This window comes from Pseudomonas sp. NPDC077451, from assembly GCF_044543345.1.
In the GTDB taxonomy this organism is placed as follows: Bacteria; Pseudomonadota; Gammaproteobacteria; order Pseudomonadales; family Pseudomonadaceae; genus Stutzerimonas.
This window is the reverse complement of sequence record NZ_JBITVX010000001.1, coordinates 57,371-113,167: the sequence shown is the minus strand read 5'-3', so window position 1 is coordinate 113,167 and position 55,797 is coordinate 57,371. Positions and strand designations below refer to the sequence as shown.

53 protein-coding genes and 1 pseudogene (2 of these 54 only partly in view) are annotated in these 55,797 nt (G+C 61.2%); 27 read left to right on the top strand and 27 right to left on the bottom strand.

What is annotated here, in order from left to right:
- From ACIGHL_RS00510 to rlmF, 5 genes are all read left to right on the top strand, one after another.
- On the top strand, positions 1-1,727 hold the 3' portion of the coding sequence (locus ACIGHL_RS00510; protein ID WP_128118834.1) for a valine--tRNA ligase. The gene continues 1,108 nt to the left of window position 1, outside the view; only the last 1,727 of its 2,835 coding nucleotides appear in the window; its start codon lies off the left edge, out of view; it ends in the stop codon at positions 1,725-1,727.
- A 357-nt stretch (positions 1,728-2,084) separates the two neighbouring features.
- Complete coding sequence (gene nhaD, locus ACIGHL_RS00505) at positions 2,085-3,467, top strand: sodium:proton antiporter NhaD (protein WP_128118833.1); 1,383 nt, start codon at positions 2,085-2,087, stop codon at positions 3,465-3,467.
- Between the two features lie 71 nt (positions 3,468-3,538).
- The gene (locus ACIGHL_RS00500) at positions 3,539-3,835 is read left to right on the top strand and encodes a winged helix-turn-helix domain-containing protein (RefSeq protein WP_128118832.1); all 297 of its coding nucleotides are present in this window, start codon (positions 3,539-3,541) and stop codon (positions 3,833-3,835) included.
- Positions 3,836-4,009: 174 nt separating this feature from the next.
- Complete coding sequence (locus ACIGHL_RS00495; RefSeq protein ID WP_128118831.1) at positions 4,010-5,179, top strand: YbfB/YjiJ family MFS transporter; 1,170 nt, start codon at positions 4,010-4,012, stop codon at positions 5,177-5,179.
- A gap of 42 nt (positions 5,180-5,221) precedes the next feature.
- Positions 5,222-6,226: a 23S rRNA (adenine(1618)-N(6))-methyltransferase RlmF gene (rlmF, locus tag ACIGHL_RS00490; RefSeq protein WP_128118830.1), complete on the top strand. Its 1,005-nt coding sequence runs from the start codon at positions 5,222-5,224 to the stop codon at positions 6,224-6,226.
- A 34-nt stretch (positions 6,227-6,260) separates the two neighbouring features.
- On the opposite strand, the gene ACIGHL_RS00485 is transcribed toward rlmF, so the two are convergent.
- The 3 genes from ACIGHL_RS00485 to ACIGHL_RS00475 all read right to left on the bottom strand — a co-directional run bounded on the left by ACIGHL_RS00485 (position 6,261) and on the right by ACIGHL_RS00475 (position 7,934).
- A complete protein-coding gene (locus ACIGHL_RS00485; RefSeq protein ID WP_045425197.1) occupies positions 6,261-6,452 on the bottom strand; it encodes a hypothetical protein in 192 nt (63 codons plus the stop codon).
- Positions 6,453-6,600: 148 nt separating this feature from the next.
- Positions 6,601-6,723, bottom strand: a complete 123-nt coding sequence (locus ACIGHL_RS00480) for a hypothetical protein (protein WP_256044768.1) — start codon at positions 6,721-6,723, stop codon at positions 6,601-6,603.
- Positions 6,723-7,934 carry an MFS transporter gene (locus tag ACIGHL_RS00475; protein ID WP_045425195.1) on the bottom strand — a complete coding sequence of 404 codons (1,212 nt, stop codon included), beginning with the start codon at positions 7,932-7,934 and terminating at the stop codon, positions 6,723-6,725. Before ACIGHL_RS00475 ends, ACIGHL_RS00480 begins: the two co-directional genes overlap by 1 nt.
- A gap of 149 nt (positions 7,935-8,083) precedes the next feature.
- Here ACIGHL_RS00475 and yejK point away from each other — a divergent pair, with 149 nt between their 5' ends.
- A complete protein-coding gene (yejK, locus tag ACIGHL_RS00470) occupies positions 8,084-9,091 on the top strand; it encodes a nucleoid-associated protein YejK (protein ID WP_216707237.1) in 1,008 nt (335 codons plus the stop codon).
- A 177-nt stretch (positions 9,092-9,268) separates the two neighbouring features.
- Positions 9,269-10,066, top strand: a complete 798-nt coding sequence (locus tag ACIGHL_RS00465; protein WP_073302376.1) for an undecaprenyl-diphosphate phosphatase — start codon at positions 9,269-9,271, stop codon at positions 10,064-10,066.
- 49 nt (positions 10,067-10,115) lie between these two features.
- Here the strand turns inward: ACIGHL_RS00465 and ACIGHL_RS00460 are convergent, their stop codons facing one another.
- Both ACIGHL_RS00460 and ACIGHL_RS00455 read right to left on the bottom strand, forming a co-directional pair.
- On the bottom strand, positions 10,116-11,054 hold the full coding sequence (locus tag ACIGHL_RS00460; protein WP_216707236.1) for a glutathione S-transferase family protein: 939 nt from the start codon (positions 11,052-11,054) through the stop codon (positions 10,116-10,118).
- A 66-nt stretch (positions 11,055-11,120) separates the two neighbouring features.
- Positions 11,121-11,420, bottom strand: a complete 300-nt coding sequence (locus ACIGHL_RS00455) for a GIY-YIG nuclease family protein (RefSeq protein WP_216707235.1) — start codon at positions 11,418-11,420, stop codon at positions 11,121-11,123.
- A gap of 274 nt (positions 11,421-11,694) precedes the next feature.
- Here ACIGHL_RS00455 and mltF point away from each other — a divergent pair, with 274 nt between their 5' ends.
- Positions 11,695-13,155, top strand: a complete 1,461-nt coding sequence (gene mltF / locus ACIGHL_RS00450; RefSeq protein ID WP_128118827.1) for a membrane-bound lytic murein transglycosylase MltF — start codon at positions 11,695-11,697, stop codon at positions 13,153-13,155.
- 12 nt (positions 13,156-13,167) lie between these two features.
- On the opposite strand, the gene ybaK is transcribed toward mltF, so the two are convergent.
- Both ybaK and metE read right to left on the bottom strand, forming a co-directional pair.
- The gene (ybaK, locus tag ACIGHL_RS00445) at positions 13,168-13,638 is read right to left on the bottom strand and encodes a Cys-tRNA(Pro) deacylase (RefSeq protein ID WP_128118826.1); all 471 of its coding nucleotides are present in this window, start codon (positions 13,636-13,638) and stop codon (positions 13,168-13,170) included.
- 130 nt (positions 13,639-13,768) lie between these two features.
- The gene (gene metE / locus ACIGHL_RS00440) at positions 13,769-16,069 is read right to left on the bottom strand and encodes a 5-methyltetrahydropteroyltriglutamate--homocysteine S-methyltransferase (protein ID WP_128118825.1); all 2,301 of its coding nucleotides are present in this window, start codon (positions 16,067-16,069) and stop codon (positions 13,769-13,771) included.
- 391 nt (positions 16,070-16,460) lie between these two features.
- Here metE and metR point away from each other — a divergent pair, with 391 nt between their 5' ends.
- Positions 16,461-17,387, top strand: coding sequence for a transcriptional regulator MetR (gene metR, locus ACIGHL_RS00435; RefSeq protein ID WP_128118824.1), 927 nt, complete (start codon positions 16,461-16,463; stop codon positions 17,385-17,387).
- A 1-nt stretch (position 17,388) separates the two neighbouring features.
- On the opposite strand, the gene ACIGHL_RS00430 is transcribed toward metR, so the two are convergent.
- Positions 17,389-18,516, bottom strand: coding sequence for a GNAT family N-acetyltransferase (locus ACIGHL_RS00430; protein ID WP_128118823.1), 1,128 nt, complete (start codon positions 18,514-18,516; stop codon positions 17,389-17,391).
- Positions 18,517-18,763: 247 nt separating this feature from the next.
- Between ACIGHL_RS00430 and ACIGHL_RS00425 the strand changes: the two genes are divergently transcribed.
- Positions 18,764-19,825: a porin gene (locus tag ACIGHL_RS00425; protein WP_128118822.1), complete on the top strand. Its 1,062-nt coding sequence runs from the start codon at positions 18,764-18,766 to the stop codon at positions 19,823-19,825.
- Positions 19,826-20,068: 243 nt separating this feature from the next.
- On the opposite strand, the gene ACIGHL_RS00420 is transcribed toward ACIGHL_RS00425, so the two are convergent.
- Positions 20,069-21,190, bottom strand: a complete 1,122-nt coding sequence (locus ACIGHL_RS00420; RefSeq protein ID WP_216707234.1) for a beta-ketoacyl-ACP synthase III — start codon at positions 21,188-21,190, stop codon at positions 20,069-20,071.
- 272 nt (positions 21,191-21,462) lie between these two features.
- On the opposite strand from ACIGHL_RS00420, the gene ACIGHL_RS00415 reads away from it, so the two are divergent.
- On the top strand, positions 21,463-21,981 hold the full coding sequence (locus tag ACIGHL_RS00415) for a hypothetical protein (RefSeq protein WP_216707233.1): 519 nt from the start codon (positions 21,463-21,465) through the stop codon (positions 21,979-21,981).
- Between the two features lie 13 nt (positions 21,982-21,994).
- Here ACIGHL_RS00415 and ACIGHL_RS00410 read toward each other — a convergent pair whose 3' ends face one another.
- Positions 21,995-22,207 (bottom strand): DUF3820 family protein, encoded by a 213-nt coding sequence (locus ACIGHL_RS00410; protein WP_046162487.1) that lies wholly within the window; start codon positions 22,205-22,207, stop codon positions 21,995-21,997.
- 187 nt (positions 22,208-22,394) lie between these two features.
- Here ACIGHL_RS00410 and ACIGHL_RS00405 point away from each other — a divergent pair, with 187 nt between their 5' ends.
- The 4 genes from ACIGHL_RS00405 (at position 22,395) to ACIGHL_RS00390 (ending at position 26,359) form a co-directional block, all read left to right on the top strand.
- Complete coding sequence (locus ACIGHL_RS00405; RefSeq protein ID WP_216707268.1) at positions 22,395-22,928, top strand: ankyrin repeat domain-containing protein; 534 nt, start codon at positions 22,395-22,397, stop codon at positions 22,926-22,928.
- A gap of 134 nt (positions 22,929-23,062) precedes the next feature.
- The gene (locus tag ACIGHL_RS00400; protein ID WP_216707232.1) at positions 23,063-24,052 is read left to right on the top strand and encodes an aldo/keto reductase; all 990 of its coding nucleotides are present in this window, start codon (positions 23,063-23,065) and stop codon (positions 24,050-24,052) included.
- Between the two features lie 175 nt (positions 24,053-24,227).
- Positions 24,228-24,959 carry a substrate-binding periplasmic protein gene (locus ACIGHL_RS00395; protein ID WP_216707231.1) on the top strand — a complete coding sequence of 244 codons (732 nt, stop codon included), beginning with the start codon at positions 24,228-24,230 and terminating at the stop codon, positions 24,957-24,959.
- Positions 24,960-25,135: 176 nt separating this feature from the next.
- A complete protein-coding gene (locus tag ACIGHL_RS00390) occupies positions 25,136-26,359 on the top strand; it encodes an MFS transporter (protein ID WP_216707230.1) in 1,224 nt (407 codons plus the stop codon).
- 169 nt (positions 26,360-26,528) lie between these two features.
- Here the strand turns inward: ACIGHL_RS00390 and ACIGHL_RS00385 are convergent, their stop codons facing one another.
- Entirely contained in the window at positions 26,529-27,254 is a 726-nt protein-coding gene (locus tag ACIGHL_RS00385; protein WP_216707229.1) for an SIMPL domain-containing protein, read from the bottom strand.
- A gap of 174 nt (positions 27,255-27,428) precedes the next feature.
- Here ACIGHL_RS00385 and ACIGHL_RS00380 point away from each other — a divergent pair, with 174 nt between their 5' ends.
- Positions 27,429-28,376, top strand: a complete 948-nt coding sequence (locus ACIGHL_RS00380; protein WP_446697503.1) for an alpha/beta hydrolase — start codon at positions 27,429-27,431, stop codon at positions 28,374-28,376.
- Positions 28,377-28,414: 38 nt separating this feature from the next.
- Here ACIGHL_RS00380 and ACIGHL_RS00375 read toward each other — a convergent pair whose 3' ends face one another.
- Positions 28,415-29,317 carry an alpha/beta hydrolase family protein gene (locus tag ACIGHL_RS00375; protein WP_216707227.1) on the bottom strand — a complete coding sequence of 301 codons (903 nt, stop codon included), beginning with the start codon at positions 29,315-29,317 and terminating at the stop codon, positions 28,415-28,417.
- Positions 29,318-29,613: 296 nt separating this feature from the next.
- Here ACIGHL_RS00375 and ACIGHL_RS00370 point away from each other — a divergent pair, with 296 nt between their 5' ends.
- Positions 29,614-31,473 carry an SLC13 family permease gene (locus tag ACIGHL_RS00370; RefSeq protein ID WP_216707226.1) on the top strand — a complete coding sequence of 620 codons (1,860 nt, stop codon included), beginning with the start codon at positions 29,614-29,616 and terminating at the stop codon, positions 31,471-31,473.
- 57 nt (positions 31,474-31,530) lie between these two features.
- On the opposite strand, the gene ACIGHL_RS00365 is transcribed toward ACIGHL_RS00370, so the two are convergent.
- The 4 genes from ACIGHL_RS00365 to ACIGHL_RS00350 form a co-directional block, all read right to left on the bottom strand.
- Positions 31,531-32,541 (bottom strand): alpha/beta fold hydrolase, encoded by a 1,011-nt coding sequence (locus ACIGHL_RS00365; RefSeq protein WP_216707225.1) that lies wholly within the window; start codon positions 32,539-32,541, stop codon positions 31,531-31,533.
- A 233-nt stretch (positions 32,542-32,774) separates the two neighbouring features.
- Complete coding sequence (locus ACIGHL_RS00360) at positions 32,775-33,203, bottom strand: 3-isopropylmalate dehydratase (RefSeq protein WP_216707224.1); 429 nt, start codon at positions 33,201-33,203, stop codon at positions 32,775-32,777.
- A gap of 85 nt (positions 33,204-33,288) precedes the next feature.
- Positions 33,289-33,510, bottom strand: coding sequence for a hypothetical protein (locus ACIGHL_RS00355; RefSeq protein WP_045425167.1), 222 nt, complete (start codon positions 33,508-33,510; stop codon positions 33,289-33,291).
- 49 nt (positions 33,511-33,559) lie between these two features.
- The gene (locus tag ACIGHL_RS00350; protein ID WP_181689938.1) at positions 33,560-33,712 is read right to left on the bottom strand and encodes a hypothetical protein; all 153 of its coding nucleotides are present in this window, start codon (positions 33,710-33,712) and stop codon (positions 33,560-33,562) included.
- Between the two features lie 201 nt (positions 33,713-33,913).
- Between ACIGHL_RS00350 and ACIGHL_RS00345 the strand changes: the two genes are divergently transcribed.
- Entirely contained in the window at positions 33,914-34,306 is a 393-nt protein-coding gene (locus tag ACIGHL_RS00345) for a hypothetical protein (protein WP_045425165.1), read from the top strand.
- Between the two features lie 126 nt (positions 34,307-34,432).
- A complete protein-coding gene (locus ACIGHL_RS00340) occupies positions 34,433-35,698 on the top strand; it encodes a DUF445 domain-containing protein (RefSeq protein WP_216707223.1) in 1,266 nt (421 codons plus the stop codon).
- Here ACIGHL_RS00340 and ACIGHL_RS00335 read toward each other — a convergent pair.
- From ACIGHL_RS00335 to ACIGHL_RS00320, 4 genes are all read right to left on the bottom strand, one after another.
- On the bottom strand, positions 35,680-36,354 hold the full coding sequence (locus tag ACIGHL_RS00335) for an ABC transporter ATP-binding protein (protein WP_216707222.1): 675 nt from the start codon (positions 36,352-36,354) through the stop codon (positions 35,680-35,682). The two genes, ACIGHL_RS00340 and ACIGHL_RS00335, sit on opposite strands and share 19 nt — an antisense overlap.
- A complete protein-coding gene (locus ACIGHL_RS00330) occupies positions 36,347-37,108 on the bottom strand; it encodes an ABC transporter permease (RefSeq protein ID WP_216707221.1) in 762 nt (253 codons plus the stop codon). Before ACIGHL_RS00330 ends, ACIGHL_RS00335 begins: the two co-directional genes overlap by 8 nt.
- Positions 37,105-38,115 (bottom strand): ABC transporter substrate-binding protein, encoded by a 1,011-nt coding sequence (locus ACIGHL_RS00325; RefSeq protein WP_216707220.1) that lies wholly within the window; start codon positions 38,113-38,115, stop codon positions 37,105-37,107. The genes ACIGHL_RS00330 and ACIGHL_RS00325 overlap by 4 nt, the downstream gene beginning before the upstream one ends.
- Positions 38,116-38,226: 111 nt before the next feature.
- Positions 38,227-38,673, bottom strand: a complete 447-nt coding sequence (locus ACIGHL_RS00320; RefSeq protein WP_216707219.1) for an HIT family protein — start codon at positions 38,671-38,673, stop codon at positions 38,227-38,229.
- Between the two features lie 88 nt (positions 38,674-38,761).
- Here ACIGHL_RS00320 and ACIGHL_RS00315 point away from each other — a divergent pair, with 88 nt between their 5' ends.
- The 3 genes from ACIGHL_RS00315 to ACIGHL_RS00305 all read left to right on the top strand — a co-directional run bounded on the left by ACIGHL_RS00315 (position 38,762) and on the right by ACIGHL_RS00305 (position 41,616).
- On the top strand, positions 38,762-39,340 hold the full coding sequence (locus ACIGHL_RS00315; protein WP_216707218.1) for a hypothetical protein: 579 nt from the start codon (positions 38,762-38,764) through the stop codon (positions 39,338-39,340).
- 106 nt (positions 39,341-39,446) lie between these two features.
- Positions 39,447-40,151, top strand: a complete 705-nt coding sequence (locus ACIGHL_RS00310; RefSeq protein ID WP_216707217.1) for a glutathione S-transferase N-terminal domain-containing protein — start codon at positions 39,447-39,449, stop codon at positions 40,149-40,151.
- 145 nt (positions 40,152-40,296) lie between these two features.
- Complete coding sequence (locus ACIGHL_RS00305) at positions 40,297-41,616, top strand: serine hydrolase domain-containing protein (protein WP_216707216.1); 1,320 nt, start codon at positions 40,297-40,299, stop codon at positions 41,614-41,616.
- Positions 41,617-41,647: 31 nt separating this feature from the next.
- Here ACIGHL_RS00305 and ACIGHL_RS00300 read toward each other — a convergent pair whose 3' ends face one another.
- From ACIGHL_RS00300 to ACIGHL_RS00290, 3 genes are all read right to left on the bottom strand, one after another.
- Entirely contained in the window at positions 41,648-42,376 is a 729-nt protein-coding gene (locus ACIGHL_RS00300; protein WP_216707215.1) for an anti-sigma factor, read from the bottom strand.
- On the bottom strand, positions 42,373-42,945 hold the full coding sequence (locus ACIGHL_RS00295; protein ID WP_216707267.1) for a sigma-70 family RNA polymerase sigma factor: 573 nt from the start codon (positions 42,943-42,945) through the stop codon (positions 42,373-42,375). Before ACIGHL_RS00295 ends, ACIGHL_RS00300 begins: the two co-directional genes overlap by 4 nt.
- Before the next feature lie 100 nt (positions 42,946-43,045).
- A complete protein-coding gene (locus ACIGHL_RS00290) occupies positions 43,046-43,576 on the bottom strand; it encodes a DUF3455 domain-containing protein (protein ID WP_216707214.1) in 531 nt (176 codons plus the stop codon).
- Between the two features lie 170 nt (positions 43,577-43,746).
- Between ACIGHL_RS00290 and ACIGHL_RS00285 the strand changes: the two genes are divergently transcribed.
- The 3 genes from ACIGHL_RS00285 (at position 43,747) to ACIGHL_RS00275 (ending at position 45,018) form a co-directional block, all read left to right on the top strand.
- Positions 43,747-44,028 (top strand): hypothetical protein, encoded by a 282-nt coding sequence (locus tag ACIGHL_RS00285; RefSeq protein WP_446697505.1) that lies wholly within the window; start codon positions 43,747-43,749, stop codon positions 44,026-44,028.
- Between the two features lie 132 nt (positions 44,029-44,160).
- Entirely contained in the window at positions 44,161-44,580 is a 420-nt protein-coding gene (locus ACIGHL_RS00280; protein ID WP_216707212.1) for a YciI family protein, read from the top strand.
- A gap of 18 nt (positions 44,581-44,598) precedes the next feature.
- Entirely contained in the window at positions 44,599-45,018 is a 420-nt protein-coding gene (locus ACIGHL_RS00275; RefSeq protein ID WP_216707211.1) for a VOC family protein, read from the top strand.
- An 883-nt stretch (positions 45,019-45,901) separates the two neighbouring features.
- On the opposite strand, the gene ACIGHL_RS00270 is transcribed toward ACIGHL_RS00275, so the two are convergent.
- Complete coding sequence (locus tag ACIGHL_RS00270; RefSeq protein WP_216707210.1) at positions 45,902-46,645, bottom strand: Mut7-C RNAse domain-containing protein; 744 nt, start codon at positions 46,643-46,645, stop codon at positions 45,902-45,904.
- Between the two features lie 76 nt (positions 46,646-46,721).
- Complete coding sequence (locus ACIGHL_RS00265) at positions 46,722-47,504, bottom strand: sulfite exporter TauE/SafE family protein (RefSeq protein ID WP_045425140.1); 783 nt, start codon at positions 47,502-47,504, stop codon at positions 46,722-46,724.
- A 200-nt stretch (positions 47,505-47,704) separates the two neighbouring features.
- On the opposite strand from ACIGHL_RS00265, the gene ACIGHL_RS00260 reads away from it, so the two are divergent.
- Both ACIGHL_RS00260 and ACIGHL_RS00255 read left to right on the top strand, forming a co-directional pair.
- Complete coding sequence (locus tag ACIGHL_RS00260) at positions 47,705-48,715, top strand: ribonuclease Z (protein WP_216707209.1); 1,011 nt, start codon at positions 47,705-47,707, stop codon at positions 48,713-48,715.
- 129 nt (positions 48,716-48,844) lie between these two features.
- Positions 48,845-50,962: pseudogene (locus ACIGHL_RS00255) on the top strand (TonB-dependent receptor).
- Positions 50,963-51,134: 172 nt separating this feature from the next.
- On the opposite strand, the gene hrpA reads toward ACIGHL_RS00255, so the two are convergent.
- Positions 51,135-55,244, bottom strand: coding sequence for an ATP-dependent RNA helicase HrpA (gene hrpA / locus ACIGHL_RS00250; RefSeq protein ID WP_499175603.1), 4,110 nt, complete (start codon positions 55,242-55,244; stop codon positions 51,135-51,137).
- A 116-nt stretch (positions 55,245-55,360) separates the two neighbouring features.
- A protein-coding gene (locus tag ACIGHL_RS00245) for a M28 family metallopeptidase (protein WP_216707207.1) crosses the window boundary here: on the bottom strand, positions 55,361-55,797 show its final stretch. Its footprint extends 1,168 nt past the window's final position; the window shows 437 of its 1,605 coding nt (coding positions 1,169-1,605); its start codon lies beyond the right edge, outside the window; the stop codon is at positions 55,361-55,363.

Here is a 55,797-nt window from a genome sequence, read left to right as displayed (position 1 = left end):
TCATCGAGCCGTGGCTGACCGATCAGTGGTACGTCTCCACCAAGCCGCTGGCCGAGAAAGCCATCGCGGCCGTGGAAAGCGGCGAGATTCAGTTCGTGCCCAAGCAGTACGAGAACATGTACTTCAGCTGGATGCGCGACATTCAGGACTGGTGCATCAGCCGTCAGCTCTGGTGGGGTCACCGCATTCCAGCGTGGTACGACGAAGCGGGCAGCGTCTATGTCGGCCGTGACGAAGTGGAGGTGCGCAGCAAGTACAACCTCTGCAACAACGTCGAACTGCGTCAGGACGAGGACGTGCTGGACACCTGGTTCAGCTCCGGTCTGTGGACCTTCTCCACCCTCGGCTGGCCAGAGCAGACCGAATTCCTCAAAACCTTCCACCCCACCGACGTGCTAGTCACCGGCTTCGACATCATCTTCTTCTGGGTCGCCCGGATGATCATGTTGTCCACCCACCTGACCGGGCAAATCCCGTTCAAAACCGTGTACGTACACGGCCTGGTGCGCGATGGCCAAGGTCAGAAAATGTCCAAGTCCAAGGGCAACGTGTTAGACCCGCTGGACATCGTCGACGGCATCACCCTCGACGAGCTGCTGACCAAGCGCACCAGCGGCATGATGCAGCCCAAGCTGGCGGAGAAGATCGCCAAGCAGACCCGCGCCGAGTTCCCCGAAGGCATCGCCAGCTACGGCACCGACGCCCTGCGCTTCACCTTCTGTTCACTCGCCTCCACCGGTCGCGACATCAAGTTCGACATGGGCCGCGTCGAGGGTTACCGCAACTTCTGCAACAAGATCTGGAACGCCGCCAACTTCGTTTTCGAGAACACCGAAGGCAAGGACACCGGCGCCAACGACGAGTCCGTCGAGCTGTCGTCGGTGGATCGCTGGATCATTTCTGCGCTGCAGCGCACAGAGGCCGAGGTGACTCGTCAGCTTGAGGCCTTCCGCTTCGACCTGGCAGCGCAGGCGCTCTACGAGTTCATCTGGGACGAGTACTGCGCCTGGTATCTGGAGCTGGTCAAGCCACTATTATGGGACGAGACCGCCAGTGTCGAACGCCAGCGCGGCACTCGCCGCACCCTGGTGCGCGTACTGGAAACGGCACTGCGTCTGGCGCATCCATTCATGCCGTTCATCACCGAGGAAATCTGGCAGCGCGTCGCGCCGCTCGCAGGCAAATCCGGCCCGACCCTGATGCTGCAGCCGTGGCCAGAATTCAACCCGGAGCGCATCGACGAAGCCGCCGAAGTTGATATCGAGTGGGTCAAGGCCTTCATGCTGGGTGTCCGCCAGATCCGCGGCGAGATGAATATCTCAATGGCCAAACGCATCGACGTAGTGCTGGCCAACGCCTCGGCCGAAGACCAGCGTCGCCTCGCCGATAACGAGCCGCTACTGAAGAAACTGGCCAAGCTAGAAAGCGTCCGCGTCCTCACTCAAGGCGAAGAACCGCCGCTTTCAGCGACGGCGCTGGTGGGCGACATGCAGGTGCTGGTACCCATGGCAGGCCTGATCGACAAGGACGCCGAACTTGCCCGCCTCGACAAGGAAATTGGCCGATTGGACGGCGAAGTGAAGCGGGTGGGCGGCAAGCTCGGCAATGCCGGCTTCGTCGACAAGGCGCCGGCCGAAGTCATCGACAAGGAGCGCGCCAAACTGGCCGAGGCCGAGCAGGCCAAAGCCCGGCTGCTCGAGCAGCGCGAGCGCATCGCCAGCCTGTAACGAAGCGAGAGGCCAGCACTTGATGTGCTGGCCTTTTTGCTTAGGCATCTGCTCTTGATTGATGACAAGTCGCCTTCAGTGCCGCTGATACACTATGCCGCACACGACAATAACGAATTGCAACTGACAGGCCTGAACCAACGCGGAAAGCTCCACGACATGAAGTAAGTCAGCAGCGAAGCAAGCCCAAGTAGTTTGCTTTACGCGCAGCCGTCCACGACGCAGGTATTACCTTCCGTATCGCGGTTACTTAATTCTCTCGCACCGCAAGTCGCCCATTTTTTAAGCCTGTCAGCCCCGAGCCAGAACAACAATCCGAATGGCCCGGTACGGTTTTTAAAAAATGGAGCCCCTCCGATGTATGTACTCATGGCTGTTCTATTTGTTCTGGGCTATCTATGCATAGCCTTCGAGCATCCGCTAAAAATCGACAAGGCCGCCGCAGCGATTCTCACAGCAGTGCTGTGCTGGACCGCACTGATACTCGGCGCGGAATCCATCGTGCCACTGTTGCCGTCAGCCGGCCATGACCTGGCCGATCCGTCAGCCTATGTAGTCGAATCACTGCGGCATCATCTGGGCGAAATCTCGGAGATCCTGTTCTTCCTGCTCGGCGCCATGACCATCGTCGAACTCATCGATTCGCACGAAGGTTTCAAGGTCATCACTGACCGTATCCAGACGCGAAAGCGCGTGCATCTACTGTGGATCATCGGCTTCCTAACGTTCTTCCTGTCCGCCGCACTGGACAACCTGACCACCACCATCGTCATGGTCTCGCTGCTGCGCAAACTGATCCGCGGCCGCCCAGAACGCTGGTTGTTCGTCGGCGTCGTGGTGATAGCGGCCAACGCTGGCGGCGCCTGGTCGCCGATTGGCGACGTCACGACGACCATGCTCTGGATCGGTAACCAGATCACCGCCTCTGGCGTGATCGTCGGGCTGTTTATCCCGAGTTTGGTCTGCCTGCTGGTCCCATTGTTGATTCTCAGTTTTAGCATGCGCGGCGAAGTGCCCCGCCCGGGCGCCCGAGCGCACCTGGCCGAAAGCAATCCGCCAGCCACGACGGCGTTCGAGCGCAATCTGGTATTGGCGCTCGGTATCGGCGCGCTGGTATTCGTGCCGGTCTTCAAGACAGTCACCCACTTGCCGCCGTATATGGGCATCTTGTTCGGACTCGGCGTGCTCTGGGTCACTACCGAATTTCTACATCGTCACAAAGAAGACGATCACAAGCACCCGCTCTCGGTCGTCGGCGTTCTGCGCAAGGTCGATACTCCGAGCGTGCTGTTCTTCCTTGGCATCCTTCTGGCGGTTGCGGCGCTCGCTACAGCCGGTCACCTGACCCAGGTCGCCACGGCGCTGCGTGACACACTCGGACATATTTATCCGATCAACTACAGCATCGGCCTGCTGTCGGCGGTGGTGGACAACGTGCCATTGGTTGCCGGCTCGATGAAGATGTACCCCCTGGTAGGCCCTGAGACCCTTGATGCAGCGCCAGCCGCGGAAGCTGCGTGGCTGTCGCAGTTCGTGGTCGACGGCAACTTCTGGGAGATGCTGGCCTATTGCGCCGGGACGGGTGGCAGCACGCTCATCATTGGTTCAGCCGCAGGCGTGGCAGCCATGGGCATGGAAAAGATCAGCTTCACCTGGTACGTCAAGCGCGTCAGCCTGCTGGCTTTCCTTGGTTACACAGCCGGCGCCGTGACCTATATAGGCATGCTCGCACTGCGTTGATGCACTACCGTCTAGCTCGCTGAGCGCACGAAGCCGCTCAGCGAGCCTAGCCGTTAACGTTGGGAATCGTGATGACAGTCAGCAAAACCAAGAGCAGTTTCTATCGCCGTTTATATGTCGCCTGGATGATTGACAGCGGTACAGCCACCAGCGTGCCTGCTCTGGTAGAAGCGACCGGAATGCCGCGCCGGACGGCACAGGACACTTTGGCGGCCCTTGCCGATCTGGACATTGATTGCCGCTTCACTCAGGACGACGGCGAGCGGCATAACGCCGGCCAGTACCAGATCCATAATTGGGGCGCGATTGACCGGCTGTGGATCGAGCGCAACCTGGCGCTTATCAAATCCGTTCTCGGCTATCCGTGACTGCCCGCAGAACACCTAACTGCTCCAATTCCGCTCAGTAAACCCGGCAGGACGAGCGGGTGCGTACCCATCACCCAGGTGTTCGCAAAGCCCCCCGTTAACCATCAGTAGCGTGGTCCTTTGCCAGGCGTGCCGCTAAGCTGTGGACCTCTTCGCCTGCACGGTTAGTCGTCAATGTCTCAACGCCCCGCCCTGTTCCCGGTTCTGCTCGCTGGTGCCGCCTTGCTGCTGGTTGTCCATGGGCTGGGACGTTTTGTCTACACACCACTTCTTCCGTGGCTGGTAGAGGACGGCTTACTGACCGTACAACAGGGCGCGAGCATCGCCACCTGGAACTACTTGGGGTATTTGGTCGGCGCGCTGCTCGCCCTGCGCTGGCATCAGGTCACGCAGATACGTCGCAGCCTGCCGTGGGCACTGGTACTGCACGTCGTGACAACGCTGGCGCAGACCCAGGCCGAATCGGTGGACGCCCTTTCGACGCTGCGCCTGCTCAATGGCATTAGCAACGGCCTAGTCTTTGTCCAGGCACCCTCGTTGATTCTGGAATGGTTGGCGCGTCATCGTCGCGTGTCGTCCAGCGGCCTAGTCTATCTCGGCGTCTGCGTGGGGCTGATCCTGTCCAGCTTCATGGTTAGCCTGAGCAACGGTGTACTGCAGGGCGCCGACCGCTGGTGGCCCGCAGCACTGCTATCTATCCCCCTAGCCTGGTGGGGCTGGCGTCAGTTGGCGAACCTCGACATGCCGCCGGACGAGCCGCCCACGGAAACGACACAGCCTCCAAGCGGACGCCTGCTGGATCGTGCCAGCACTCCCCTGTTTCTCTCGTATGCCGGCGCCGGCATGGGCTATATCTTGCCGATGACCTTTCTGCCCATGGTTGCCCGGCTGCAGGTTGAACCAGGCGACTTGCTGGTGGAAAGCAGCTGGCTGGTGGTGGCAGTGGCCACCCTGCCTTCACCCTGGCTCTGGAATCGCCTCGGCGCTCTGTTCGGCGACACACTGGCACTGCGCTTAAGCTATGTCACGCAACTGGCCGGCGTCCTGGCGGCGCTCTTACTGCCCGGCGCGTGGGGGATTTTGTTATGTGCCGTACTGGTCGGCGGGACTTTTCTTGGCACCGTGTTGCTGACCCAACGCCTGGCACGCGCCCTTCATCCGCATCAGGGACCGCGACTGTCAGCAGCCCTGATTGCGCTCTACAGCCTGACCCAGCTGGCCGGCCCCTGGCTCACTGGCGTCTGGCTAGGCATGGGCGGCTCTCTGCACAGCGCCTTCTGGCTCGGTGCCGGCGCGCTGTTGTGGGGGCTGATCTGGATGCTGCTGGTGCCACGTCGAGCCTGAAAGCTGGGACAATACGGTTTTTACCGCTAGCGACAGCCGAACATGACATCCAGACCAGCCACACCGCCATCGCACAAGGCCAAGCCTGCGGTCAAAAAGGCCGTCCTGCACCGACGGAACCGCCACACCGGGCGCTATGACTTTCCAGCGCTGATAGCGGGCAACCCCGAGTTGGCGAAGTTCGTCGTTATCAATCCCTACGGCAAGGAGAGCATCGATTTTGCCGACCCGGATGCGGTCCGCGTATTCAATCGCGCACTGCTCAAGCAGTTCTACGGAATCGTGCATTGGGATATACCGCCGGGTTACCTGTGCCCGCCGGTACCAGGCCGGGCCGACTATCTGCACGGTCTAGCCGACTTGCTGGCGGACGAAAATGCTGGAGAGATTCCTCGCGGCACAGGCATTCATGCGCTGGACGTTGGCACTGGCGCTAACTGCATCTATCCATTGATCGGTCTGCGCGAGTACGGCTGGCGCTTCACGGGGTCGGATATCGACGCAACGGCGCTGGCGTCGGCCCGTACGATCGTCACCGCCAATAAGCTGAGCAAGAGCATTGCGCTGCGCCCGCAGCAGCACCCCCGCCACGTATTTGAAAACCTGATGCAGGCCGACGACCGCTTCGACGTCACGCTTTGCAATCCGCCCTTCCATGCTTCCCAAGCAGAGGCCAGCAGTGGCAGCCAGCGCAAGTGGCGCAACCTTGGCAAGCTCGACCCCAAGCGCAAACTGCCCACCCTTAACTTCGGCGGTCAGGCGGCAGAACTCTGGTGTGAAGGCGGGGAGGCAGCATTCATTGCGCTGCTGGCAGAAGAAAGTCGCGGCGTGAACCAACAGGTCTGCTGGTTCAGCACGCTGGTGTCGAAAGCAAGCAACGTACAGCCGCTACAGGCTCGGCTCAAAAAGCTCGGCGCCCAGCAGGTCCGCGTATGCGAAATGTCCCAGGGGCAAAAGCGCAGTCGCTTCGTGGCCTGGAGCTACCTCGATGATGAACAGCGCGCGAAGTGGCGTGCTGATCGCTGGTCGAACCGCCAGGCAGACTGATCGTTTCCGCTACGATCAGCTGAAACATTTCACGTCAGACGGCAATATCCCAGCGTTGGCGATCTTTCAGGGCCAGCGTCTGGATATACCGAGGCTCCCCGTTGATTTCCTCCAGCTCGGTCATCCCGGCGAGTTCGCCGACAACGCGATAGCGCTTGCCGACGCGCTTGTCCTGCAACGGATAGAGCTGGGCGATCTGTTGGGCGAGTTCGGTAAGTGTGGACATGGTTCGGTAGCTCCAGATAACTGCATGCCGCAGCTTTTTACAGGCCTTAGGTTACGATTCAACGACAACCTTCCTTCGTCTCGCCTGTTGGAGCCACCCGTTGCGCAATTGATTCCCTACCAGAGGCAAAAACTACCCGAACGATTGATCAGCAGATACCTACACCCAGCTGTAGCAGAGCCAGGCCGCCCTGCTGCCAGCCCCACCAAGCCGCAACCAAGAGCAGCGACGCCAACACGGCGCCGCCTGTCCATAACCAGGCGCGGCGCATCAGGCCGTACCTGCAGCCAAGCGCACGCGCTCGACGGGTTGCTCACGAATTGGCCAGTTGAGCGCAGCCGCCATCAAGCTCAGCGCGATGGAAATCTGCCAGACCAGATCGTAACTGCCAGTCGTGTCATAGACCCACCCGCCCAGCCAGCCACCGAAGAACGAGCCGATCTGGTGGAACAGAAACACGATGCCGCCCAACATCGACAGATTGCGCACGCCGAACAGCGTAGCGACTGTGCCATTGGTCAAGGGCACGGTGGACAGCCACAGCAACCCCATGGCGATGCCGAAGGCATAGGCGGTCCAGAGCGTCAGCGGAGCGAAGAAGAACGCGCTGATCACAACCGCTCGGGCCAGATAAAGCGCGGTCAGCAATTTCGGCTTCGAATAACAACCGCCCAGCCAGCCCGCTGTGTAGGTACCGACGATGTTGAACAGCCCGACCAGCGCCAGCACCGTCGTGCCGGCCATCGCAGGTAACTGCTTGTCGACCAGATATGCGGGCAAATGTATGCCGATGAATACGACCTGAAACCCGCAGACGAAGAAACCCAGCGCCAGCAGGCGGAAGCCCGAGTGGCTGACCGCTTCACGCAGCGCCTCCATCAGCGTCTGCTGCGGGCCGGTCACTGGCGCTGCTGGCCCACTGCGCAGCATCAACGCCAGCGGCATGATCAGCGCCACCAAAAGCCCCAGCGCCAGCAAGGCCGACGACCAGCCAAGCCAGCCGATCAGACCGAGCGTGCCGGGCAGCATGGCAAACTGACCGAACGACCCCGCTGCGCTCGCTATACCCATCGCCATGCTGCGTTTTTCGACCGGCACCGCGCGCCCGACTGCGCCAAGGATCACGGAAAACGATGTTCCGGAAAGCCCCAGCCCAATCAGCAGGCCTGCACTGAGGGACAACGATACCGGGGAATCCGCACCCGCCATCAGCAACAGGCCGACCGCATAAAGCACGCCACCGAGCAGCACCGCACGGGCCACACCGAAACGGTCCGCCAGCGCGCCGGTAACCGGCTGCGCCAGGCCCCAGATCAGATTTTGCAGGGCGATGGCAAAGGCAAAGGTCTCACGCCCCCAGCCAAATTCCGCGCTCATGGGTGGCAGGAAAAGGCCGAATCCGTGTCGGATTCCCAAGGAAAGGGCAAGGATCAAGGAGCCACCCAGCAGGATCCAGGTACTGTTGCGCCAAATCGCATTCATCACTGACACGCTTTGCAAAAATCGAGGGGGATCCATCTTACTCGCAACCACCTCGTCATCCACCTCCCCCTTTTTAATCAGGCGAACGGCGAGCGGAGGGTTGCTCGGGTAAACTGCCGCCTGTCTGCCTTCTCGACGCGAGTACCTCCATGCCGATTCGCCACTGCATCGTTCACCTGATCGAAAAAAAGCCGGACGGCACACCTGCCGTTCTCCATGCCCGTGACTCGGAGCTGGGCGATTCCCAAGCCATCGAGAACCTGCTGGCCGATCTAAACGAAAGCTATAACGCCAAGCAGAGCAAAGCCTGGGGCTACTTCCATGACGAATCGGGCGCCTACCCCTTTAGCGGCTGGCTGACGCAGTACATGGACGGCAACCAGAATTTCACCGCATTCAGCCGGCAAGCCGTGGAACACCTGCAAAAGCTGATGGAGGAATCCAACCTTTCCACCGGCGGCCATGTTCTGTTCGCCCATTACCAGCAAGGCATGACCGATTACCTGGCGATCGCATTGCTGCACCACAGCAATGGCGTGACCGTTACCGACGCGCTGGATGTCGCCGAAGCCCGGCACCTGGACCTGGGTCAACTGCACCTGGCGACGCGGATCAATCTGTCCGAGTGGAAGAACAACAAGCAGTCCCGGCAGTACATTTCCTTCATCAAGGGGAAAAACGGCAAGAAGGTCTCGGAGTATTTCCGCGATTTCATCGGCTGCCAGGAAGGTGTCGACGGCCCCGGTGAAACGCGCACCCTGCTCAAAGCCTTCAGCGACTATGTCGAAAGCGAAGACCTGCCTGACGAAAAGGCACGCGAGAAGACCAGCGCGCTGGTGGGCTATGCCAGCAGTCAGGCCAAGATCGGCGAGCCCATGTCGCTGGAGGAGCTGTCCGGGGTCATCGACGAGGAGCGCCCACGCGCCTTCTACGATCACATCCGCAACAAGGACTATGGCCTTTCGCCGGAGATTCCCGCTGACAAGCGCACCCTGAGCCAGTTTCAGCGATTCACTGGCCGGGCCGAAGGACTGTCGATCAGCTTCGAATCACACCTGCTGGGCTCGAAAGTCGAATATGACGAAGCCCGCGACATGTTGATCATTCGCAACCTGCCAACGCAGCTGACCGATCAGCTCAAGCGGCGCAAGGGATAAGCCCTGAGCGACGACGCCTGTACGCGTCGCAGGCTCCTGAGGGTTGTCGGAAGCCGGAGCCAAGCACGCCGCTACGAAAATCTGTCTCCTCGCTGGAATGAAACGGCCATCTGCCAGTCAGATGGCTGCTCATCGCTGCTGCAACCCTGTACGACCCGCTACGGCTAAGGATTCACAATGGATTGGCTGCACCTGATTATTCTGTCCCTGGTCCAGGGCATCACTGAATTTCTCCCGATTTCATCTTCCGCCCACCTGATCCTTCCTTCGCAAGTGCTTGGATGGCCCGACCAGGGCCAGGCATTCGACGTCGCGGTACACGTCGGCACCTTGCTCGCCGTATTGATCTGCTTCCGTCACGAGGTGATCGCGACCACCCGTGGCTGGCTGGCACACGTGTTCCGCCGACAGGTCAGCGCGGAAAGCCGTCTCGGCTGGGCGATCATCATCGGCACATTGCCGGCGGGCATCATCGGCTTGCTGCTGGAGGACTACATCGAGCAGTACACCCGATCGATGCTCTTCATCGCGGCTACGACCATCATCTTCGGCCTGCTGCTGTGGTACGCGGACGTCAAGGGCCGGCGTGTCGCTGAAATGGATCAGCTGACCTGGAAAAGCGCGCTGATCATCGGCTTTGCCCAAGCGCTAGCGCTGATTCCCGGCACCTCGCGCTCGGGTATCACCATGACTGCGGCCCTGCTGCTCGGTTTCACCCGGCAGACCGCAGCACGCTTCTCCTTTCTACTGTCGATACCGCTGATCCTCGCTGCAGGCGGGTTAAAAGCGGTCGAGTTAGCCCAGTCAGGTGAAGCCGCGCCGTGGAATGACATTTTCATTGGCGCCGCACTGTCGTTCGTTGCGGCGTTTCTCTGCATCAAGCTGTTCCTCAAGGCGCTCGACGCCTTGGGTATGCTGCCCTTCGTGATTTATCGCTTGCTGCTGGGTGTGACGCTGCTATTCATCGCGCTCTGACGAGCGGATTAAGAAGGCCCGCGCAACGGGTTTGCGCGGGCCAGAAGCATCAACGGGCGTCGATGCGATAGCCGATGCGAGGGAAGTGCACATGGACGACGCCAGCACGCTCATCCTCACGTCGCAGAATCAGCTCTTCCACGCCAGCGAAGACCAGCTCACCTTCAACCGGATCGGTGCCGTAATCCACTGCGGATATGGTCACGGCTTGCCCCGCCTCGAATCCATTGGGCTCGGAGAACGGCTCATCCGGCAATTCCGCAGGCGTCGCGTCGCGAGCAATAGACACGGCCTCTTCCGGCGATAGTTCGGACAGCGAGCCATGCCCCACTGCCAGCACCTTGCCAAGCCAGGCCGCCACGTCCGGATAGGCATCGACCAGCGGCGCGGTCACTGGTGTGCCTTTAAGGAACCAAAGGCAATGGGCGACAGCGAAGTCCGCCACGCAAGGTGCAGCACCAAGCAGAAACTCTCCGCTACCACGCGCTAATTGCTGTTGCAGGCGCGCCATCAGGACCGGCCAGTGATTCTTCGCCTGTTCAAGCGGAATGCGGGCCACCGAGCCGCTGCTGAACAAGGCGGCGCGGTCCTTACTGAACACCTCGATGAACGCTTTAGGCACTTGGGCGAAACGCATGGCCATGGATTCCGGCTGGAACACGAGGCTCACGGCATGCAGGAACAGCACCGAGTCAGCCCACTGTGCCAGCGTCGCCGCAACGAACTCCTGCCCTTCGGGAAACAGCACGGGTGTGGCTTTCTCGGCTTCGAGGCGACGCGCAATCAGTGCGGTATCGCAATAGATGTCGGCGCCGACCTGAAGCACCGGAGTACGCCGATAGCCGCCTGTCAGCGCCGTGAGATCAGGCTTGGGCATCACCGGAGGAATTTGCACCGAACGCCAGGACAGCTGCTTGAAACCCAGCATCAGTCGCGCTTTTTCGGCAAAGGGCGAGGTGGGATAGTGGTGCAGGATCACTTCGTGCATAGCAGGCTCCGCCAGTCGTTAAGTAGAACGGCAGCTTACCCGCGCGAACGGAGGCAGCCTACCCGTTCAGCTGATTGCCTGGACATTCACCGGGCCACTGCCGGACTGCACCGAAACCAGCGCCTCCTTGGCCGATTTTTTCATTTGTTTGATGGCGCGCTCACGCCGCAACGCGTCGCTCTTGCTACCAAGCGTCTCGACATAGACCAGTGCCACAGCCGGGCTGGAATGGAAGAACCGCGCCCCTCGCCCACTTTGGTGAGCGGCAAAGCGGCGCTGGGCATCGTCACTGATCCCGCAATAAAGCGAGCCGTTGGCGGCGCGTACCAGATAGACGTACCAGGGTTTGCTAGCAACGGTGCTCATGTAGCAGGCTCTCGAGAAGATGGTTGGATTTTCCCGGGCCGCGCCTGCCAGGGCAAGACTGCTCTTGCCAACCAAAAAGCCGAAAGTGTGCAGCGTGGTCTCGATTCCGTCGTGCTTGAACGCTGCCGCAATGTTCCGACACAGTTGTCGTCAGCGAGCGCCCGGCAGCCAAGCCGCGGATGGCGATGGCTGCAAGGGTTCGCCGTTTCCCCTAGCAAAGTCCGTCGATCCTGTCGAGATATGGTGGCGGTTCGCCTTTGCGTATACTGCGCCGATGTTTGCCCAAACTGCATTCCGCACTCGCTGCACCTCCTGGTTGCTGGCGGCCGGACTCTTCCTGATGCTCAGCAGCTGCGCTGAACCGCCCAGCGCACTCGAGCGAATAAAGGAGGAAGGCATTCTGCGCGTGATCACCCGCAACAGCCCTTCTACCTATTTCCAGGATCGCAACGGCGAAGCCGGCTTCGAGTATGAGCTGGTCAAGCGCTTCGCCAGCCATCTCGGCGTCAAGCTGCAGATCGAGACCGCCGACAGCATCGAAGAAATCTTCACCCGCCTGAATCGTCCTGGCGGTCCAACCTTGGCGGCGGCCGGCCTGGTAGCAAGCGAAGGACGCAAGGACTTGGCGCGCTTCACCCAGCCCTACCTGGATGTCACCACTCAGGTCGTCTATCGCCGGGGTCAGCGGCGCCCTACCCAACCCGAAGACCTGGTCGGTAAACGCATTCTGGTGCTCAAGGGCAGCAGCCAAGCCGAGAAACTCAAGGCGCTACAGAGCGAATTTCCGGATCTTCGCTATGAGGAATCGGATGCGGTTGAGGTGGTCGATTTGCTGCGCATGGTCGATGAGGGCCAGGTAGATCTGACGTTGGTCGAGTCCAATGAGCTGGCGCTGAATCAGGTCTACTTCACCAATGCACGAGCGGCATTCGATCTCGGTGAGCAAAGCAGCCTGGCATGGATCGTTGGCAAGGGCGAAGACAACAGCGTGCTCGAAGCGGCCAACCAGTTCCTCACCCAGGCGCAGGAGAACGGAACACTGCAGCGCCTGAGAGAACGTTACTACGGTCACGTCGACGTGCTCGGCTACGTTGGCGCCTATGCCTTTGCCAAGCACCTGCAGCAACGTCTGCCGCGCTATGAAAAGGTATTCCGCGAAACGGCCAAGGAGCACGGCGTCGACTGGCGTCTGCTTGCCGCCATCGGTTATCAGGAATCCCACTGGCAGCCCGAAGCGACCTCGAAAACCGGCGTGCGGGGGCTGATGATGCTGACCCTCAATACCGCCAAGGCCATGGGCGTGAACAATCGTCTCGACCCCGTCCAAAGCATTCGCGGCGGTGGAAAATACATCGCCAAGGTGCATGCCAACCTGCCTGACAGCATCGAGGAGCCGGACCGTACCTGGTTCGCCCTAGCCGCGTACAACGTCGGTGGCGGCCACTTGGAAGATGCGCGCAAACTGGCCGAAAGCGAGGGCCTGAACCCGAACAAATGGCTGGACGTGAAACAGATGTTGCCAAGGCTGGCGCAGAAGCAGTGGTATACCAAGACGCGCTACGGATACGCACGCGGAGGCGAGCCGGTGCATTTCGTGGCCAACATTCGCCGCTATTACGACATCCTCACCTGGGTGACTCAGCCGCAAATGGAAGGCCAGCAACTGGTGAACAACGAGATCCACGTTCCCGGCATCAACTCCACCGAACTCGGTGAAATTCTTCCGCCGCTCTGATCCGTCCGGCCCTCAGCCTCTTCCGATGGGGGCGAAGCTGCCTGCGGTATGCTCGGCCAGCACCTCAGCCGTCAACTCCACCTCCAGCCCTCGCCGCCCGGCGCTGACATAGATGCTCGGTTGCGCCTGCGCCGACACGTCAATAAACGTGCGTAGCCGCTTCTTCTGCCCCAGCGGACTGATGCCACCGACCAGATAGCCGGTCGCGCGTTGCGCCGCCATGGGATCGGCCATGTCGACCTTTTTCACCTTGGCCGCCTGCGCCAGCGCCTTGAGATCAAGCGAACCAGCAACCGGCACGACAGCCACCAGAAGCTCATTTTTTTCGCTGCTGGCGAGTAGTGTTTTGAACACTCTCGCCGGTTCGAGGCCGAGCTTCTCAGCGGCTTCGAGACCATAGGATGCCGATTTGGGATCGTGTTCGTAGCTGTGGATGCGGTAGTCGGCCTTGGCCTTTTTCAGCAGATCGATAGCGGGCGTCATGGCGAAGAGAATCGTCGAGGAAAGGTCGCTACATTAGCCAAAAACACAACGGCCCGCACAATGTGCGGGCCGTTGCTGTTGCGTCGCGGCAGGATCGACAGATCGTCCCGCCACGCCAGCAGACAAGCGGTCAGGCCACCTTGGCCCGGTGCGCTGCCCGTAACTGGCGGGCGGCCGCGACCATGTTGACCAGAGCTGCCTCGGTTTCCGCCCAGCCGCGGGTTTTCAGGCCGCAATCCGGGTTGACCCAGAGCCGCTCGGCCGGGATTCGCTCGGCGGCCTTCTGCAGCAACTGGACCATTTCAGCCGTGTCTGGGACGCGCGGCGAATGGATGTCGTAGACGCCGGGACCGATGTCGTTGGGATAGTCGAAGACGCGGAACGCTTCCAGCAGCTCCATTTGCGAGCGGAAGGTCTCGATGGTGATGACGTCGGCATCCATCGCGGCGATCGCCTCGATCACATCGTTGAATTCGCTGTAGCACATGTGCGTGTGGATCTGCGTTTCGTCGCGCACACCGCTGGCGCACAGACGGAACGCATCGACCGCCCAATCGAGATAGCGCCCCCACTGGGCGCGCCGCAACGGCAGACCTTCGCGGAATGCCGCTTCGTCAATCTGGACGATTTTGATGCCCGCCGCTTCGAGATCACAGACCTCGTCCCGGATCGCTAGCGCCAGCTGCCGCGCCTGTTGCTCACGGCTGACATCCTCGCGAGTAAACGACCACATCAACATGGTTACCGGCCCGGTAAGCATGCCCTTCATGACCTTACTGGTCTGTTGCTGCGCGTAGCGAATCCATTCCACCGTCATCGCTGCCGGGCGGCTCAGATCGCCGTAGATCACCGCCGGTTTCACGCAACGCGAGCCATAGCTCTGCACCCAACCGAAGCGGGTAAAGGCATAACCGTCGAGCTGTTCGGCGAAATACTCGACCATGTCGTTACGCTCGGCCTCACCGTGTACCAACACATCCAGACCCAATTGCTCCTGTACGGCAATTGCGTGGCGAATCTCGGCGTGCATCGCCTCGGTATAGTCGGTCAAGGCCAACTTGCCCTGTTTGAACGCCTGACGCGCCAAACGGATCGCCGGGGTCTGCGGGAATGAGCCGATGGTAGTCGTCGGGAACGCCGGCAGATCCAGCCGAGCGCGCTGCTTCTCGATGCGGCTTTCGAAGGCAGATTGCCGCTGGCTGTGCCTGGGTTTGATCGCAGCCAAGCGCGCCTGCACTGCGGGCTTGTGGATCCGTGGAGACTCGACGCGGCTCGCCTGAACCTCGCGGCTTTGTTGTAGCGCGGCCTGTACTTGGGCAGCGTCCGGTTGATTGACCGCTCGCGTCAGCACTGCAACCTCCGCGCATTTCTGCACGGCAAATGCCAGCCAGCTACGCAGCTCAGCATCCAATTGGTCCTCCCGCGCAAGGTCTACCGGTGCGTGCAGCAACGAACAGGACGGCGCGACCCAGAGTCGCTCGCCCAACCGCTCGGCAGCGTGACGAAGCACGTTCAAGGCTTTATCCAGATCGCACCGCCAGACGTTTCGTCCGTTGACGATGCCCAGAGAGAGGATTTTGTATGCCGGCAGTCGATCTAGGATGACCGGGTACTGATCCGGTGCACGCACCAGGTCGATATGCAGGCCATCGACCGGCAACGCTGCGGCCAAGCCAAGATTGTCTTCCAATCCGCCAAAATAGGTTGCGACCAGCTTCTTCAATGGCGCGCGCTGCAACAGGTTGTAGGCTCGCTCAAATGCGTTCTTCCAATCTTGCGGCAAGTCGAGCACCAGGATCGGCTCATCGATCTGCACCCACTCCACTCCCTGCGCGGCGAGCCGCTCCAGCACTTCCCCGTAGACCGGAAGCAGTCGCTCGAGCAGCTCCAGCTTGTCGAACGCTTCCCCCTTGGCCTTCCCCAGCCAGAGATAGGTCAACGGCCCGATCAGCACCGGCTTGACCGCGTGGCCAAGGGCCCTGGCCTCTTCCACTTCCTCGAACAACTGCGTCCACGACAGCTCAAAGGACTGATCAACGCTGAATTCGGGGACCAGGTAGTGATAGTTGGTATCAAACCATTTAGTCATTTCCTGCGCTTGCCCAACACCGCAGCACTGGTGAGTTACGCCACGCGCCATGGCGAACAACGTCTCCAGAGTCGGCTGACCGTCGGCCGGACGAAAGCGCTCAGGCACAACGCCAAACATCAGCGAATGGGTCAGCACCTGGTCATACCAGGCGAAATCGCCCGCAGGCAGCAGTTCAATGCCAGCATCTGCCTGCAGCTGCCAATGGGCCGCGCGCAATTCCCTACCGACCCGACGCAGCTCGGCCTCGCTGAGGTCACCCTTCCAGTACGCTTCGAGCGCCTTTTTCAATTCTCGGTCGGCACCAATGCGTGGGAAGCCCAGGGAATGCGCAACAGCCATGACAAATCTCCAATTCGTTCGTTTTCGATGAGCGGATTGTGATGGCCCGAGATAAATGAAACAAACTCACGCAATTCTAGATCATCTTTAGATATATTCATGCCCTCACTGCTACCCCTCTGTCCAACTGGACATCGAGACGCGATAAGCAGTCGCTACGCGCCGTCTCACTCCCAGCTAAAACCTGCGGGTTGTTGAATGGCTCTGTCAGCACCCGATGCATGCTCATTTCCCTGCGAAGATTCATTCGAGCTGTCGGCTCGACAATGATAAGCGCGCTGGGACACACTTCGCCGCCGCGATGAGGATTGCTCAAGTCACCGTGCTTTGGTTTATACGGCGTCCTCTCGAACCTAGGTCTCGCCAACGAAAACAGCAGGAAGTCCCCAGCATGCTGGAAATCCGCCACCTGAAAACTCTTCATGCACTGCGCGAAACCGACAGCCTAGTGGAGGCCGCCGAGCGGCTGCATCTGACCCAGTCAGCACTGTCCCATCAGTTCAAGGAACTGGAAGAACGCTTGGGCCTGCAGCTGTTCGTGCGCAAGACGCGTCCTGTGCGTTTCACCAGTGCGGGTTTGCGCCTGTTGCAATTGGCCGACAGCTTGCTGCCACAGCTGCGCAGTGCCGAGCGCGACCTGGCCCGACTGGCAGGCGGCACCGCGGGCCGTTTGCATATGGCGATCGAGTGTCACAGCTGCTTTCAGTGGCTGATGCCGACCATCGATCAGTTCCGCGATGCCTGGCCGGAAGTCGAGCTGGACCTGGCTTCGGGGTTTTCCTTCGCACCGCTGCCGGCCCTGGCGCGCGGTGATCTGGATCTAGTGGTGACGTCCGACCCGATCGAGCTGCCGGGCATCACCTATGTGCCGCTGTTTACCTACGAAGCGCTGCTCGCCGTCGCCAACCAGCACGCCTTGGCATCCCGCCCGTTCGTACGCGCCGAAGACCTGGCCAGCGAAACCCTGATCACCTATCCGGTGGAACATGATCGGCTGGACATCTTCACGCGCTTCCTGGAGCCGGCCGACGTCGAACCGGCTCAGGTTCGCACCTCGGAGCTCACCGTGATGATGATGCAGCTGGTGGCCTCCGGTCGCGGCGTGTGCTGCGTGCCCAACTGGGCGTTGCATGAATACAGCGCTCGCGGTTACGTCACCGCCAAACGACTCGGCGAGAAAGGCCTGTTTGCCACACTCTATGCCGGCATCCGCGCTGACATGCTGGACTCGCCATTCATGCGCGATTTTCTGCTGACCGCCAAGGACACCTCGTTTTCGACGCTCGAAGGGGTCAGCGCTGCGCCGAAGTCGAAATAGCTCATTCCTGCCGATACGGCAGCGCATCGCGCGCGGCCTCGGCATAGCGCATCACACCCAGACGTTCCTGCTGTAGAAACTCGCTGACCGCAGCACTCAGCCCCGGATGCTCCAGGTAGTGCCAGGAACGCGTGATCACCGGCTCGAAGCCGCGTATCAGCTTGTGCTCGCCCTGTGCTCCGGCATCGAAGCGTGACAGACCGGCGGCAATCGCCTGATCGATCCCTTGGTAAAAACAGGTTTCGAAATGCAGGCGGTCGAAGTCCGCAAGGCTGCCCCAGTAGCGACCATACAGCTCGCCAGCACCCATCAGGCTGAACGCCATGGCCACCGGCCGGCCGCTCTGGCGGGCAAGCACCACCCGGATCGCCTCGGGCATCCGCTCGGCCAGCAGGCTGAAGAAGCTGCGAGTCAGATACGGCGCCTGGCCGCGCACATGGTAGGTATTGGCGTAACAGGCATAGACGAAATCCCATTCCTGTTCGCTGACCTGATGGCCTTCGCGCCACTCGAACTCGATCCCCTGCCCCGCCACCTGCTCGCGCTCCTTGCGCAGCTGCTTGCGCTTGCGCGAGGTGAGGCCGTCCAGGAAATCCTGAAAGTCGCGGTAGCCGCGGTTGTGCCAATGAAACTGGCAGCCGATGCGCTCGAGCCAGCCATCACGGCCCTGGAAAATCGCATCGGCGTCCGGCTCGGTAAAGTTCACGTGCAGGCTCGAATAGCCACCTTCGGCCAAGCCGGCGGTGAGCTGGTCGAGCAATTGGCCCGCCGCCTCGCGGTCGCCCAACAGGCGCGCGCCGGTCACTGGCGAGAACGGCACCGCGCAGAGCAGCTTGGGGTAGTACTCAATACCTGCACGGTGGCAGGCGTCAGCCCAGGCCCAATCGAATACATACTCACCGCTGGAGTTGGTCTTGCTGTACAGCGGCAAGGCCGCAATCGCTCCCCCCTGGTCGTCGCTCAGCACCTGATGCTGTGCACGCCAGCCCCTGCGCGCATCGACGCTGCCGCTGTCTTCCAGCGAAGACAGAAAGGCGTGCTGTAGAAAGGGCTGCGGGTGTTCGCCGAGCAGCGCGTCCCAGCGAGAGGAGTCGTAGTCGGCGAGGTGGGAAAGCGTCTGTATGGGCATATGCCTAGTCTGGCGGCTAAGCAACCGGAACTGAAGCAGTTGTTGGTCGAGGTACGACCGCGGGGCTCTTTACGGCAATCTAAAGCTATAGCAAGAAGAAGATCTCACCCCTTCACCGTCATCAAATCGTCGTCAAACTAGCAAAAAGCTGTAACCACACCCCCTCATTCTGCCGACAGCCGCTTGGGGGGTTAGGACCCGGAGGCGGCGTAGCTACCAATCCGCGAACGCACAGAAAGGAAATATCATGCCACGCAAGCTTCTCCCCCTGACCCTCGCCATTGCCGCTGCAGTTGCGTTGCCGACCACCGCCAACGCCTATGAAATCATCGGCAAGCAGCTGGAGATCTACGGCAAAGCCCACGTGTCGGCGGATTTCGTGGACAACGATACCGACAGCGAACTGGCCATCGCCAGCAACTCCTCGCGTCTGGGCTTCAAAGGTGTCACCGAAATCAACCCGGATCTGAACGCTGTTTACCAGATCGAATCGAAGATCATCATTGACGAAGGCGGAGACAGCTTCGCTGGACGCAACACTTACGTTGGTCTCACCGGCGACTTCGGCCAGGTGCTGGTGGGCAACCAGGACACCCCCCTGAAGAACGTCCGCAACGCCTTTGACCTGTTCGGCGACACCGTGGGCGATGCGCGTAACATTGCCGACGAAGCCAACCGTCGCGCCAAGAACAGTATCCAGTATGTCAGCCCGAGCATGGGTGGTCTGGTTGCCAGCGCCATGTACGCCACGTCTTTCGAAGACTGGGAGACCGAAGACGGCGATATCGAAGATAACGATTACTCGCTGGCCAGCGTCGCGCTGGGTTACAGCATCGGCGACCTCGCCTTTAGCGCCGGTTACGAGAAGGCCGACGGTGATGATGAAGACACTGTTGACGCTGACGTTGTTGCGTACGAAAGCGATGCGTTCCGCCTTGCTGCCAGCTACGCCTTCGGACCTGTCAGCGTGGGCGCGATGTTCGACCGCTACGAAGAAGCCGACGCCGAGCGTGACGCCTGGGGCCTGAATACTGCATACAAGTTCGGCGCCAACACCTTGAAGCTGCAGTACATGACTGCTGATGACTGGAGCGACACCGACGACACCGGCGCCAGCCAGGTGAGCCTCGGCCTGGACCACAAGCTGTCCAAGCAACTGACTGTTTACGGTGTTTACAACATGCTGAAGAACGACGACAACACCGCCGCCTATCGCATCAAGGGCGGCCACGACACGGATGTCTACCAGGTTGCTGCGGCTGGTGATGACATCAACGTGTTCTCGCTGGGCATGGTTTACAGCTTCTGATCGAGCTCCTCAATCGCTCTGCTCCACCTTCGCCCCGGCTATGCCGGGGCTTTTTATTGAAGGAGACAAGGGCTTCAAGCGAAGTCGTGCTTAACGTGTTTGCAAGCGGCTCGCTCCTTACAAACCGTGCGATCCGTTTGCAAGAACCCGCTTGCTAGCGAAGCAGCCGTCTGACGGCGAGAGGATGCGCTGCGGTGGCAGTTGCGAAAGAAGCTGCTACCGGAATGCTGGCTGGCTTTGCGATCAGCGCTTGCGCAGGATCACGCTGCCAATCGAGTAACCTGCGCCAAACGAGCTGAGCACGCCAAGGCTGCCCGCCGGCAGATCATCCTGATGCTTGTGGAAAGCAATCACCGAGCCTGCAGAGCTGGTGTTGGCATAGGTGTCGAGAATGACGGGCGCCTCTTCCGGGCTGGCATCGCGACCGAGCAGCTTGCGCACGATCAGGTGGTTCATGTTGAGGTTGGCCTGGTGCAGCCAGAAGCGCTTGACCTCGCTGACCTCGATTTCGTTTTCCTTCAGATGCTCGCCGATCAACTCAGCCACCATCGGGCAGACCTCCTTGAACACCTTGCGGCCTTCCTGAACGAACAGCTTGTCCGGGTTGGTCATGTATTCCTCAGCGGTGCGATTGAGGAAGCCGAAGTTGTTGCGGATGTTGTTGGAGAATTCGGTCGCCAGCTTGGTGCTGACAATGTCCCACTGATACGCTGAGGTGGCCTGATCAGCACGCTCGACAATGACGGCCGTGCAGGCATCGCCAAAGATGAAATGGCTGTCCCGGTCACGGAAGTTCATGTGTCCGGTGCAGATCTCCGGGTTGACCATCAGTATTGCCCGCGCCTGCCCCAGCTGAACCGAGTTGGCGGCATTCTGGATCCCGAAGGTCGCCGAGGAACAGGCGACGTTCATGTCGAAGCCAAAGCCCTTGATACCGAGCGCCGCCTGCACTTCGATGGCAACTGCCGGGTAGGCACGCTGCAGATTGGAGCAGGCGACGATCACACCGTCGATGTCAGCTGCGGTTTTGCCGGCGCGTTCAAGGGCTTGCTGAGCGGCCTTGACTGACATTTCGCAGAGGATCGACCACTGGTCGTTGCTGCGCTCGGGAATGCGCGGAACCATGCGATCCGGATCGAGGATGCCAGCTTTGTCGGTAACGAAGCGGCTCTTGATGCCGGACGCCTTCTCGATGAACGCTGAGCTGGATTCCGGCATCGGTTGGATTTCACCCGCTTCGATCGCTGCGGCATTTTCATCATTGAAACGACGCGAGTAGGTGTTGAACGACTCGACCAACTCGTCGTTGGAAATGCTCTGGGCAGGGGTGTAAAGGCCGGTACCGCTGATGACGACGTTATGCACAGTCGTTCCTCTCGAATATTGGCTGATCGTAATCGGGCGTCGGAACAGGAGCGAAGCCGGCCAGCGCCGATGCGATCGTTCATGCCGCGTCTGTTTATATGGCGGCTATTGTGCACGAAAACTGAACAGAATCTGCAGCTCAGCGCGTAAAAGCAGCCAAAGGTCATCGAGGCACGACGGCGGACATCGCTGCCGCCCAAAAGCCAGCAGGCTGGGCCTGGGCAGGCTTTCGGTTATCCTTGCGCTCCCCGCACAGCAGGAATGTTTCCCTGATGAAAGACCCACTTGCCGAACTGATCCGTCTGATCAGTTCGGGCTGCATGAGCGACGACGAGATCAACCGGCTCGCTGACGAAGCGGCTCAAGCCTATGCCGACCCTCAGGCCTTTCTGCAGGCCAACCCGGACATCATCTACGACGATGACTTCCCCATCCCGCTGGGCGAATGGATGATTGTCGGCAGCCTGCCGGATACCGTGCTGTTCCAGGCCGATGACTACCAGGCGCTGTTCGAGCAGATTGTCGGTTCGTTCGGCCCGGACGTGAATTTCATCCTCAAGCCCAAGCAATTGGCCAAGACCGAGCCATTGAAGGCGCTCAACCGCATCCAGACCCAGCTCAGCAGCCTTTACCCGGAAAAAGGCGGTTACGTGCTGGTGGACTTCAGCGAGCCACTGGACGATGAGTTGCAGTCCGTACTCGTCTATACCTGCGACATCGAGCGGGTCATGGCCCTGGCAGTAGAAGTGGGTATCTACGCCGCGCCCGCGCTGGCGGCGCTACAGGCCTAAAGCCAGGCGTGAATCAGCGGCGGCGCAATGGCTCGAGCAGCGGCGACAGACCGTTGTGGTCGATCTCCTGCATCAGCGCCAGCAGCTGACCCAGATCCCCGGGCGGGAAGCCGACCCGGGCGAACCAGTTCAGGTAGTTGCCCGGAAGATCCGCGATCAGCCGGCCCTTGTATTTGCCGTAGGGCATCGTCTGGGTCACCAGGCGTTCGAGGTCTTCAGCTTTCATTGCAGCAATTCATCGGCAGATGGGCGGCAAATACTGCCATAGCCGATCTGGCCGTGCAGCCTTGCACCCGTTTCGCACATTTGCGCGACCTGTCGGTCGGATAGAAACGCAGCTGCCCGTGCAGACCGCTTGGCAGCTCGACGCGTCTGCGCCGCTGCGCCCAACTCTGAAAGCCGAGGACATCAAGATGACGGATCAACCGAGCCCCAAGCCCGAACTGGACGACGCCGCGCTGGCGTTCGCCGCTCAGGTTTTCGAAAGCGCCCGCAGCGGTGATGCCGAGCGCCTCACAGACCTGCTCGGTCGCGGCTTGCCCGCCAACATTCGCAACCACAATGGCGACAGCCTGTTGATGCTTGCCAGCTACCACGGCCATCTCGACACCTCGCGCGTGCTGCTGGAGAACGGTGCCGACCCCCAGCTGCGCAACGACAAGGGCCAGAGTCCGCTGGCGGGCGCTGCCTTCAAGGGCAACCTGCAAATGGCGCGCCTGCTGCTCGATCAGGGTGCCGATGTCGAAAGCGCCTCGCCCGACGGCAAGACCGCCCTGATGATGGCGGCCATGTTCAATCGCAGTGACATTGTCGAACTCTTACTGGCGCGCGGCGCAGACCCAAGCCGGGCCGACATGAACGGCGTAACGCCTCTGGCCGCTGCGCAAGCCATGGGCGCCCAGGACACACCCAAACTGCTAACCGAAGCCGTTGCTGCCTGCAGCTGAGTTTCAGCTTCGCAGCGTCTGAACGACGTCTCTCCTGTACCCAACGCACCGCACATCGGACGGCTGCAGCTGTCAGTAACCGTGACCTGGCCAACCGCCGAGCTGGCCGTCCCCGATCAAACAGAGGAGCACTCATGAGCATCGAAACGCTATCTATCGAAGGCATCGCCACGCCTGTGTCGCGTATTGGCTTGGGCACCTGGGCCATCGGTGGCTGGATGTGGGGCGGCGCGGATGACGACCGCTCCGTCACCACCATTCGCAGTGCCCTGGAACGCGGCATCAACCTGATCGACACCGCACCGGTGTACGGCTTCGGTCACTCCGAAGAGGTCGTCGGCAAGGCCCTAGAAGGCGTGCGCGACCAAGCGGTGATTGCCACCAAGGTCGCGCTGGACTGGAGCGAAGGCGGCCCGCGGCGCAATTCGACGCCCGCTCGTATCCGCCAGGAAATCGAAGACTCGCTGCGTCGGCTGCGCACTGACCGCATCGACCTGTATCAGGTGCATTGGCCGGACCCGCTGGTTCCCATCGAAGAAACCGCGGCCGAATTGGAGAAGCTGCGCCAGGAAGGCAAGATCCTCGCGATCGGCGTGAGCAACTACTCCACCGAACAGATGGATGCGTTTCGTAAAGCCGCGCCGCTGGCCTCCGTGCAGCCACCCTATAACCTCTTCGAGCGCGCCATCGAAGCCGACGTACTGCCCTACGCTCGGGATAACGGCCTGGTGGTACTCGGCTACGGCGCCCTGTGCCGCGGTCTGCTTTCCGGGCGGATGACCAGCAGCACCACCTTCGATGGTGACGACTTGCGCAAGTCCGACCCGAAGTTCAAGTCGCCGCGCTTCGAGCAGTACCTCGCTGCAGTCGAGGCATTGAAAGCGCTAGCTCATGACCGTCACGGCAAATCCGTGCTGGCGCTCGCCATCCGTTGGGTGCTCGACCAAGGCCCAACCATTGCGCTCTGGGGCGCTCGTCGACCCGACCAGCTGGACGGCATCGACGATGCCTTCGGGTGGTCGTTGAGTCCACAGGACCTGACGAACATCGATGCACTCCTTGCCGAGCACATCACCGATCCGGTAGGACCGGAATTTATGGCGCCGCCTAGCCGCAAGGCGTAACGCCTTTGGTTCTGCCTGAAGCTGCAGCGTTACTTCAGGCAGAACCAGAAACGACTCGCTTCGCATTATTCATGCACTGAATGGACATAGGCGGAACGATATCGCGATAATCCACGCCTTCTCGAACATGGACTAACCCCTACGGGTCGGTCATCGACGAAGGATCGTTCCAACCGTGCGCGCACTGTCCGTTGCCGTGTCCCTTCTGTTCTTTTCCGTGTTGACGCCGGCTGCGGAGCGCCCACTGCGATTCTCGGTCAGCGACAGCTCGACCATGCCCATGATTCATCTAGAGAACGGTCTCCCTACAGACGGAATTCTTCACGATCTGCACAGGCGCATCGCCGAAAAGCTCGGGCGTAAAGCCGAGCAACTGGTGATGTCACGAACGCGCATCCAGCCGCTGCTGGCCGAGGGCGCAGTCGATGTCAGCTGCTATATGAACCCGGCCTGGCTGGCAGTAGACCACGCAAGCTATCGTTGGAGCGTCCCGTTCATGACGCAGCGCAGCATTCTGGTGGCTCGGCCTGAAACACCTCCAGCCAAGCTCTCCAGCCTGCGCGGCCGACGGGTCGGTACGGTGCTCGGCTTCTTCTACCCGGAGGCGGATGCATCGTTTCGAGACGGCACCTTGATTCGCGACGATGCACGAACAGAGCACCTAGTGCTGGAAAAACTCGCTGCCGGACGTGAACGTTATGCGATCAGCACTCAGGTAGCACTGGATTGGTTCAATCGAGACAGACCTGTAGACCGCAGACTAAAGGCAATCGACCGGTTCTCGGAGTCCTCTATCCACTGCATCGTGCGTGATGAGACTGACGTCCCGGCCCGGGAGATACTTGAAGCCATGCAACAGATGCAGCACGACGGCGAGTTCGAGGCGATCCTGGCGAAGTATCGATAACCGCTAGGCCTCGCATGTTCGACCTTGTTGCGTCATAAGCGCGCTCTGCCCCCTCAATCCTGAGACGAACTTCAACCTACGATCGCTGCCTACCTATTCGCCCTAATCCGCTAGCCCAGTGCCGCTCGACGCAAGCGGCGCGTGTTTGCTAATCGACCCATCCCATTGAGGCACCGATGACCCAAGTGAACGCCACAGGCAAGTCGACATTCTCGGCGCGCGCCATATTGCTGATCGAGCTGGCCCTGGCCATGGGTGGGTTCGCCATCGGTACGGGCGAATTCGCCATCATGGGGCTGATGCCCAACGTCGCGCAGGGGCTGGGGATCACCGAGCCACAAGTGGGCCATGTGATCAGCACCTATGCCCTGGGTGTCGTGGTAGGCGCACCGCTGCTGGCGATCCTCGGCTCGCGAATGTTCCGCCGGCACCTGCTTTTGCTTCTGATGGGCTTTTTCGCTCTGGGCAATTTTGCCAGCGCCATCGCACCGGATTACCACTCGCTGATGCTGTTCCGCTTCATCGCCGGCCTGCCCCACGGGGCCTACTTCGGCGTGGCGATGCTGGTCGCCGCCTCGATGGTTGCACCTGACCAGCGGGCCAAGGCGGTCAGCCGCGTGCTAGCAGGCCTCACCATCGCCATGCTGATCGGCAATCCCACCGCCACCTGGCTGGGGCAATGGCTCAGCTGGCGCTGGGCGTTTGGTCTGGTCGGAATGATCGCGCTGCTGACGGTGTTGCTTGTGGCGATCTTCCTGCCGCTCGACCGCAGCGAGCCGCGTAACAACCCGATGCGCGAACTGCGTGATTTCAATCGAAAACCGGTGTGGCTGGCGCTGGCCATCAGTTCGATCGGTTTCGCTGGCATGTTCTGCGTGTTCAGCTACCTGGCACCAACCATGCTGGAGGTCACTGGCGTCAGCGAGAACTGGATCCCGGTGGGGCTGGCCGCTTTCGGTCTGGGCGGCATTGTCGGCAACCTCTTTGGCGGCTGGTTGTTCGACAAGCTGGGGTTCAAGGCTGTCGCCTGGCTGTTGCTGTGGAGCATCCTGGTCCTACTGATGTTCCCGCTCGCTACACACTCGCTGTGGACGATCCTCCCAGCCGCGTTTGCGGTAGGCACTATGGTGTCGCTCGGCCCGCCCCTGCAGACCCACCTGATGGACGTGGCGGGCGAGGCCCAGACGCTTGGAGCCGCGTCCAACCATTCAGCCTTCAATGTCGCCAACGCCCTCGGACCCTGGCTCGGCGGACTGGCGATCAGCGCAGGGCTTGGCTGGACCTCGACTGGCTATATCGGCGCCGCTACCGGCGCCATCGGCTTGCTGGTGTTCTGGTGGGCCTGGACCGCAAGCAGTGGAAACGAAGAAACCAGGGGAGCCGCCACCGCCTGCGATTGAGCGAATGACCTCATCGAGTCGTGAACTGGCAAAACCGAAACGCCTGCTGATTGCCCCGCAAAAAAGCACCGCAAACAGCGCCATGTTCGGAGGGATATCGAGCCTCCCGCCGCATGAGGTCAATCCTTCTACAACCGCGACGGGCCTCGGCGTCCCAGCAAAGGGAGAATTACTGCAGCGCGTATTCGAATGTGCTGACCACGCGCAGACGCTTGCCCGGCGTGCGGCCGGTGTCCATGTCGCTGCCGTCATCATCGAGCACGCGGATCACGCCCTGGTTGGCGGTCTTCAGTTCACCAAGTTGCGCGCCGGCATCTTCGGCGAACTTTGCAGCCTGCTCGCGGGCGTTGCGGGTGGCATCTTCTAACAGCCCCGGTTTGAGGTCGTTGAAGCCACGCAGCTGGTAGCGCGGGCCACTGAATCCGTTCTGTTCGGTATCCAGCTGGATGCCGGCCTGAATCAGCGGGTCGACGCCATTGGCAGCCTTGCCGACCGCTTCGACACGTGCCGATTTCACCAGCACCTGACCACTGCCGTTGAAGCGCAGGGCGATTTCCTGCGGCGCCCATTCGCGCGCCAGCAGGTCCTGAACCTGCAACGGGCGGACCTCGATCTCGTCGTCACTGAAACCCTGTTCGTGCAAAAACGCCACGACCCGACTGCGGTCCTCGGACAGGCCCTGCTGAACGCTGGCGAAGTCGTTGCCGGCACGGCGGAAGCCGAGTGTCCAGACGGCGAAATCACTCGACACGTCCCGCTCAGCCAGGCCTTTGACCGTCACCGTGCGATCCGCCATCCGGAAGCGCTCCACGCCCTGCCCCACAGACCAACCGGCGAAGGCTACCGCGGCGGCGATCAATAGGGCGGGCAGCAAACCGATACGTGCTGTAGTCACGATAAAGCTCCAAGACGTTGAGAAACGCCGATGCTACTCCGCACTGGCGCTCGATGGCGTGTGGTCACCAGCGCAACGCTGCAATCTGTAGTAATGACTTGCCGTCGCTAGCCGCTTGCGTGCCTCGCCAACTGGCCGCTCAATGTCGATTCCAGAAGGAGAACTTCCCGCTGCATGTCGAAATTGCCATTTTTCCGCACCAGAGCCCGCACCTTTGTTTCGCTGATCGTCGCTGCAGTGTTCACCCTGCTGCCCGTCGGCTGCTCGATGCTTGAACAGAAAGAGCGCGAACTGGTGTTTCGCATCGAGCCCGGTACCGCCAGTTGGTACCGCGGCCTCCCAGACGGTGTGGAGGAGCTGGAGTTAAGCGCGCCTGCATTCGGCGACAGCCAGAATATCCACGCATGGTGGTGGCCGGCTGACAAGCGAGACGCGCCGGCGATCCTTTATCTGCACGGTTCTCGCTGGAACCTCACCGGGCACCTGTTCCGGCTCGAACAGATACGTTCACTGGGCTTCTCCGTGTTGGCAATCGACTATCGTGGCTTTGGCCAAAGCCTCGGCGAGCTGCCGTCGGAGGCCAGCGTATATGAGGATGCGCGTATCGCCTGGGACCATCTGAAAACCCTGCAGCCCGATGCGGACAAACGTCTGATCTATGGCCACTCGCTGGGTGGTGCAGTGGCGGTGGACCTCGCCGCCGAGCTGGGACGCGAAGCCGAACGCCGTGGCGAAGCGCCGGAAGCGCGTGCGCTGATTGTCGAATCCACCTTTACCAGCCTGGCCGATATCGCAACGGAGGTGGCTGACACGCCCTGGCCAGTCCGCTGGCTGGTGTCGCAGAAATTCGATTCCATCCACAAGATCGATCAGGTCGGCATGCCGCTGTTACTGGTCCATGGCACGGCTGATCAATACGTGCCGGCGCGCTTCAGCGAAGAACTCTTTGCCGCCGCTCAGAACCCTAAACAGCTGCTGCTGATCGAGGGCGGCAACCACAACAACGCGATGCGCGTGGGCCGCCGCGCCTATGCCGACGCGGTCCGCCAGCTGTTGAACGAGCCTGTCGTGCACAGTGCCGATGATCAGACGCACCCAGTCACCCAGGCCAACCGCAGTTAGCGCCGTTCTCGCCGCCAAACAGACCTAAAGCGTCGCGCTCAGCAGGCCTCGCTGACTGAGGGTTGCGTCTCGCCCGACCAGGGATTGCGACCTTCTCCGATCCAGGCCAGGCTCGCCTGCCAGAAGCCGTCTCGATGGCGCTCACGAAACAGGTCGAAGTGCCCGACCTGCTCCATGCCCAGCACCGCCGGACTCAGCTGGACCTGCTGCACAGCGGCATTGCGGTAGTAGGACAGCCCGCGGGCGATCGCCGGGGGCGTGCCGTACTCGTCGTCGCTCAGGCTCACCGCCAGGATCGGCGCGCTGATCGCGGCGAAGCGGCGTAGCACCTCGGTCCGTTCGTGCTCCGGATAGCTTTGTTCCAAGCGTGCCCGGCGGAATGCCCATTCGCGCGCGACGCCTGCGGGCAGGTCTTCCAGCCAGCCCAGCCGGCGACCTGGAAAATAACCGCACAGCGCCGTCACCGCCGGCATGAACAGGTGCCACTTGGCGAACATCTGCCAGCGTTGCGCGGCAGCGTAATCGCGCCAGTAGGCGTATTGGGCCCCCACACTGAGAAAGCGATCGACCTCGGTAGCGGACTCGGCAAAACCCGGCAAAAAACCACCGATGCTATGACCGACCGCTATCAGCGGCCCGTCCGGATCGCGCTGGCGCATCCAGCGCACCGCCGCATCGAAATCCAGATCGCCCCAGTCGCGCCAACGGATGGTCGCCTTTCGCAAGCTGGCCGGGCGTGACCCGCCGATACCTCGATAGTCATATGTCAGCACCGCATAACCGTGCTCACGAAGGAAGCCGGCGTAGCGCGCGTAATACCGCGCCAGCACACCGGTGGCGCTGCTGACGATCACCGAGCCACGTGCCTGTCCCGGTGGCAGCCAGAGTTGCGCAGCGAGCGGGTAGCCATCGCGGCAATGCAGAGAAAGTTGCTTGGGCATGGGCAGGTTTCGTTCTGGAGTCTTCTACATCCTTGCCTACCGGAGCGGGTCTTGCCAGTGACCGGGCCGGTAAAACAACCTGGCCGCAGTGAATTTGCCCTTCGATGACAGCAGTGTCTGGCTCGATACTGGCGCATAGCGCCAAATGTCGAACGCAGCGCTGGCTCAGCACCCGCTCAAGCGGCTAGTGTATCGCCGCCTTGCCGCTTCGCTTTGGCGCAACCCGTCTAGATCCGGCCGTTCGGCCCTTAACCGTCATCCGTTCACTGCGGCAAAAGCCGTTATCGGAGTTATCCATGCAAAGCGATCAGCTGATCGTATTCGCCGTGCTCGCCGCCACCCTGGGGCTGTTCGTGTGGAATCGCTGGCGTTATGACATTGTCGCCCTTGCCGCCTTGCTGGTGGTTACCCTGGCCGGCATCGTGCCGCCGGAAAAGGCGTTCATGGGCCTTGGCCATCCGGCCGTGATCACTGTTGCTGCTGTGTTGGTGCTCAGCCGCGGCTTGCTCAATGCCGGTGTGGTGGATTCGCTGGCGCGGCACCTGACCAAGGTCGGCGATCGACCCTGGATCCAGGTGCTGACGCTGTCCGGTATCGTCGCCCTGTGCTCGGGCTTCATGAACAACGTCGGCGCGCTCGCGCTGTTCATGCCGGTAGCCGTCTGGATGTCGCGCCAGAGCGGCCGCTCGCCTTCCTATCTGCTGATGCCCCTGGCTTTCGGCTCTTTGCTCGGCGGCACCCTGACCCTGATCGGCACGCCGCCGAACATAATCATTGCCGGCTATCGGCGTGAAGTCAGCGAAGCGCCGTTCGGTATGTTCGACTTCCTGCCGGTGGGTCTCGCGATCACCCTCGTCGGGGTGCTGGTGATCGCTCTGCTCTGGCGCTTGACGCCTCGTCGCGAGGACCCGAGCGGTGAGCAGGAACTGTTCGAAATCAGTGCTTACTTGACCGAACTGCAGATTCCGGCCGACAGCAAATACGCTGGCCGCACCCTGCATGACCTGATCGCTGCGGGCGGTGACGAGGTCGATGTGATGGTCACCGGGCTGGTACGTGCCGGAAAGTACCACCGTATGCCGTCGACCTATGAAGTGCTACGCGACGACGACATCCTGCTGGTCGAAGCCGACTCTGACAGCCTGAAGCGTTTTCTCGATGTGACCCACCTGCGCCTTGCTGCCGAAGCCGACAGCAAGGCGGAAGCCCGTGAAAAAGCCGAACAGGACAAACAGCTGAAACGGAACGGTGAGCCTGACAAAGAGCCCGAGGCCGCCGATTCCAAAGCCGACCGCAACGCCGAGCGCGCCCTGGCCGAGGCCATCGTGACTGCAAGCTCGTCTTTGATCGGTACCAGCGCCTCCGGTCTGGCACTGCGTGAGCGCCATGGTGTCAACATCCTGGCCGTGGCTCGCCAAGGGCAGCGATTGCAACAGCGGCTGGGCAAGATCCGCTTTGCCGCGGGCGACATCCTGCTGTTGCAGGCGCGTGAGGATCAGCTGCAATCGACGCTTAACAGTCTCGGTTGCCTGCCGCTGGCATCGCGCGGCCTGCGGATCACCGCGCCTCGCCAGGTGCTCCTCGCCAGCAGCATCTTTGCCGCCGCGCTGGCGCTCATTGCGCTAGGCATGGTGCCGTCCGCCGTCGCACTGGTGGGCGGCGCATTGGCGATGATTCTGGTCGGGCTGGTGCCCACCGGGGACATCTACAAGAGCATCGACATGTCGATCATCGTCCTGATTGCCGCGATGCTGCCCATTGGCGAAGCGCTGGAAAGCACCGGAGGCTCGCGCCTGATCGCTGATGCCCTGCTGGACGTTGGCCAGGCCGCCCCGCCGGCAGCCACCGTGGCGATCCTGATGGTGGGTGTGATGCTGCTGTCGAACGTGGTCAACAACGCCGCCGCCGCGGTGCTCGCCGCGCCCGTAGCGATCGCGCTCGCACGCGGTATGGACGCCTCCGCCGATCCGCTATTGATGGCGGTCGCCATCGGAGCTTCCTGCGCCTTTCTGACGCCCATCGGGCACCAGTCGAACACGCTGGTCATGGCGCCCGGCGGCTACCGTTTCGGTGACTACTGGCGGCTCGGGCTGCCACTGTCGATTCTGGTGGTACTGGTGGCCGTGCCTGTCATCCTTTGGGTCTGGCCTCTCTAGAGGCATCCACAGCCGGCACGGAGATCTGCGTGCTGGCCACCGCACCCGCGGCGTGGCTCAACGCGTCTTGAGCCCATCCAGCAACGCCTCATGGAACACATCCGGCGCCTCGACCTGCGGCGAATGGCCCAGTTCAGGAAAAGGCACCAGGGTCGCGTCGGGAATCATCGCTGCGGCCTGCCGGCCAAGTTCGGGGTAATCGCCCAGGCGTTTCGCAACGTCTTCCGGCGCTCGATTGGCTCCCGGTGCAGTGCGGTCCTTGCCACCGATCAGCAACAGGGTTGGCACGCTCAGCGTGTCGAATTCGTGGATCACCGGCTGGGTGAACACCATGTCGGAGGTCAGCGCCTGGTTCCAGGCAACGATCTCTTTGCCTTCACCGGCGTACATCCCAGCGAGCATGTTCACCCAGCGGTCATAGCGCGGCTTCCAGCTGCCGTTGTAGTAGAACTTCTGCTGGTAGGCTTTGATCTTTTCGAAGTCGGTCTTCAACTGGCTCTGGTACAGCTCTTCGATTGGCGCATAGGGCACGCCCTTTTCTTGCCAATCCTCGAGCCCGATGGGATTGACCAGCACCAGCTGCTCGACCATCTGCGGATAGTTCAGTGCGAACCGTGACGCCAGCATGCCACCCATGGAATGACCGATCACCGTGGCCTGTTCGATGTCCAACGACTGCAAGAGCGCCCGGGTGTTGTGTGCCAGCTGCGCAAAGCTGAACTGGTAAGCCTCAGGCTTGCTGGAGCTGCAAAAGCCGATCTGATCGGGCGCAATGACTCGATAACCGTTCTGCGAGAGCACCTCGATGCTCTCCTCCCAGGTTGCCGCGCAGAAGTTCTTGCCATGCATCAGCACGACCGTTCGCCCGTTGGCCTTGCCCGCTGGGGCCACGTCCATGTAAGCCATGGTCAATGGCTGGCGCTGAGACGAAAACTCGAAGCGCTTGATCGGGTGCGGATATTCGAACCCTTCAAGGTGCGGGCCGTAGGTCGGTTGTTGTTCAGCGTGCAGCGCAGGGACCAGAGCAAGCCCGGCGACGAACATCAGGGAGGATATGGCTCGTTTCACGAATCGACTCCTGGCAGGCGACATGCGGCCGCGATGGCGTATGGGTCGTTGTGCGGAGCTGGCTGTTACCAACGTTCAGACAGGCGCCGAAGGCTCAAGCACAACGGTTTGCCTATCTGGGAGCATGAAACCGGAGTGAGGGTTCGGCGAGGCCGGTGCAAGAATGTTTCTTCGTGATACCGCCTCGCGCCAGTGACCAAACTGCGACACCGGCCGCGAACGATGCAGCGCTGCTACTGCGCGTCGACCTGCTGGATATCGAAGCCGATGCGGTTATCACTGCTGATGCGGAACTGCAGCGTTTCACCCGCCTCGACGCGCGCCGCTTTCTCGCGCAGCAGACCGCCCTTGCCGCACAGCGTGTCGTCCTCAGGGTCCGATTCGATGCTGACGATGCGCATCCCGGCCGGCACATGCAAGTGCACCTGCTCGCCGACATGGATCCGCGCCGCCAGCCTGCGATCGACCATCACCGCCACGTAGCAGCCGCCGCCACGAATGCCGAAGTCGCGGGTCACCACCAACTCGCCACCATTGGCCACAGGTGTCTGAAAGCCACGCAGACGCTCCTCGGGCACTGGCGTGATGTCCTCCGGGTCCGCCTGCCAGGACGAGCAACCGGCCAAGGCCAACACAGGGATGAGTGCGAGCATCATGCGCATAAGGATTCTCCTGTCAGATAAGCGAAGCGGTGATGGTATGACAGGTGTGTTCGCTCACCGTGCGGAAATATGCGCTCACCTGGATCTAACGGGTCGACACCGGATGACTGCTGCCCGGATACGGCCGCTCTTCTTCCAGCGTCCCGTGGCGATCGTAGACCTCGACCGATGCGGTCTTGCCTTCCATCAAGCTATCCAGGCCGGTGAACATTTCGTCCTTGGTCAGGGTTCGCAATACCGTTTCCTGGGATTGCTGATCGGTCAGCTCCCAGCCCATCGGGGTCGGGTTCACGTGATACTTGTCCATCTGGCACTCCGGGATGTGGCGCAGTTTCGGCTGCGCAGGTCATTCAACTTCAGCCGCGGCTGTCTTGGTCGTCATCGATCTCGCTGTCGTCGAAATCAGGATCCTCGCCCGCTTCCTTCTCGCCGGCGTCGGTCATGGTGACGTCCGGCAGGTCGTCGGCTGGCTTGTTCTGCTCAGGCTGAGTCTGGTCGCTCTGGTTCATGGCTACCTCTTTGAGTTGGTGCGATAGGGTCTAACCATTTGGAGCAACAGCCGGCCGATAGCGTTCGCCTGTTCAGCCACCGGCGGTCCGATCAGCCCGCCTTGATCGAAAGAATCCAGCATCCTTCCCAACTTGCGATTGCAGCGCCCCCCGGACTCCACCACACTGCCGACAATCCAATCTTTGACCGGAGCTGCTGCCATGCCTGCCACCCAAACCCCGTCGCGCGACAGTATTCTGGCCGACCCGGATGCACTCAACTGCACCATCTACCGCGCTCACGAAACGGACCCGGATGGTGAAGAACGCGACATGGGCGACGCCCGCGTCATCATCACCGGGCAGTTCGAGCCGCCGCAGGAGTGGGATGCCAAGGCGCGGGCCGACTATTTCGACGGTATGCCGGAAGACGCTTTCTTCACCGCTGTATTCGCCAGCGAACCTGGCTCCGACTCAACAGGGTTCTTTACCGTCGAAGCCGACGATTATGCTGCTGTCACCGAACAGGACGGCAGCATCTCCATGTTCTATGTCTGCGAGCGGCTGGACGACGACAGCTACGTGCTGCTGCGCGAGGAAGACGACGAGGAATAAGCCGCGCAGACAGCTACCGAACCCTCACCTCGCTAGCCGGGTCTGTCTTGTATAGGCAGACCCGTCGGCCGTACCCGATACGCCTGAGTAACACCCCGCACACCATTCGCCGCAAAGAGGAATCGCATGAGCCCTCTGCACCGCCGCTGGCAATCCCCCGTCACACGAATGAAGCTGGTCGCCGGCCTGCTCCTGCTGCTCGCCGCGCTGCTCTACGTCATCGCGACCGCCATGGAGCCGCGTCACCCGGCCTGGGGCTACCTCGCCTCTTTTGCAGAAGCGGCAATGGTCGGTGCGATTGCCGACTGGTTCGCCGTGACCGCCCTATTCCGTCACCCGCTCGGCCTGCCGATCCCGCATACGGCGATCATTCCGCGCAGCAAAGCGCGCATCGGGCGGAACCTGTCGACCTTCATCACCACTCACTTCTTGTCCACACCGATGGTGCTGGCCAAGCTCGAAGCACTGGATATCGGCGGCCGGCTCGCCAACTGGCTGCGCCATCCCGCTAATGCCGAAGCGGTTGGCCGCCAGCTCACCGGCATGGCGCGGTTCGGCGTCGAGTCGCTGCACGACGAGCGCGTGCAAGCGTTCGTACAGGCCAAGCTGATCAACCGAGCGCGCAAGGTCGATCTCGCACCGATCTGCGGTCAGGTGCTGGAAATGCTTACCCGACAGGGCAAACATCAGGCGATGCTCGATGAAGCGCTGATCAAGGTCGATGCGCTGCTGCAGGACGATGACACCCGTGCGCTGGTGGCCGATGCCATCACCGCTGAGGTCCGCACGCTGCGCTATCTGGGACTCGGCAAGGCGGTCGGCGGTTGGTCGGCGAACAAGTTCGTTGACGGCGTATCGGCTGTCATCGCCGAGATCGCGGGTGACCCTGAACATCCGCTACGGGAGCGCTTCGACGAGCATGTTGCGGAGTACATCGACCGACTCAAGCATGACCCGGCTTATCGGCTGGAAGTCGAACGCATCGTCGCTCAGCTGCTGGAACATCCGGCGACCACCGATTACCTGCAGACGCTCTGGCGTGAGCTGACCGAGTGGTTGGAAGCGGATCTGGAGAGCGCGGATTCACGCATCGGCAAAAGGATCGTGCGCCTGACCCAGGGCTTGGGCGACTCGCTTTCCGCCGACACGTCCATGCGTACCTGGATCAACGAGCAACTGATGGCGGCCGCGCCCAGCCTGCTCGAGCGCTACCGCGGGCAGATCGGCAAATACATCACCCAGCGCGTGGAAAACTGGGAGAGCCGCGAACTGGTCGAGCAGATGGAACAGAGCGTCGGTAAAGACCTGCAGTACATCCGCATCAACGGCACGCTGGTGGGCGGGCTGGTCGGGCTGCTGCTGCATGCCTTGACTCAGCTGGCAGCTGGCTGAGCACTGAGCGAGCGCAGCGTGTCGCAGATCTGACTGGCATTGGTCCCGTCGGTCAGCGGTCGATCCCAACGCAGCGTTGCAGGCTGGCCGTTCATGTACCACAGCCGATTGGCGAGCTGATCGGCGTCGCGCGCATCGTGGGTCACGCAGATCAGCGCCATCTGTGGCTGCCCTTCAAGCAGCCGGACAATCAGCTCGCGCAGTTCGGCAGCGCGGTCCGGGTCCAACGAGGCAAAGGGCTCATCGAGCAAGAGCAGATCAGGTTTGACGGCCAGGCACCGAGCCAGCGAGGCGCGGCGCGCCATACCCAGCGAGAGCTGATCCGGCAGACGATCACCAGCATCGCCCAGGCCAACGTCGGCCAGTAGCCGATCGATATCGCCTGGGGTGGCGCCGACCAGCTTGAGGTTCTGCCGCACCGTGTACCAGGGCAGCAGGCGGTGCTCCTGAAACAGGTAGCCGACGCGCCGCCCGGATTGAAGACGGATCATCGGAGCCAGCCGTGGATCAAGGCCTGCGATGGCGTTGAGCAAGGTGGTCTTGCCGACGCCGGAGGGGCCCAGCAAGCAGATTCGATCCCCGGCCCGCACCTGTACGTCGATCAGCCCGAGCACCGGATGGCCTGCCGCTACGCCATCGATGCGCAGCTCAAGCATGCTGCATCCCGGCGTTGCGCCAGCTCGATGCGCGACGCTCCAGCGGCTGCAGCAGCGCCAGCTCGATCAGCTGTACGACGGCAATGAAGGCTAGGCTATAGGCCAATATGCTCGCCACGTCGAAAATCTGAAATGCCATGTGTAGTTGAAAGCCGACACCATCGGAACGGCCCAGCAGTTCGACCACCAGAACAATCTTCCAGATCAGCGCCAGGCCCCCGCGGGTCGCCGCCATCAGATAGGGAAACAGCTGCGGCAGCCAGACGTTCGCCACCCGCTGCCAACGGTTGAAACCGTAGACCTGAGCCATCTGTTCCAGCTTCGGGTCGAGGCTGCGCGCGCCTTCGCGCACCGTCACCGCCACGTTCGGTACTTTATTGATCACCACCGCTAGCACCGCTGCCGCTTCCACCAGACCGAACCAGACATAGAGCAGGATGATGGTGACCAGCGCTGGCAGGTTGAGAAAAAGCACCAGCAGCGGATCGAGCACCGCGTTGGCGAACCGCGAGCGCCCCATCCAGACGCCCAGCAGCGCACCCAGCGCCATCGCAAGCGCAAAGCTGATCAGCACCCGGCGCAGGGTGACCAACAGATGATGGGGCAGCTCACCACTCTGGACGGCGAGCCAGAACGCATGCGCCACCTCAGCCGGCGAAGGCAGCAGCGGTGTGTCCACTGTCAGCGCAATGATGGCCCACACCGCGACCAACAGCGGCAGCGCAACCCAGCAGGCATAGCGCGAGCCGGTCATGGTTCGCTCTGAAACAGCGCCGCGGGCATCAGCTTTTCCGGCTCGGCGCCCGTCAGCAGCAACAGCCGATGCAGCGCATCGATGCGCGCCGCGTCCAGCGGTTGGGGGATGCCTTCGACAAAGCTGTCATGCAGCGCAGCGAACACCGCGTCGTTATCGGCCCGCATCAAGGGGCGGATTTCCTGCCAGAGATCGGGCTGACTCGCCAGCTGGTCCTTGGTCTCGCGCAAGGCACGGGAGAAGCGCTGCAGGAGATCGTCGTGCTCACTGGCCCAGTCTTGCGGTAACAGGTAGCCGAGCACCGGCAGATCGGGATCGAGACCCAGCGTTCCAATCAGATCCGCCAGACCGAAGGCAATACGCACACCGCCCTCACCACGCAGGCGCGCCGAGAAGTGCCAGAAGGTCAGCAGCGCGTCCACCTGGCCACGCCGCAACGCCTGGCTGAGCAGCGGCGGCGCGGCGTACTGCACCGACGCCTCGCGGGCCAGGTCAATCCCTTGCCCCGCCGCCGCCTGCTGCAGCAGTTGCCAACCAAGCCCGTCCGGCCCACCAGCGACGCCAATGCGCTTGCCGCGTAGGTCGGCCAGGGTGCGAATATCGCTGCCATCGTTGACCAACACTTCACCGATCTGCGAGGAAAACGGCAGGTAGCGATACGCCGTCCCAGCCTCGTAGCGTGCCTGCGCCCAAAGCAGGTCGCTGACGGCCCCGTCGACGCTGCCGCTGCCCAGCGCCAGCCGAGATGCCGGCAGATCAGCCACCAGCCGCACCTCAAGCTCGAAACCGTTGGCCTTGTCCAACCCGTGACGCTTGAGATGGTCGAGCTCCCAATGCGGCGTGCCGAATTGCAACACGCTGAGGGTCAGCACCGGCAGCGGTTGAGCCTCGCTCTGCGCCTGAACGAACAACGGGACTACCGCGAGCAGAACCACACGCCCGCATCGAAGCGCTGCGAGGCAGGCGTGAGCGAAAGACAAGGTGAGGAACCACGGAGCAGGCTTCATGCCCGCAGGGTACGAAGCCTCGCATTCGCTACGAATAGTACTTTGGTGTTTCTTCGCTGCTGCGATGGTCGCGGCTGCAACCGGTGCGGCAGCGGTGCCGGCTCAGGCCGATCAGTGCTCGCTCTCGGCAAGCTTGCTTACCAGTCGCGCCTGCAATTTCTCCAGTTCTGCCGGATCGGCCTTACCCGCCGCGTGAATGCCGAGCCCCTCGCCCGAATAGCGCGGGACGATGTGCACATGGATGTGAAACACCGTCTGCCCCGCCGGCGCCCCGTTGAACTGCGCCACCTGCACGCCATCGGGTTGCAACTCCGCGACGATCACGCGGGCGAGCTTCTGCACCACCGCCATCACGTTGCACAGCGCATCGGTATCCACATCGAGGATGTTGCACGCAGCGGACCGCTTCGGAATCACCAGCGCATGCCCGTAGGACTGCGGAAACAGATCCAGGAAAGCGAGTACATCGTCATCCTCGTAGAGCTTGTAGCAAGGCGCATCGCCGCGAATGATCTGGGCGAAGATGTTCTGTGGGTCGTAGGGGGTAGTTAAGCTCATGAGCGACTCCGATAAGTTAAGCGGCCTAAGCACATAGTGGATGCGTTTTGATGCGTAGCGTACGGCCACAACAAGGGAAACGGACACCATGACAAATGAGGAATTCGTCGGCTTTGCATGCCCACATAGCTGGTTCTTAGTGGCGGACGATCTCCACGGCCAAGCCTTGAAACTAAGGGAAAGCTACGGACATGGATTCCTTCGGCGAAAAGACCACCAGACTGGGCGCGAAGCATTTTGGGACAACACGGATCGTGCGACATTTCTCCTTGCGTCGTTTGCCTTAGAGAATGCAATCAAGGCCTTTCTGGTATTTGAGAATCCGAGCTGGATATCGAATGGCACACTTGCAAAACCCCTTCGATCTCACAAGCTGACGGAACTTGCGGCATTGTCAAAGCACGCTCCCTACAGGCGCAAAGCACGGAAAATCCTGGGCACGTTTGAAGACGGTAACGAATCTTGGGCTAGGTATCCCTGCGCCCTGAACAAGGCAAGCAGCACCGATCCGGCAAACCTAAGCCCGGAAATATGGACGGATTACGAATGGCTTATATCGGCCTATGGCCGCCGTTTAACAAAACTCTTATCGCAGCATTGGAAAGGCCCTCATGGATTCGAGGCAACGTACGAGATTCACGGAACATTCCTAGACGCTCTGAACTAGGCGCCTACCCAGGAATCGCTATCGAACGAAAGATAAAAAAACCTGACCCTTAGTAACAACCCGTACCAACCTACCGACTCGAATACCCGCTTCCCTGGAGGGCTCCATGCACGATCTATCCACCTTCACCATCACCCAGAAATGGCCTGCCAGTTACCCGGATCGTCTGCAGCTGTATTCGCTGCCCACGCCCAACGGGGTGAAGGTGTCGATCATGCTGGAGGAGACCGGTCTGCCCTACGAGGCGCATCAGGTCAGCTTCGAAACTGGCGACCAACGCTCAGAAGAATTCCTATCGCTGAACCCGAACAACAAGATTCCGGCGATCCTCGATCCCAACGGCCCGGACGGAGAGCCGCTGGCGTTGTTCGAGTCCGGTGCGATTCTGCTGTACCTGGCCGAGAAAACCGGCCAGTTGATGCCGGAAAACGCCGCAGCCCGCTACGAAACGATTCAGTGGTTGATGTTCCAGATGGGCGGCGTTGGGCCGATGTTTGGCCAGCTGGGGTTCTTTCATAAGTTCGCAGGCAAAGATTACGAAGACAAACGCCCGCGCGACCGTTACGTCGCCGAAGCCCAACGTTTGCTGGGCGTGTTGGAAAAGCGCCTGGAGGGCCGCGAGTGGATCATGGGCGGGCGCTACAGCATCGCCGACATCGCTACATTTCCGTGGGTCCGCGGTCTGGTGGAGTTCTACGAAGCGCGCGAACTGGTGGAGTTCGATCGCTTCATCAACGTGCAGCGGGTGCTGGATGCCTTCCTCGCCCGGCCAGCGGTGAGCAAGGGGCTGGATATTCCACCACGTGGGTGATGGTGGACTAGGGTTGACGGAGTACATCGCGTAACGGGGACGGCTACTGACTGACCTCGCCACAACAAATCCGAGAGGTGAAGGCATGGCTGGCAATAGCTTCCGACCCAGGCCGCGCGGTGGCGACCCCCACTCTCGAAATTCGATGCGCCGTTCTCAAAGCTGGGTCCGATGTTTCGGGGCAGCCATCTGTCTGGCCGGCCTCTGCGCGACCGCTCAAGCACAGCTGACGGCTGCGGAGTCCGATCCAGTCAAGTTGGGCTGGATGCAGGGCTTTCCGCCTCCTGCTGAAAAACTGATCGGCCAGCCGGACTCGAACTACTTCAGCTTTCCCAAGCTTCGCTGGACCGTGTGCCATATCCGCGAGCTACTGCCCACCGAGGCCGTCAGCCGGGGCCTGGATGCACCGACGCCGTTGCGCCAATCGCTCGACGGCAGCATCGACGCCGTTAGTTTCAAGCCTCTCGGCACCCCCGAACGGATGACATGGGAACAGTCACTGGCGGCAAACTACACCGACGGAATCATCGTGCTGCACCGGGGACGTGTCGTTTACGAACACTACTTCGGCTGCCTCAACGAACAGCGCAAGCACGCCGCGATGTCGATGACCAAGTCATTGACCGGCCTGCTGGCCGAGATACTGGTGGCCGAAGGCGCACTCGATGACGGGGCCAAGGTGGCGGCACTCGTCCCCGAACTGGCCTCCAGCGCTTTCGGTGATGCCACCGTACGGCAGCTCATGGACATGACCACGGCGCTCGATTTCAGCGAGGACTATGCCGATCCCAACGCGCAGATCTGGAGTTACAGCGCGGCGGCGAACCCCTTACCCAAGCCTGCCGATTACGAGGGGCCGGTCGGTTATTACCAGTACCTGCAGACCGTCGCCAAGCGCGGCACCCACGGTGAGGCGTTCGGCTATCGGACCGTCAACAGTGATGCACTGGGTTGGATCATCGCCCGCGTGTCCGGTAAGGCCGTCAGCGAACTGGTGTCCGAACGACTCTGGCAGCGCCTGGGTACCGAGCAGGACGCCTATTACACGGTCGATGCACTGGGTACGCCGTTTGCCGGCGGCGGCCTGAGCGCCGGCCTTCGGGACATGGCCAGGCTCGGGCAGTTGATGCTCGATGAGGGGCAACACGACGGAGCGCAATTGTTCCCTGCAGAAGTCGTTCGGACCATTCGCACCGGGGGTGATAAGCAGGTGTTCGCCAAAGCCGGATACAAGACGCTACCAGGCGGCAGCTATCGGGCGATGTGGTGGGTACTGCACAACGCCAATGGCGCGTTCGCCGCTCGCGGTGTGCACGGGCAAACCCTCTACATTGACCCGACAGCCGAAATGGTCATCGCCCGATTCGCCTCGCACCCCTCGGCCAAGAATGCGGACAATGATCCCACTTCGCTGCCGGCCTATCAGGCACTGGCCGACCATCTCATGGAGAAAGCAAAGCGCTGATCAGCTGGTCGCGGCTTGTTGCGCCCCGTATTCAAATGACCTTGGCCGCACGCCCGATGAACTGGATTGGCCCGGTCGGCAGGCCGGTAGGTGAGCCGGTGGGTTGCTCCAGCGTCAGTTCGAACAACTGGTTGGGCTGCAGTGGCGGCAGATCGTCGAGACGAATCCTCACCGGCTCGCCCGGCTTGACCAAGCCGAGGGACACCGGCGCCTGCCAATCTTCGGCCTTAGTCCAGAGTTGCAGGGCCTTGTCAGGCGGCAGTTCGGTGACACCCAGGGGTATCAGCTCGATTTCACGTGTTCGATTACTGGCCTGCACGACCCAACCCGGTGACAGGTCCTGCGGGGTGGCGAGCACAACGAGCCAGGTCGGCGACGGTTCAGGTGAAAGACGCGTAAGCAACAAGGCGCCGAGCACCAGCGTGGCGGCCATGCCGGCCGCAGCAAAACCACGCCAGAGCGACAGGCTGTCCCACCAGTTGCTACGGCGCGCAGGCGCAACCGGAGCGGGTAGGCGACTTGTCTCGTCCAGGCTGCGCTCGATTCGATTCCACAAACGTGGCGAGGGCTTTTGTGGTTCGACCAGATCGGTCAGGTGTAGCAGCCGAGCTTCCCAATAGTCGACCGCCGATTGCAGCTCGGGCTCGACGTTCAGGCGTCGTTCGACGGCCTCACGTTCTACCGCTGTGAGCGTGCCGAGCACGTATTCGCCTGCCAGTTCGTGCAGGTTTTCACCGGATTCGTTGGGTTCGTTGTTCATCCGATGCACTCACGAAGGGCGGTCAGGCTGCGGCGAATCCAGGCTTTTACCGTGCCCAGTGGCGCACCCAGGCGCTGGGCGATTTCCTGATGCGAATAGCCGTCGACGTAGGCGTGAAACACGCAATTGCGACGCACCGGTTCGAGTTGTTCAAGACAGGCTTCGACTCTGCCGGGGTTGACCCGCCAATCGAAGGCGTCGGTTTGTTCCTGCCAACCGTCGATGGCGGCGTGCTCCATGTCGCCCTCCTCGTCCGGTTCCATCTGGACGTGGCGGGCGTTGTTACGTACGGCATTGAGCGCCAGATGGCGGGTCAGGCTGAAGATCCAGCCGCGAGCCGAGCCACGCGCCTGGTCGTACGTACCGGCCTTGTTCCAGATGCGGATGAAGGCGTCGTGAACGATGTCTTCGGCCAGGGCCAAATCCCGCACGATGCGCTGAACGACGCCGAGCAGTCGCGGGCTCTCCAGCTCGTAAAGCTGCTGCAATGCAGATCGCTCGCCACGTGCGCAAGCGCGCAGGGCCGCTTCGTAATCGAACAAGGGGGGTTGCGACACGGTATCTGCCATTGGCTGGTTATCGACACCCCCGACGCATACGGGCCGGGGAGTCAGAGCATAGAAGCGATCAGCGCTCATATCGAGCGGCATTTCACCCGCTGCGCGTTGCTCACTTGTTGGCCCAGAACAGGTAGTCGGCCTGGTAATCAACGATCTGGCGCTCGCCCTCGTTGGCCGCTGCGCATGTTTTGGCCGGCGCTACGCCACCCTTGGTCGCGACGCGCTGGACATAGCTGACGCCTGTCATGGCGCCTTTGCCTTCGGCTGGGTTGGCCTTAACCAATTGATGCGGAATGTTGCCGTCGCCTCCCGGCGCGATGGCCACCTGGGTGCCGGTCACCTTGGAACCGTCCATGGCTTCCCATGTGGCGGGCGGGCCGTAATAACTGCCGACCTGTTTGCCAGTGCTGTCGTTGAGCGCGGCCTTCGGGCCCATGAACACCCAGGCCATCTGCCCGGGCATGTCGCTCTTGGCTTGGCATTCATAGGTGATCTGGCCGACGCCGACCGTTTCCATCGCAACCTTGTGGCCGTCCGGTACGCGCACGGCTTCAGGTACGTCCATCTGGGCGAAGGCGCTGGCAGAACAGCCAATGGCCAGTGTCAGACCGGTCAGGCAGAGGATCCTTTTCGTGTCCATTTTGGTGTCTCCGGGTAGTGATCAGATTGGGCGGCCAAGCAGCCGCTACCTGTACTACCCGTCAGGCAGACGATTGGATGCAGTGAGTTTGAAAAATAATCTGCTTAGCTTTGCGCATGACCAGTCGCGCCGATGCCGAACCCCCTTTCTACATTCGCAGAGAACACGCGATGCCCTATCTGACCACCCTGGAATTCCCAACCGTCGATCAGCAACGCTATGACGCGCTCAGTGCAACGCTCGCATCGAGCGGCCCGCCGTCCGGCATCCTGTTTCACTCATGTGCTGCCGTCCCCTATGGCTGGCGCATCACCGATCTGTGGGAGAGCGCAACCGCTTTCGATCGGTTCGTCGACGTATCGCTCCTGCCTACCACCCGCGCATTGGGCTGGCCAGAGCCGTCGCGCAGGGAATGTATCGCCACGTATCACGCAGGCATGGTTCAGCGCTGAATGAAGAATCGCTCCCTGAAGAAAAAGACGTTTGGTTGTCGATTTGGCTGGGCTCGGAACGACTAGGGATCAGTGCCAGCGGATGCGTTGACGCCGACGTGGCCGTCCTTAACTCACAGAGGAACCGAAACGATGCGATTCATGGTGATGATCAAGGCCAACGCGCAAACCGAAGCGGGCGAGATGCCCAGCGAGGATGTTCTTGCAGCCATGGCCCATTACAACGAAGCCCTGGCCAATGCGGGCGTGCTGCTTGGTGGCGAAGGCTTACACCCAAGCAGCCGAGGTGCGCGGGTGCGTTTCGACGGCGGCCAGTGCTCGGTCGTGGATGGCCCCTTCCTCGAGACCCGCGAGCTAGTTGCAGGTTTCTGGCTATTCCAGACGGCCTCGTTGCAGGACGCCATCGATTGGGTAAAGCGCTGCCCGGCATCGGCCGTCGGTGAGTCGGAAATCGAAATCCGACAGGTATTCGAAGCCGAGGACTTCGGGGCGGAATTCACCGCCGAATTAAGCGAGCAAGAAGAACGCCTACGCGCGCAAATCAACCACTAACCGCACCAGGAGAATCGAATGAAAATTACCCCTTACCTCACCTTCGACGGTCAGGCACGTGACGCCTTTACGCTGTATCAGCAGGTACTCGGCGGCGAACTGGAAATGATGACTTTTGCACAAGCACCTGACGCTGGGCACTTCCCGGCAGAGCACCGCGACCGAATCATGCATGTCTGTCTGAGCCTCGGCGAATTCTCGCTCATGGCGTCGGATACCATGCCCGGAGATCCCGCTTGTGGCGGAGGACAATACGAAGGCATTAAGGGTTGCTCGATCTCTTTGCACCCCGAAAGCATCGTCAAGAGTGAACGTCTATTCGCAGCGCTTTCCGAGGGCGGGCAGGTCGTGATGCCCCTGGAGAAAACTTTCTGGGCCGAGCGTTTCGGCATGTTTATCGACCGCTTCGGCGTGTCCTGGATGATCAACTGCGCCTAGTGGCAAGCAGCCATCTCCTCGACTCATTCGAACAGATTTGTCCAGTCTTATAGCAGCGAAATTATCTAAAAAACCCGTTGACAGATAATTTTATGCACATAAGGCCCGGCCGGATTGGCTCTGCTCGCGAGGGTGTGGCAAGCGCCAGACTAAACAAACCTAAGTTATTGATTAAAAAGGCTTTATCAATACTGGGTAAAAACTCGTCGATCTGTTCTGAGCCGCGCCAGATGGGCGTTTGAGCAAGTCATCCAATATATGTTCACAGTGTTATCCACAGCTTTTGTGGATAACACACCACTCCCCAAGCACAACGGGGCTTAGCGGTCGCCGGCCACGCCCTTACCCTTTAATTGTTACAGTTTTGCCGATCATGCCGTGGAGCCTTTCGGGGGGCTCAACCAGGGAAGCTACCTCGGCTTTTGCCGACGTGTTGCCGATTTGGCTATGTACGCTCGTCGTGGCGGTAGTGCTATTTCCCCAGTGCGTTGGTTCGCTGCGCTGAAGACGCGACGACGGATAGGGTGCCTTCACGGTTGTGACCACGGACAAGGGGCTGCAAGCCGTATGGGATGGGCAGGCGCTTTCACCCGACCCTATCTACCTGTCCAATCAGCGAGCCGTGGACTGAACGCGCAAGCAACGGCCTGATCAGGTCAGTGGCCTCGACGGCGGAGGCCTAGCAGCATCAACACCAAGCCTGCCCCCAAAAAGCCGGGCGCCATCCATAGAAAGGTTTTCGTCTCCGACGCAAGGCCAATCGCCAGGCAAGCAACTCCTGAGACGAGCAGAGGGATGGCCGGCGTAGGATAGGACATCGTGTGGCGCTGCATGGTCGGCTCCTGAGGAATTGGGGATAACATTAACCGATACGAAAGGAGCGCTAGTCAACGAGCGTCAGGGAATCGAGCAAGGCCCGCATGTCCTGCCAGTGCGTGCCTTCCCAGAAAATCCGATCACATTGATCGCAGCCCAAAAAACGCTCATGGCGCGCCTGCACCCGCGGCGGCACGCGATCGAGTATGGCCACCTTGTCCGCCGGATGCAGTGGTACGTTGCAGCTCAGACACAGGCTGAAGGGCCGGGCATGGCTGGCCAGATCGAGCCGTTGGTAGAGTTCGCGTAGCTGGTCCTGAGGTTTGATTGCATGTACGTAGCAGCCATGCAGCACCAGCCGATGCATCAGCAGCGCACGGTCGCGGGTCAACAGCGCCCGGCTTTCAAGGTTGGCCAGCTCTGCCATTGCCGCATCTTCAAAATTATTGTCGTAGAGGGTGTCGAAGCCAGCCATTCGCAGCAGCCGCGCCAGACCTCCGAGGTGGGCATCGGCCACGAAGCGGGGCGGACCCGGCGGCAAGGGTTCGATGGTGGTCAGGGAACCGATATCCAACTGTTCGAACTTGGGATACACGGCGATTCGGTCACCCGCTTCGATAGGCCAGTCAAGGCCAGCCGGCGCGCCATTGACCAGGACTAGCGCCACCTCGGTATGCGGTACGCCGAGGGCTTCGATCATGTGCTTGGTGGTGGCGGACTCGGCGCAGGAACAGCGAAACGCCTGCCCGCGACGCTCGACGGCAAGGAATGCGTTCAACCTGGCATAGAAGCGAAACGTTGCATTCGTCATGGTATCTGGGCACCGCCAACCGCGCATGCTCTGCCAAGAATTGCGCGGCGCGTGTCACTCCCGAAAAAGCGATAGGTCAGATTAGCTTATAGCCGATCATCGCCAACATGACTGCCAAGCAAGGTCGTAACACCGCTTCCGGCACCCGGCCGGACAGGTTGCTGCCCAAATAAATGCCCGGCAACGAGCCTATCAGCAGGTAGCTCAGGATGGTCCAGTCCATGTTGCCCATGCTGGCGTGGCCCAGCCCGGCTACCAGCGTCAAAGGCACCGCATGGGCGATCTCAGTCCCCACCAGGCGGCGCGTGGCGAGCAAGGGGTAAAGGAAGAACAGCGCCACCGTACCCAGCGCTCCCGCGCCTATCGAAGTCAGCGTGACCATTGCGCCAAGCACAACGCCCACAGCTACGGTCAGGATGTTCAACCCGCGCGGCGACAGCCTAGGGGTCGGGCCTGACAAGCGAGCTGCCACAGCGAGCAGTTGCTTCTTGAACAGCACAGCCAGCGCCGTGAGTACCAGCACGATGCCAAGGGAGTGTTTGATGATCGCGTTGAGCGCATCCTGGTCCGTGTGCAGCCCTTTCAACAGCCACAGCGTCAGCGCTGCGGCCGGCACACTGCCCAGCGCCAGCCAGCCGGTAATGCTCCAATCGATGTTGCGATTCTTCTGGTGTACCCAGACGCCGCCAGCTTTGGTGATCGCTGCGTAGAGCAGGTCGGTGCCCACGGCCGCAGCCGGGTTGACGCCGAACCACAATAGGATCGGCGTCATCAGCGAGCCACCGCCTACACCGGTCATGCCAACGATAAAGCCAACCAGCAGGCCGGCTACAACAAAGCCGATTACACCGAATTCCATGCGAACGTCCGATTCAAGGCACACAGGCCGTGTCAAAGGCCAGCAGCATAACGGTCCGAACTAGCAATCCTTAATATAAGTTCGTGCTTTCTTAGTAGCTAAAAGATATATGAACCCGGTAAGGTGCCCCGGTCGGGTGTAGGTTTATCAGCCGGCACTCGGCCGCCATACTGACGCGACGACTAGGCACGAGCATTACCATGGACTTGATCTTCCTTGGCACTTCTTCCGGCACGCCGACCAAGGCCCGCAATGTCAGCGGCGTAGCGCTGCTGGAGGACAGTGGTAAAGGTTGGTATCTGATCGATTGTGGCGAAGCCACCCAGCATCAATTGCTGCATACGCCGCTGACGCTGCATGGCTTGCGAGCCATTTTCATCACCCACGTGCACGGCGATCACTGCTACGGCTTGCCGGGTTTGCTCGCCAGCGCCGGCATGGCACGGCGCCAGGAGCCGCTGGATATCATCGCTCCGCGGGCGATCGAAGCCTGGGTACGTGCCACGCTGGACATGAGCCAGAGCTGGCTGCCCTACGAACTGAGGTTTCACACCACCGAGTCGTTCGACGGCTGGTGCAGCTCGCAGATGCGCGTCGAGGCCATCGCCCTTTCCCATCGGGTCCCGAGCTGGGGTTACAGCTTTACGGAAAGCCGTCCCGATCCTAGCCTCGATGCCGACAAGCTCGACCGCGACGGCGTGCCGCGCGGCCCACTCTGGGGCGCTCTGATGCGCGGTCACGACATCGAACATGAGGGACGCACGCTGCGTAGCGAACACTATCTACTGTTTAGTCGTGCACCGCGTCGTGTCGTTATTGCGGGCGATAACGACCAGCCAGAACTTCTACGCGAGGCCTGCCAAGGCGCGCAACTGCTGGTCCACGAAGCGACCTATACCCAGGCCATCGCCGAAGCCGGTAAAGCTGATTTCGGCCACAGCACAGCCGCGCAGGTCGCCGCATTCGCAGCATCGGTCCAGCTGCCGCATCTGGTGCTAACGCACTTCAGCGCGCGGTATCAAGGCGCACCGAACAGAGGCTTATCAATGGACGACATCCGGGTGGAGGCAGCAGAGCATTTCAGCGCGAACTTGATTTTGGCCGAAGATCTGTTGCGGATCAGGCTGGACAAGCAAGGTCAGCTGCAATGGGTGGAACGACTTGGCAAAGATGCGCGAGAAGCAGCCGTGAGCCGGCCAGACGGCTCGTAGCGTAGGGCGAGGCGGGAGACTATAACGAAGAGCGTAAAGCCAACCGACAAACACTAACGATAATTTCTATCATTTACATTGAGTTTACACGCCGCTATCGTCGCCTCCTCTTCCACTGGAGATGACACCGTGCCATCAAATGTAACCCGTCTATTGCCGCTGCTCAGCGTGCTTGCTGCTCCGGCTGTTTACGCACAATCCGCTTCCCCGCTTGAGCTTCCTGCCACCGCAGTAACCGGTGCCCGCGAAGAAGCAAGCTATAAGCCCGAAGAGAGCAGAACTGCCCTAAAGATTGACGCCCCGCTGCGCGATATTCCGCAGTCGGTCAATGTGGTTCCCCAGAGCGTGCTCAGGGACCAAGGCGCCGATTCCCTCGAGGATGCGTTGAAGAACGTACCAGGCATCGGCCTGAGCAACGGCGACGGGCAACGCGACCAGGTCACCATCCGTGGCTTCAGCGCCATTGGCGACCAGTACATCGATGGCATTCGTGATGACGCGCTTTACTACAGGGACATGTCGAACATCGAGCGCGTGGAGGTGCTCAAGGGGCCGGCGGCAGTACTTTATGGTCGTGGCTCGTCTGGCGGCCTGATCAACAGCGTGACCAAAAAACCTACATTCACGCCAGAGCAGGAAGTGGGTGTCAGCTTCGACAGCTAAGGAAAACGGCGCACTCAGTTCGATGCAGGCTGGGCCGATCAGGAGCAGAAAAACAAGGCGTTTCGTGTAACCGGCGCGCTGGAAGACAGCGACACCTTCCGCGAAAACGGTTTTCTGGAACGCAAGGCCCTGGCGCCGTCTGCCTACTTCCAGCTCTCCGACGATCTAGAGATCAACCTCGGCGCGTCATATCTGTACGACAAGCGTCTGATCGACTTCGGCATTCCAGCACTCAACGGCCGCCCGGTCGATGTGGACCGCGATAAACGCTTCGGCTCTGCCGACGCGGATCAGGACTACACGCGCAGCGAAGTCTTCTCGCTGACTGCCGGTATCGATTACCGCATCAATGATGCCTTCACACTGAGCAATACCAGCCGCTATTACCATTACGATCTGGACCGCAACAACACCCTGGCTCACACCGACGCCAACCGCTTCGTCACTGCCCCGGACGGTACCTTGCTTGTCAAGCTCAAGCGCGGCAATGTGCAGCGTAAAGAGGATGGATGGTTCAACCAGACCGAGCTGAAACAGAACGCGGTCCTCGCTGGAATGAATCATCAATTGCTTTACGGCGTTGAGTTCGGACGCCAAGAAAAGGACCAGCAGTTTTTCAACCAGGATGATGTAGCGAGGGTGCCTGTTTATGGCGATGCGCTACAACCGGTGCCGTCTCAGGCCAACCGGAAGACCGGCGACGGTCTCAATACGCAGGAAACTACAGGCCTCTACATCCAGGATCTGATTGAGCTGTCGCCACACTGGAAAGCGCTGTTAGGCGTGCGTTACGACGAGTTCGACCAGACCTTCCGCGACGACCTCAACGGCAAGACTGAGCTGGAGCGTACCGATTACACGCTGAGCCCGCGGGCGGGTCTGGTCTGGCAGCCGGATGACAGGCAGTCCTACTACCTTTCGGTCAGCCAGTCCTATCAGCCCTCAGGCGAAATGTTCCAGGTCAGCGCAGCCAACGTGGAACTGGAGCCTGAGGAAACCACCAACTACGAGATCGGCGCTAAATGGAACCTGTTGCAGGATCAGCTCACGTTGACCGCAGCGGTATTCCGCCTGGAGCGTACTCAGATCAAGACCACCGACCCAGTCAACCCGGCCAAGCTGGTACTGGCGGGTGAGCAACGCACTGACGGGTTCGAAACCACCTTCATGGGTCAGGTCTCGGACAACTGGCAGCTCTATGGTGGCTATGCCTTCCTGGATGCGGAGATCACCAAATCGAACAGCAAGACCAACGGTATTGCCAACGAGGGCCAGGTGCCGACACTCACGCCGCGCCACAGCGCCAACCTGTGGGCGGTGCGCTCACTCACCACTGACTGGCGTGTTGGCATGGGCGCCAACTATGTCGGCAGCCGGTACACCTCGCTGGATAACGAAACCGAGTTACCCGGCTACACCACATTCGATGCAGCGCTGTTCTATCAGCAAGAGCAATGGGATGCGGCACTGCGCCTGTTCAACGTCTTCGATAAGGAGTACTACGCCTCGGCCCATGGTTCGGTCGACCTGATTACCTCTGGCGCGCCGCGCACCCTTGAGCTGAGCGCTAACTACCGATTCTAAACGCCCTTCGGATGCCCGAAACAAGCGAGGCGCTTGTTGATAAGCGCCTCGTTTTATTAGCTGTCTATGCCACCGTCAGCACTGGTCCGGCTTGCAATGATGCGGGCTGCTTAGGGTGCGCCTGAAAAACAATGACGGCCTAAAGAACAGCCGCGACTGCAACCCTCTACGGTCAGGCCTCCACCTGGCTCCACTGCTTGTTCAAGCGCTTGTCCGATACCGCCATCTTCGTGCCCAGCTGCTGGGCCCAGAGCGACACGCGATACTCCTCCAGCATCCAGCGGTACAGCACCAGTTCCGGATCGCGCTTGCCTTCCTGCTGATGCTTTTTCAACCGCGCCTGGTACTGCTCCCAGTAGCCAGCCAATTCGCCGGACCACACCCGATCACGCTGCAGCTGCGCGCCGATCTTCTCAAAGCGCTGTTCGACGGCTTTGAGATAGCGCGGGTATTCCTTGAGCCATTCGCCCGGTGTTTCGCGAACGAAGCCAGAATAGACCAGATTGCCCAGCTGCGCCTTGATGTCGTTGAGCGCAACCGCCTGGGCCAAGTCGATCTTGCCCTTGAAGCGCTTCTGCAGGCCATGCCAGATCTTGAGGATGTCCAGCGTCAGGCGGGCCAGACGTTCAGCATGGGTCGCCCAGTCGCCACGCTTGCGTTCCGCCAATGACGCAAGCGCAGCACCATCGCGTGGCAGTTGCGCTTCGCCGTCGAGGATGCAGCTGTCGAGGCTGGCCAGGAGGATGTCCTCGACCAGCGCATCGATTTTGCCCATGTCGCGGTACAGCAACGCCAGTTCGGTCAGTCCTGGCAGCTTGTTGCGCAAGTACTTGGCCGGTTCGGCCAGTTGCTGCAGCAGCAGTCGTTGCAGGGCGCGGCGGTGCTGATAGTCGGCTTCGGCCTGGGTCGGGAAGCGGCCTTCTTTGACCACCCCGCCCTCTTCCACCAGTGCCGGGTAGACGGTCATGGACAGCCCCGCCATTTTCGCCTGGGCTTTTTCCGCCACCTGGGCGAAGCCCTTGGCCTCCACCGGTTTCTGTTCAGCCTTTTGCTGCGGGGGCGCCAGCGCAGCCTGGCTAGCTTCATTGAAGCGTGCGGTCAGCTCGGCAAGATCACGACCTTCACCAAGAAACTTGCCGCGCGCGTCGACCACCTCGATGTTCATCTTCAGATGACTTTCCAGGCCCGCTGCGGCTTCGGCCCAGGCCTGGTCCGGAACCCGTGCGCCGGTCATGCGCAGCAGCTCGCGACCCAGCGCCTCAGGCAGCGCGCCTTCCGCAAAGCTGACTTTCGAGAGTGCCGCCTTGACGAAGTCGGGCACCGGCACGAAGTTCTTGCGGATCGCTTTCGGCAGGTTGCGCACCAGCGCCACCGCCTTTGCCTCGATCAGCCCTGGCACCAGCCAGTCCAGCCGTTCGCTGCGCAACTGCGGCAGCAATGGCGCAGGCACACGCAGAGTCACGCCGTCGCGCGGATGGTTGGGCTCGAAATGGTACTCCAGCGGCGGTTGCAGCTCGCCGATGCGCAGATGATCCGGATACATCGCCGCAGTGACTTCGCTGGCATCACGCGCCAGCACGTCTTCGTCGCGCATGACCAACAGTTGCGGGTGTTTGGCGCTCTCGCGCTTGTACCAGCTTTCGAAACTAGCGGTCTGGTAGATGTCCTGCGGCACGCGTGCGTCGTAATAGGCAAACAGCGTGTCTTCATCGGCAATGATGTCGCGTCGCCGGGCCTTGGCTTCCAGCTCGTCGAACAGCTCCAGCAGTTCGCGGTTGGCGGTCAGCGCTTTGGCCCGGCTGAGCATCTCGCCACGCACCAGGCCTTCGCGAATGAACAGCTCCCTTGCGGCAGGCGGGTCGATAGGCCCGAAATGCACCGGGCGCCGCGCCACCACGATCATGCCGTACAGGGTGACCTGCTCAAACGCCACCACCTGCCCGCGCTTCTTCTCCCAGTGCGGCTCGAAGTGGTTGGTCTTGATCAGGTGCTTGGCCAGCGGCTCGATCCAGTCCGGTTCGATTTTCGCCACCATACGGGCGAACAGCTTGGTGGTTTCGACCAGTTCCGCCGCCATTATCCAGTTGGGCTTCTTGCGCCCGATAACGCTGGATGGGTGCACCCAGAAGCGTCGCTGGCGGGCACCCAGGAAGTCGCCCTCCTCGGTCTTGTGGCCGACCTGGCTGAGCAGGCCGGACAGGATCGCCTTATGCACGGCCGCGTAACTTTTGGCCTTCTGCGCGGCCTCGCTGGCTTCGGTCTGTTGGGTGAGCTTGGCGTTGAGCTTTTTGTCGGTGGTGAGCGCAGGCGGCTCCGGACGCTCGTTGTAGGAGCCAGCTTGCTGGCGATCCTCGCGCTCGGAGACATGATGGCCAGCAAGCTGGCTCCTACGAGAAGCAGGCTCTTTATGCTCCTGCAGCTTCAACTCCCGCACGATAAGCGTCAGTTGCCGATGCGCATCACGCCACTCACGAAGGCGGAGATAGTTGAGGAAATTCTTCCGGCACCATGTGCGCAACGGATTGGAACCGAGCGCCTGGCGCTGTTCTTCGAAGCCGCGCCAGATATTGATCAGCGCGGCGAAGTCAGAATCCGGATCCTTCCACTGCGCATGGGCCTGATCAGCCTGTTGCTGGCGATCGGCCGGGCGCTCGCGTACGTCCTGCACCGACAGCGCACTGGCAACGATCAGCACCTCGGCCATGCTGCCTAACTGCGCTGCTTCAAGCAGCATGCGGCCCAGGCGCGGGTCGATGGGCAAACGCGCCAGCTGTCGGCCCAGCGGTGTTAGTTGGTTTTCGCGGTTGACCGCTGACAGCTCCTGCAACAGGTTGAAGCCATCGCTGATCGCCCTGCCATCCGGCGGCTCGATAAAGGGGAAATCCTCGATCTGGCCAAGGCGCAGATGCAGCATCTGCAGGATGACCGCCGCGAGATTGGTGCGCAGGATCTCCGGGTCGGTGAATTCCGGCCGGCCGAGAAAATCCTCCTCGCTGTAGAGGCGAATGCAGATGCCCGGCTCGACCCGCCCGCAACGGCCTTTGCGCTGGTTGGCGCTGGCCTGGGACACCGCCTCGATGGGCAGACGCTGCACTTTTGCGCGATAGCTGTAGCGGCTGATGCGCGCCGTGCCCGAATCGATCACGTAGCGGATACCGGGCACGGTCAATGACGTCTCAGCCACGTTGGTTGCCAGCACGATCTTGCGACCGGCCGCGGGGCGGAAGATTTTCTGCTGCTCGGCCGGGGTCAAACGCGCATACAGCGGCAACACCTCGGTGAACTTCAGGTTGGCCTTGCGCAGCACTTCGGCGGCATCGCGGATCTCGCGTTCACCGGGCAGAAACACCAGCACATCGCCCGGGCGCTTGCCGACGCTTTTTTCATGCGCCTCGATTTCGTCCAGCGACGCCAGAATGCCTTGGTCGACAGTAAGATCGTCCTCGACCCGGTTGCCGTCCTCGTCGCTTTCCGCCGCTAGCGGGCGATACCAGGTTTCGACCGGGAAGGTTCGGCCGGACACCTCGACGATGGGCGCGCCCGGAAGGCCGGCCCCAGCAAAGTGCTCGCTGAAGCGCTCCAGATCGATGGTCGCCGAGGTGATGATGACCTTGAGATCCGGCCGCCGTGGCAGCAAGGTCTTGAGGTAGCCGAGCAGGAAATCGATGTTGAGGCTGCGTTCGTGGGCCTCGTCGACAATGATGGTGTCGTAGCGCTCAAGGAAACGGTCGTGCTGGGTTTCGGCCAGCAGGATGCCGTCGGTCATCAGCTTGATCAGCGAGCTGTCTTTGCTCTGGTCCTCGAAGCGGACCTGATAACCCACCAGCTCACCCAGTGGCGTACCGATTTCCTCGGCTACCCGCGTCGCGACGCTGCGTGCAGCCAGTCGACGCGGCTGGGTATGACCGATCAGCCCGTGAACACCACGGCCGATTTCCAGGCAGATCTTTGGCAACTGGGTGGTCTTGCCAGAACCCGTTTCCCCAGCGATCACCAACACCTGGTGCTTTTCCAGCGCGGCCTTGATCTCCTCGCGCTTGGCGGCAATCGGCAGGCTGTCGTCGTAGCGCATGGTCGGCACGCTCTGCCGCCGCGCCTCGGCCTTGGCGGCAGAGGCGTGGAAACGTTCGAGCCACTGGGCGAGGCGCTCGTCTTCGAGCGGTGCAGCGCCAACTTTCTTGCGCAGGTCATGCAGCTGGCGCCGCAAGCGATGGCGATCGGCGTACATCGCTTGGTCGAGGTTTTTCAGGAGTTGATCAAAGGCGGGCGTTGCGTCGGTCATGGACAGCCGTAAGCGATAGCGTGAAGGCCGCGATTGTCGCAGATTTGGCCGGCTGGCCGTAGGGAAAGGGACTGATGGAAAGACCGCGCCGGCTGACCGGCGCGGATTTCAGATGGTTAACGGATCCAGTGGCCCCAGCGAGATTTCTCCTGCACTTGCTGAATGCGCATCGTGCCGATGCTCTGCTCAGCCGCTGCGGCTATCTCGTCATCGATCACCTTGGTCGACAGCGACAACCAGCTGGTGGTGAAGGCCAACGCATCGCCGTGCAACTCCAACGCCTCGGTGGAGATATTGCTGAGGTCGTCGCACTCGGAGTGGTAGCACGGATCGTATGCCAGCCCGGCGGTACCGCCATAGCGCTGGGCCTGCTCCACGCTCTTGATGTCTTCGGCACCGGTGAACAGCCCACCGAACGCAATGCCGTCATCGAAGAACTGAGCATAGTCGGAGCGGAAGTCGATCTCAGTGCCTTCGGACGGCGCGTTGCGCAGCTGGAAGTAGGAGCGGAACAGACGCTCGATAGCCCCCGAACCGGGCGGGCCTTGCAGAC

Bases quoted from the DNA above. Each gene is read 5' to 3' on its own strand.
- nhaD (WP_128118833.1), top strand. From the start codon at position 2,085: ATGTATGTACTCATGGCTGTTCTATTTGTTCTGGGCTATCTATGCATA.
- ACIGHL_RS00500 (WP_128118832.1), top strand. From the start codon at position 3,539: ATGACAGTCAGCAAAACCAAGAGCAGTTTCTATCGCCGTTTATATGTC.
- ACIGHL_RS00495 (WP_128118831.1), top strand. From the start codon at position 4,010: ATGTCTCAACGCCCCGCCCTGTTCCCGGTTCTGCTCGCTGGTGCCGCC.
- rlmF (WP_128118830.1), top strand. From the start codon at position 5,222: ATGACATCCAGACCAGCCACACCGCCATCGCACAAGGCCAAGCCTGCG.
- ACIGHL_RS00485 (WP_045425197.1), bottom strand. From the start codon at position 6,452: ATGTCCACACTTACCGAACTCGCCCAACAGATCGCCCAGCTCTATCCG.
- ACIGHL_RS00480 (WP_256044768.1), bottom strand. From the start codon at position 6,723: ATGCGCCGCGCCTGGTTATGGACAGGCGGCGCCGTGTTGGCGTCGCTG.
- ACIGHL_RS00475 (WP_045425195.1), bottom strand. From the start codon at position 7,934: ATGAATGCGATTTGGCGCAACAGTACCTGGATCCTGCTGGGTGGCTCC.
- yejK (WP_216707237.1), top strand. From the start codon at position 8,084: ATGCCGATTCGCCACTGCATCGTTCACCTGATCGAAAAAAAGCCGGAC.
- ACIGHL_RS00465 (WP_073302376.1), top strand. From the start codon at position 9,269: ATGGATTGGCTGCACCTGATTATTCTGTCCCTGGTCCAGGGCATCACT.
- ACIGHL_RS00460 (WP_216707236.1), bottom strand. From the start codon at position 11,054: ATGCACGAAGTGATCCTGCACCACTATCCCACCTCGCCCTTTGCCGAA.
- ACIGHL_RS00455 (WP_216707235.1), bottom strand. From the start codon at position 11,420: ATGAGCACCGTTGCTAGCAAACCCTGGTACGTCTATCTGGTACGCGCC.
- mltF (WP_128118827.1), top strand. From the start codon at position 11,695: ATGTTTGCCCAAACTGCATTCCGCACTCGCTGCACCTCCTGGTTGCTG.
- ybaK (WP_128118826.1), bottom strand. From the start codon at position 13,638: ATGACGCCCGCTATCGATCTGCTGAAAAAGGCCAAGGCCGACTACCGC.
- metE (WP_128118825.1), bottom strand. From the start codon at position 16,069: ATGGCTGTTGCGCATTCCCTGGGCTTCCCACGCATTGGTGCCGACCGA.
- metR (WP_128118824.1), top strand. From the start codon at position 16,461: ATGCTGGAAATCCGCCACCTGAAAACTCTTCATGCACTGCGCGAAACC.
- ACIGHL_RS00430 (WP_128118823.1), bottom strand. From the start codon at position 18,516: ATGCCCATACAGACGCTTTCCCACCTCGCCGACTACGACTCCTCTCGC.
- ACIGHL_RS00425 (WP_128118822.1), top strand. From the start codon at position 18,764: ATGCCACGCAAGCTTCTCCCCCTGACCCTCGCCATTGCCGCTGCAGTT.
- ACIGHL_RS00415 (WP_216707233.1), top strand. From the start codon at position 21,463: ATGAAAGACCCACTTGCCGAACTGATCCGTCTGATCAGTTCGGGCTGC.
- ACIGHL_RS00410 (WP_046162487.1), bottom strand. From the start codon at position 22,207: ATGAAAGCTGAAGACCTCGAACGCCTGGTGACCCAGACGATGCCCTAC.
- ACIGHL_RS00405 (WP_216707268.1), top strand. From the start codon at position 22,395: ATGACGGATCAACCGAGCCCCAAGCCCGAACTGGACGACGCCGCGCTG.
- ACIGHL_RS00400 (WP_216707232.1), top strand. From the start codon at position 23,063: ATGAGCATCGAAACGCTATCTATCGAAGGCATCGCCACGCCTGTGTCG.
- ACIGHL_RS00390 (WP_216707230.1), top strand. From the start codon at position 25,136: ATGACCCAAGTGAACGCCACAGGCAAGTCGACATTCTCGGCGCGCGCC.
- ACIGHL_RS00380 (WP_446697503.1), top strand. From the start codon at position 27,429: ATGTCGAAATTGCCATTTTTCCGCACCAGAGCCCGCACCTTTGTTTCG.
- ACIGHL_RS00375 (WP_216707227.1), bottom strand. From the start codon at position 29,317: ATGCCCAAGCAACTTTCTCTGCATTGCCGCGATGGCTACCCGCTCGCT.
- ACIGHL_RS00370 (WP_216707226.1), top strand. From the start codon at position 29,614: ATGCAAAGCGATCAGCTGATCGTATTCGCCGTGCTCGCCGCCACCCTG.
- ACIGHL_RS00360 (WP_216707224.1), bottom strand. From the start codon at position 33,203: ATGCGCATGATGCTCGCACTCATCCCTGTGTTGGCCTTGGCCGGTTGC.
- ACIGHL_RS00355 (WP_045425167.1), bottom strand. From the start codon at position 33,510: ATGGACAAGTATCACGTGAACCCGACCCCGATGGGCTGGGAGCTGACC.
- ACIGHL_RS00350 (WP_181689938.1), bottom strand. From the start codon at position 33,712: ATGAACCAGAGCGACCAGACTCAGCCTGAGCAGAACAAGCCAGCCGAC.
- ACIGHL_RS00345 (WP_045425165.1), top strand. From the start codon at position 33,914: ATGCCTGCCACCCAAACCCCGTCGCGCGACAGTATTCTGGCCGACCCG.
- ACIGHL_RS00340 (WP_216707223.1), top strand. From the start codon at position 34,433: ATGAGCCCTCTGCACCGCCGCTGGCAATCCCCCGTCACACGAATGAAG.
- ACIGHL_RS00335 (WP_216707222.1), bottom strand. From the start codon at position 36,354: ATGCTTGAGCTGCGCATCGATGGCGTAGCGGCAGGCCATCCGGTGCTC.
- ACIGHL_RS00330 (WP_216707221.1), bottom strand. From the start codon at position 37,108: ATGACCGGCTCGCGCTATGCCTGCTGGGTTGCGCTGCCGCTGTTGGTC.
- ACIGHL_RS00325 (WP_216707220.1), bottom strand. From the start codon at position 38,115: ATGAAGCCTGCTCCGTGGTTCCTCACCTTGTCTTTCGCTCACGCCTGC.
- ACIGHL_RS00320 (WP_216707219.1), bottom strand. From the start codon at position 38,673: ATGAGCTTAACTACCCCCTACGACCCACAGAACATCTTCGCCCAGATC.
- ACIGHL_RS00315 (WP_216707218.1), top strand. From the start codon at position 38,762: ATGACAAATGAGGAATTCGTCGGCTTTGCATGCCCACATAGCTGGTTC.
- ACIGHL_RS00310 (WP_216707217.1), top strand. From the start codon at position 39,447: ATGCACGATCTATCCACCTTCACCATCACCCAGAAATGGCCTGCCAGT.
- ACIGHL_RS00305 (WP_216707216.1), top strand. From the start codon at position 40,297: ATGCGCCGTTCTCAAAGCTGGGTCCGATGTTTCGGGGCAGCCATCTGT.
- ACIGHL_RS00300 (WP_216707215.1), bottom strand. From the start codon at position 42,376: ATGAACAACGAACCCAACGAATCCGGTGAAAACCTGCACGAACTGGCA.
- ACIGHL_RS00295 (WP_216707267.1), bottom strand. From the start codon at position 42,945: ATGGCAGATACCGTGTCGCAACCCCCCTTGTTCGATTACGAAGCGGCC.
- ACIGHL_RS00290 (WP_216707214.1), bottom strand. From the start codon at position 43,576: ATGGACACGAAAAGGATCCTCTGCCTGACCGGTCTGACACTGGCCATT.
- ACIGHL_RS00285 (WP_446697505.1), top strand. From the start codon at position 43,747: ATGCCCTATCTGACCACCCTGGAATTCCCAACCGTCGATCAGCAACGC.
- ACIGHL_RS00280 (WP_216707212.1), top strand. From the start codon at position 44,161: ATGCGATTCATGGTGATGATCAAGGCCAACGCGCAAACCGAAGCGGGC.
- ACIGHL_RS00275 (WP_216707211.1), top strand. From the start codon at position 44,599: ATGAAAATTACCCCTTACCTCACCTTCGACGGTCAGGCACGTGACGCC.
- ACIGHL_RS00270 (WP_216707210.1), bottom strand. From the start codon at position 46,645: ATGACGAATGCAACGTTTCGCTTCTATGCCAGGTTGAACGCATTCCTT.
- ACIGHL_RS00265 (WP_045425140.1), bottom strand. From the start codon at position 47,504: ATGGAATTCGGTGTAATCGGCTTTGTTGTAGCCGGCCTGCTGGTTGGC.
- ACIGHL_RS00260 (WP_216707209.1), top strand. From the start codon at position 47,705: ATGGACTTGATCTTCCTTGGCACTTCTTCCGGCACGCCGACCAAGGCC.
- hrpA (WP_499175603.1), bottom strand. From the start codon at position 55,244: ATGACCGACGCAACGCCCGCCTTTGATCAACTCCTGAAAAACCTCGAC.